Origin of the sequence: Micromonospora gifhornensis (assembly GCF_016863515.1) — a bacterium.
GTDB lineage: Bacteria > Actinomycetota > Actinomycetes > Mycobacteriales > Micromonosporaceae > Micromonospora > Micromonospora gifhornensis.
This window is the reverse complement of the sequence record NZ_BOPA01000032.1, coordinates 1-57,671: the sequence shown is the minus strand read 5'-3', so window position 1 is coordinate 57,671 and position 57,671 is coordinate 1. Positions and strand designations below refer to the sequence as shown.

Sequence of the window (57,671 nt, the reverse complement as noted above, 5' to 3'; positions counted from 1 at the left end):
GCCGACGACGTCGTCGGACTCGGCCCGTTCGAGAACGGCTCCGAGGGTGGTCTTGCCCTGCTTGAGCTGCTCCTTCAGCTCGGCACGGGCTTTGCGGATCTCCGCAGCCTTCTCCAGCGCGGCTGCGCGCTGCTCGGGGGTCAGTGACGGGAGCGGCACCAGTTCTCCTCAGGTCCCTATCGCGACGGGCGGGACGCACCGCCGCATCTGTGAAACGTGGTGTCGCTGTGAACCAAGGGGTTCCCAGCGCGGGGAAAACTAGCGGTCAACGGAGCTTTCGGCAACGTGGGCGCGCGATGATCACCACAAAGTGACCGAGCCGTCAGTCAGTCATGACAGCTTGAGTGCGGCCCGGCAGTCGGCGACCGTTCGGTCGGCTGCGGCCCGCAGAGCCTCCGGGTCTGGGCCCGCTCCCAACACCTCTCGGGAGTACGACGGCAGCACGGCGGGCAGGCTCGAGCCGAACACGACGCGGAGATCCGCCGCCGTGGCGCCCTGCGCGCCGAGGCCCGGCGCGAGCAACGGACCGTTCATCGCCGACAGGTCGCAGCCGGTCTCGCCGACCGTCGCCCCGACCACCGCACCGATGCTTCCGAGCGGCTCCGCACCGGCGTTGAGCTGGGAAATCTCGTCAATCACGGTCTGCGCGACGGTGCGTCCGTCGGCGGTCGTGGCGCGCTGGACCGAGGCGCCCTCGGGGTTGGAGGTGAGCGCCAGGACGAAGACCCCGCCGCCGTGTTCGGCGGCCAGTTCGAACATGGGGGCCAACGATCCGACCCCCAGGAATGGGCTTGCCGTGATCGCGTCGACATGCATGGGGCTGGATGGGTCGAGGTACGCCGAGGCGTACGCCTGGACCGTCGAGCCGATGTCGCCACGCTTGACGTCGAGGAGAACGAGCGCGCCGCGCTCACGCAACTGTCGGATAGTTGACTCAAGCACCGCCACCCCGTGGGACCCGAATCGTTCGAAGAACGCCGACTGCGGCTTGACCACCGCAACCCGGTCACCGAGGGCGTCGACGACCGTCGCGGCGAAGCGGCGGAGCCCGTCCACGTCGTCGGCCAGACCCCACCGGGCCAGCAGTGCCGGGTGCGGATCGATGCCGACGCAGAGCGGTCCGCGCTCGCGAACGGCCCGATGCAGCCGGGCCCCAAAGCTCTCCATCCGTGCCTTCCTCTCAGTGCTCAATCTGCCCTGTCCGACTACTCAAACTCGGCTCCTGCGGGCTACCGGTTACTCAGGCGACCCGGGCGGCCGCGCCGACAGCCGCCGCGATCCGGGCCAGGTCGGCGTCGTCGGTGACGTACGGCGGCATCGTGTAGATCAGATCCCGGAACGGTCGCAGCCACACCCCCTGGCCCACCGCCGCGGCGGTGGCAGCCGCCATGTCCACCTCGTGGTCGAGTTGCACCACCCCGATGCCGCCGAGCACCCGGACATCGGTCACGCCCGGCAGGCCACGCAACGGCTCCAGACCGGCCCGCAGCTGACGCTGAAGCCTGGCCACCTGCCCGGCCCAGTCCCCCGCCCGCAGCAGCCCCAACGAGGCGTTGGCGACCGCACAGGCGAGCGGATTACCCATGAACGTGGGGCCGTGTGCCAGCACCCCACCCGTACGGATGCCCGCCGCGACCTCGGGGGTGCACAGCGCGGCGGCCAGGGTCAGGTAGCCGCCGGTGAGGGCCTTGCCCACACACATCACGTCCGGAACGACCCCGGCGTGCTCGGCGGCGAACATCGTCCCGGTACGCCCGAACCCGGTGGCGATCTCGTCGAAGATCAGCAGCACCCCGTGCGCCCGGGTCACCTCGCGCAGCACCCTCAGGTAGTGGGGGTGGTGGAACCGCATGCCACCGGCGCCCTGCACCACCGGCTCCACGATCACCGCGGCCAACTCGTCGGCGTGCCGCTGCACCGCGTCGACAAGCGCCGCCTCGTACGCCGGATCGGGGGGTGTGTCGAAGCCACCCGGCGGCACCGGCGCGAAGACCTGCCGGGGCAGCACGTCGCCCCAGAGATGGTGCATCCCGCCCTCGGGGTCGCAGACGCTCATCGGGTGGAACGTGTCCCCGTGGTAGCCACCGCGCCAGGTGCCCAGCCGCCGCCGCTGCGGCCGGCCGGTGGCCCGCTGGTACTGCAGGCACATCTTGATCGCGACCTCGACGCTGACCGAGCCCGAGTCGGCCAGGAACACGTGCTCCAGCCCGTCGGGCGCCAACTCGACGAGCGTGCGGGCCAACTCGACGGCCGGGGCGTGGGTCAACCCGCCGAACATGACGTGGCTCATCCGACCCAACTGGTCGGTCACCGCCGCGTCCAGCACGGGATGCCGGTAGCCGTGGATCGCCGCCCACCACGACGACATCCCGTCGACCAGCTCACGCCCGTCGGCCAGCCGCAGCCGCACCCCCTCGGCCGCCTCCACCAGGTACGGCGGCACAGCCGGCGGCAGGGCCGCGTACGGATGCCAGACGTGCGCGGCGTCGGCGGCGAGCAGTTCCTCCGGAGTCACCAGTTCTCCCCTCCGGCACCCGGTCGTCGGTGCCGCGAACGGCCCGCCCCCGGCGCCCGTCGCTCGTACACCTCCGGTGGGTGAAGCGGGCCGGTCGCGGTCCGTCTCCGGATCCGGCACAGCCCGCCCCACCGTGGTCGGTCATGGTGTGGTGGTGGCTGCCTGCGGTGCGGTCGCCGCCGCCCGGGCGACGGCGCGGGGCAGGGCCGGGCCTCGGTAGATGAAGCCGGTGTAGAGCTGCACCAGGCTGGCGCCGGCGTCGAACATCCGGGCGGCGTCGTCGGGGTGCACGATGCCACCCACCCCGATGATCGGCAGCCGTCCGCCGGTCTCCCGGTGCACGAAGTCGACCACCTGTCGGGCCCGGTCGGTCAGCGGTCGACCGGACAGGCCGCCGGCCTCGCCGGCGCGATGCCGGTCGCTCGGCGCGAGGCCGTCGCGCCCCAGCGTGGTGTTCGTGGCGATCACCCCGGCGGCACCCCGCGCCAGGCACACCTCCAGCAGCTCGGCGATGGCGGGTTCGGTCAGGTCCGGGGCGATCTTCACAAGCACCGGCTTCTCCCCCACCAGCGCGGCGAGCAGCGCGTCCAGGTGATCCCGGTCCTGCAGGGCACGCAGGCCGGGGGTGTTCGGCGAGGAGACGTTTACCGCGAAGTAGTCGCCGTGCCCGCGCAACGCGCGGTACGACGCCTGGTAGTCGGCCACCGCCTCGTCCAGCGGCGTCACCTTGGACTTGCCGAGCGAGATCCCCAGCGGTACGCCCAACGGGCGCGGCAACGCCGCCAGCCGGGCCGCCAGGGCCTCGGCTCCCGCGTTGTTGAAGCCCATCCGGTTGATCACTGCCTCGCTGTCCGGCAGCCGGAACAGCCGCGGCCGGGGGTTGCCCGGCTGCGGGTACGCCGTCACCGTGCCGACCTCGACGAACCCGAAGCCCAACGCCGGCCACGCCGGCAGCGCCGCCCCGTCCTTGTCCATCCCGGCGGCCAGTCCCACCGGGTTCGGAAAGCGCACCCCGAACACGGTCCGGGGTGCGGCCACCGCGTACCGGGCGCGCAGCACCGCCAACGCCCCCGGCGTCCGCGACAGGGCGCTCAACCGCCGCAACGTCCACTCATGGGCCGCCTCGGCGTCGCCGCCACCGATCCGGAACAACCCCCGCCGCACCGTCTGCTCAAACATCACGCCCACCTCCCGGCGCCACCGCCACCAACCCCATGATCGACATGGGTGCAGCGAGGGTCATCGGGAGGTCCGGAGGGTGGCGTGCAGGGCCTGCAGGGGGCGGACCTGCATGTCGCCGCGGATGCGGGCCTCGATGCCCATCACGGCGGCGGCCACCCCGGGCACCGTGGTGACGCAGGGGATGTCCGCCGTGACCGCGGCGCTGCGGATCTCGTAGCCGTCGGAACGGGCGCTGGCACCGGACCCCTGCGGGGTGTTGATCACCAGGGCGATCTGGTTGCTGCGGATCAGCGACACCGCGTCGTCGTCGGCACCGGCCTCGTAGTGCTTGCGGGCAACCTCGCAGGCGATGCCGTGCCGACGCAACACCTCGGCGGTACCGGCCGTCGCGACGATCTCGAAGCCCAGATCCGCCAGCCGCTTCACCGGGAAGATCATGCCGCGCTTGTCCCGGTTCGCCACCGAGACGAAGATCTTGCCCCGGATGGGCAGTGACCCGTACGCGGCCGACTGGGACTTGGCGAAGGCGTGCCCGAAGGCGGTGTCGATGCCCATCACCTCACCCGTCGACTTCATCTCCGGGCCGAGCAGCGAATCCACCCCCTTGCCGGCCGGCGTCCGGAACCGCTTGAACGGCAGGACCGCCTCCTTGACCGCGATCGGGGCGTCCGGCGGCAGGGTGCCACCGTCCCCGGTCGCCGGCAGCATGCCCTCGGCCCGCAGCTCGGCGATGGTCGCCCCGAGGGCGATCCGGGCCGCCGCCTTGGCCAGCGGCACCGCCGTGGCCTTGGAGACGAACGGCACCGTACGCGAGGCGCGCGGGTTGGCCTCCAGCACGTACAACGTGTCGTCCTTCAGCGCGTACTGCACGTTGAGCAGGCCGCGTACGCCGACGCCCCGGGCGATCGCCTCGGTGTACCGGCGGACCTGCGCCACGTGCGAACCGGCCAGGGTGATCGGCGGCAGCGCGCAGGAGGAGTCGCCGGAGTGGATGCCCGCCTCCTCGATGTGCTCCATCACACCGCCGAGATACACCTCCCCGTCGGCGTCGCAGAGCGCGTCCACGTCGATCTCGATGGCGTCGTCGAGGAACCGGTCGACGAGCACCGGGTGGTTCGGGGAGATGTCGGTGGCCCGCCCGATGTAGTCACGCAGGGTGGCATCGTCGTAGACGATCTCCATGCCCCGACCGCCAAGCACGTACGACGGGCGGACCAGCACCGGGTAGCCGATCTCGTCGGCGATCTCCTTCGCCTCCTCGTACGAGGTGGCGGTGCCGTGCTCCGGAGCCCGCAGACCGGCCCGGGCCAGCAGCGACCCGAACGCGCCCCGCTCCTCGGCCAGGTGGATCGACTCCGGGGAGGTGCCGACCACCGGCACCCCGGCGTCCTTGAGCCGCTGCGCCAACCCGAGCGGGGTCTGCCCGCCCAGCTGCACGATCACGCCCACCACGCCGGGCCCACCGGCCTCCCGACCGGAGGTGTCCTCGGCGTGCCAGACCTCCAGCACGTCCTCGAAGGTCAGCGGCTCGAAGTAGAGCCGGTCGGCGGTGTCGTAGTCGGTGGAGACGGTCTCCGGGTTGCAGTTGACCATCACGGTCTCGAACCCGGTGCCGCCGACGCCCGACTGCGCACCGCGCAGCGCCTGGACCGCGTGCACGCAGGAGTAGTCGAACTCGATGCCCTGCCCGATGCGGTTCGGTCCGGACCCGAGGATCAGCACCTTCGGTCGCGGCGACCCCATCACCTCGGTCTCCGCGTCGTACGACGAGTAGTGGTACGGGGTGGTGGCCTCGAACTCGGCGGCGCAGGTGTCCACCGTCTTGTAGACCGGCCGGATCCCGAGCCGGTGCCGCAGGGTCCGCACGCCGTCCTCGGCGGCCAGTTCGGGCCGCAGCGCGGCCAACTGACGGTCGGACAGGCCGGCCCGCTTGGCCTGGTACAGCAGGTCACCGTCGAGCACCGGCGCGGCCACGATCTCGTTGCGCAGCTCCACCAGCGCGGCGATCTGGTCCACGAACCACGGGTCGATGCCGCCGGAGGCCGCGGTGACCTCGGCGATCGAGGCGCCCAGGCGCAGCGCCCGCTCCACCGTGTAGAGCCTGCCGTCGTGCGGGGTGGCCAACGCGGCGAGGGTGTTCTCCTTTGTCGCGCCCGCCGGGTCGGGCACCGTCCAGAAGCCTGCGGCCCTGGTCTCCATCGACCGCATCGCCTTGTTCAGCGCCTCGGGGAAGTTGCGGCCGAGGCTCATCGCCTCGCCGACGGACTTCATCGTGGTGGTCAGCTCCGGGTCCGCGCCGGGGAACTTCTCGAACGCGAACCGGGGGATCTTCACCACGACGTAGTCCAGCGTCGGCTCGAACGCCGCCGGCGTCTTACGGGTGATGTCGTTGGGGATCTCGTCGAGGGTGTAGCCGATGGCCAGCTTCGCGGCGATCTTCGCGATCGGGAAGCCGGTCGCCTTGGAGGCCAGCGCCGACGAACGGGACACCCGCGGGTTCATCTCGATGACCACGATCCGCCCGTCGGCCGGGTTGATCGCGAACTGGATGTTGCAGCCGCCGGTGTCCACCCCGACCTCGCGCAGCACCGCGATACCCAGGTCACGCAGCTGCTGGAACTCGCGGTCGGTGAGCGTCATGGCCGGTGCCACGGTCACGCTGTCGCCGGTGTGCACACCCATCGGGTCGATGTTCTCGATCGAGCAGACCACCACCACGTTGTCGTGCCGGTCCCGCATGAGTTCGAGCTCGTACTCCTTCCAGCCGAGCACGCTCTCCTCGATCAGCACCTCGTGCACCGGGCTGGCGGCCAGCCCCGCGCCGGCGATGCGCTCCAGGTCCTCGTCGTTGTGCGCCATGCCGGAACCGAGCCCGCCCATGGTGAACGACGGCCGGATCACCACCGGCAGACCCAGGTCGGCAACGGTCTCGCGGACCTCGTCCATCGAGTGGCACACCCGCGAGCGGGGCACCAGGCCCTCCGGGTCGGCCACCTCGAGCCGTACGCCCGCCTTGGCCACGATCTCCTTGAACAGCTGCCGGTCCTCGCCGCGGCGGATCGCGTCGATGTTCGCGCCGATCAGCTCGACCCCGTACTTCTCCAGCACCCCGGCCTCGTGCAACGCGACCGCGGTGTTCAGCGCGGTCTGCCCGCCGAGGGTCGGCAGCACCGCGTCCGGCCGCTCCTTGGCGATGACCAGCTCGACGAACTCCGGGGTGATCGGCTCGACGTACGTGGCGTCGGCGAACTCCGGGTCGGTCATGATCGTGGCCGGGTTCGAGTTGACCAGGCTGACCCGGATCCCCTCGCTGCGCAGCACCCGGCACGCCTGGGTGCCGGAGTAGTCGAACTCGCAGGCCTGCCCGATGACGATCGGCCCTGAGCCGATCACCAGAATGTGCTTGAGATCGCTCCGCTTAGGCATTGCTGTGTCCCTTGTTGTGGGTCCGACCCTCGATCAGTTCGGCGAAACGGTCGAAGAGGTAGTCCGCGTCGTGCGGGCCGGACGCCGCCTCCGGGTGGTACTGGACGGTGAACGCGGGCACGTCCAGGGCCCGCAGCCCCTCGACCACGTTGTCGTTGAGGCAGACGTGGCTGACCTGCACACCGCCGAACTCGGTCTCGATGACCGTGTCGGGCACCGTCGCGCCGGGCGTGACGCCGGGCACCTGCACGGCGAAGCCGTGGTTGTGGCTGGTCACCTCGACCTTGCCGGTCATCCGGTCCAGCACCGGCTGGTTGATGCCGCGGTGGCCGTAGTCGAGCTTGTAGGTGCCGAAGCCGAGCGCCCGACCGAGGATCTGGCTGCCGAAGCAGATGCCGAACAGCGGCACCTTGCGGCGCAGCACCTCACGGGCCAGCTTCACCGGCCCGTCGGCGGTGGCCGGGTCACCCGGACCGGGCGAGAAGAAGATCGCGTCCGCGCCGGTGGCCAGCAGATCGTCGATGGTCGCGGTGACCGGCAGCACGTGGGTGGTCACACCCCGGGCGGCGAGCCGACGCGGCACGTTGCGCTTGATGCCCAGATCCAACGCGGCCACCGTGAACCGGTGCTCGCCCTCGGCGGCCACCACGTAGGGCACGGTGGTGGTCACCTCGGCGGACAGGTCCGCGCCCACCATCTGCGGCGACTGGCGGACCCGGGCCAGCAGGGCGCGCGGGTCGTCGTCGATGCTGGAGATGCCGACCCGCATCGCGCCACGCTCGCGCAGGTGCCGGGTCAACGCCCGGGTGTCCACCCCGCTGATGCCGACGATGCCCTCGGTGGCCAGCCGGTCCTCCAGCCCGCCGGTGGCGCGCCAGTTCGAGCTGATCCGGGCCGGGTCACGCACCACGTAACCGGCCACCCAGATCCGCCGGGACTCGTCGTCCTCGGCGTTGACACCGGTGTTGCCGACGTGCGGGACGGTCTGCACCACGACCTGCCGGTGGTACGACGGGTCGGTAAGCGTCTCCTGATAACCGGTCATCCCGGTGTTGAAGACCGCCTCACCGAAGGTCTCCCCGACACTGCCGTACGCCTCACCATGAAACGTGCGCCCGTCCTCCAGGACGAGAATCGCTGGACGCCTACGACTCACTTGACTGCCTTTCCGTCCAGGACCGTCGCCTCGCCACGCAGGAAGGTCGCCACGATGCGACCCGGCAGCGTCATCCGGGCGTACGGGGTGTTGCGGCTGCGACTTGCCGACTCAGCCGGGTCGATCAGCCGGCGGCTCGCCGGGTCGACCAGGGTCAGGTTGGCCGGAACTCCGGGGGCGGGATCACGGCCGTGCTCGGTCAGCCCGGCGATGCGGGCCGGGGTGCGCGACATCCGCTCGGCGATCATGTCCCATTCGGGGCCGAGTACGTCGAGCGCGATCGACAGCGCCGTCTCCAGCCCGAGCATGCCCGGCCGGGCGTACGCCCACTCGCACTCCTTGTCCTCCACGGCGTGCGGGGCGTGGTCGGTGGCGATGATGTCGATCACGCCGTCGACCAGCGCGGCCCGCAGGGCGGCGACGTCGGCGGCGGTACGCAGCGGCGGGTTGACCTTGTACACCGGGTCGTACGCCCCGGCCGGGTGCCAGGTGTCCGCGATGGCGGGGCTGGCGAGTTCGTTGCTGCCGCCGACGACCGAGTCGGTGAGCAGCAGGTGGTGCGGGGTCACCTCGGCGGTGACCCGTACGCCGCGCGCCTTGGCCTGACGCAGCACCTCGACGCTGCCGGCGGTGGAGACGTGGCAGACGTGCAGCCGGCCGCCGACGTGCTCGGTCAGCAGCACGTCCCGGGCGATGATCGCCTCCTCGGCCACCGCCGGCCAGCCGGTCAGGCCCAGCCGGGTGGAGACCTCACCCTCGTGCATCTGCGCGCCCTCGGTGAGCCGGGGCTCCTCGGCGTGCTGGGCGATGATCCCGTCGAACGCCTTGACGTACTCCAGGGCGCGGCGCATCAGCCTCGGGTCGGCGACGCAGTGCCCGTCGTCGGAGAAGATCCGCACCCGGGCGGCCGAGTCGGCCATCGCGCCCAGCTCGGCGAGGCGCTCGCCGGCCAGCCCGACGGTGACCGCGCCGATCGGCTGCACGTCGACCAGCCCGGCCTCCCGACCGAGCCGCCAGACCTGCTCGACCACCCCGGCGGTGTCGGCCACCGGCGAGGTGTTCGCCATCGCGCAGACCGCGGTGTAGCCGCCCAGCGCCGCCGCCCGGGAACCCGTCTCGACGGTCTCGGCGTCCTCCCGGCCCGGCTCGCGCAGGTGGGTGTGCAGGTCGACCAGGCCGGGCAGGGCCACCAGCCCGTCGGCGTCGATCACGACTGCGTCCGGCGCGGACAGCCCCCGACCCACCTCGGCGACCACGCCGTCGCGCAGCAGCAGGTCGGTCGGTGCCGCGCCGAGCACGCTGACGTTTCTGATCAGGTACGAGTTCACCGGTTGTTTCCCCCGAGCAGCAGGTAGAGGACGGCCATCCGTACGGAGACTCCGTTGGTGACCTGTTCGACGATGGTGGAGCGGGGCGAGTCGGCGACCTCCGGGGTGATCTCCATGCCCCGGTTCATCGGACCGGGGTGCATGACGATCGCGTGCTCCGGCAACCGGCGCATGCGGGCGCCGTCGAGACCGTAGCGGCGGGCGTACTCGCGGGCGGACGGGAAGTAGGAGTCGCCCATCCGCTCCCGTTGCACCCGCAGCATCATCACCACGTCCGTCGACGGCAGCACCGCGTCGAGGTCGTAGCAGACGGCGGTGCCGGGAGCCAGGGCGGCGGCGATGTCGACCGGGATGAGGGTGGGCGGCCCGACCAGGGTGACCTTCGCGCCGAGGGTGGACAGCAGCAGCACGTTCGACCGGGCCACCCGCGAGTGCAGCACGTCCCCGACGACCGCGACCGACAGACCGGCCAGCCGGCCCATCCGGGAGCGCATCGTGTACGCGTCCAGCAGCGCCTGGGTGGGATGCTCGTGGGTGCCGTCACCGGCGTTGACCACCGAACCGTCGACCCAGTCGGCGAGCCGGTGCGGGGCGCCGGAGGCCGGGTGCCGGACGACCACCGCGTCGGCGCCCATCGCCTGCAGGGTCAGCGCGGTGTCCTTGAGGCTCTCGCCCTTGGCGACGCTGGACCCCTTGGCCGAGAAGTTGATCACGTCGGCGCTGAGCCGCTTCGCCGCCGCCTCGAAGGAGATCCGGGTCCGGGTGGAGTCCTCGTAGAAGAGGTTGACCACCGTACGTCCGCGCAGCGCGGGCAGCTTCTTGACCTCGCGGCCGGAGACGGCGGCCATCTCGGCCGCGGTGTCCAGGATCTGGATGGCGGTGTCGGCGTCGAGATCGGCGCCGGAGAGCAGGTGCCTGATCATGAAAGCGCGGCCTCCCCGTAGAGCCGTACCTCGTCGACGCCGTCGGTCTCGGCCAGCGTCACCTTCACACTCTCGGCGAGGGCGGTCGGGATGTTCTTGCCGACGTAGTCGGCGCGGATCGGCAACTGCCGGTGGCCCCGGTCGACCAGGACCGCCAACTGCACGGACGACGGACGTCCGAGGTCGCTCAGCGCGTCGAGGGCGGCGCGCACCGTACGGCCGGAGAAGAGCACGTCGTCGACGAGGATCACCCGCATGCCGTCGATCCCGCCCGGCGGCACCTGGGTCGGACCGACCGCCCGGGTGGCGTTGCGACGCAGGTCGTCGCGGTAGAGGGTGATGTCGAGCACACCGACCGGCACCGCGGTGCCCTCGAAGGCGTTGATCCGCTCGGCGAGGCGTCGCGCCAGCGGGGCGCCTCGGGTCGGCACTCCGAGCAGTACGGTGTCCGCCGCGCCCTGGGTCTTCTCCAGGATCTGGTGGGCGATCCGGTCGACGACACGTTGCACCTCGGCACTGGTCAGAATCACCTTCACCGAGGGTTGTCGCGGTGGCGACGGGTGGGCAGCCGGTGGGCAGGCCACGGCGGACCTCCTTCCCCGCCTCACGGGACGGGTCGTTAAAGGATGTCGGATCCCCCCAGGTCAGCCGGGTACGGCCGGCGGGAGGGCTTGGGCCACGTTACCAGTGGTCGTTGCCGTAACCACGGTCGGGCACGAGTGGCTCAGACCACGTCGGGGAGAGACCGGTCGGCGTATCGGTTCAGCGGGCAGAACGGGACAAGTCGACCGGGGTGTTCAACTGAGGTATCGCCACCACTTGACCACGTTTACGAATCCCCGTACCGTCACGCTCCGTAGCGATCGCTGGGAGAACCCCGAGCAGCACTGGGAGTGTCCGAATGCCCTCTGAATACGCCAAGTCTCTGGGCGCCCGTCTGCGCTCCATTCGCCAGCAGCAGGGTCTGTCCCTGCAGGGCGTGGAGGAGAAGTCGAACGGGCGTTGGAAGGCGGTTGTGGTCGGCTCGTACGAGCGCGGTGACCGGGCCGTCACGGTGTCCCGCCTGGCCGAGTTGGCCGAGTTCTACCGCGTACCGGTCTCGGAGTTGCTGCCCGACGGCAGCGGGGTGCGGCACGAGCCCACCAGCAAGATCGTCTTGGACCTGGAGCGGCTCTACGACGAGGCCAGCGAGGACCTCGCCTACGTCGCCCGGTACGCCCGCGCCATCCAGCAGCAGCGCGGCGACTACAACGGCCGGGTCCTGTCGATCCGCGCCGACGACCTGCGGGCCCTCGCGATCGTCTACGACGCCTCGCCCTCCGGCCTGATCGAGCGGTTGACCGAGCACGGCGTGCTGGTCGCCGACCCCCGGGCGTTCTTCGCTTCCTGAATTCCCAGCAACGAAAGGCCCGCGCCGGACGGCGCGGGCCTTTTCGTTTCGTCGCACTCCCCGACGGCCACCGCAAGCGGTGGCCCGCATCGGAGCCGATCAGCGGGTGGCGTACTCGGCGATGCGGCCGAGCAGACCGTTGAGGAAGCGAGGCGAGTCGTCGGTCGACATCTGCCGAGCCAGTTCGACGGCCTCACTGATCGCCACCGCGTCGTCGATCTCGTCGACGTAGAGCAGTTCGTAGACCGCGATCCGGGCGAGGTTGCGGTCGACCACCGGCATCCGGTCCAGCGTCCAACCCTCGGCGTAGCTGGCGATCAGCTCGTCGATCCGGTCGAGATGACCGGCCACGCCCTCGACCAGGCCGACCGCGTACCCGAGGTGGTCGGGGCGCGGCTTCTCGATCCGCTCGATGTAGCCGGCCAACACCTCGACCGGCGGACGATCACGCAGGTCGGCCTCGAAGAGCACGTCCAGCGCCCGCTTGCGCGCCTTGCGGCGCGCGGGCATCTGCTGCTTCGGACCCTCGGCCATCAGGCGCGGCCGAGGTAACGGCCGTCGCGAGTGTCGACCTTGATCTTCTCGCCGGTGGTGATGAAGAGCGGCACCTGCACGGTCGCGCCGGTCTCCACCGTCGCCGGCTTGTTGCCACCGGTGGACCGGTCGCCCTGCAGGCCCGGCTCGGTGTAGGTGATCTCCAGCACGACCGAGGTCGGCAGCTCGACGTAGAGCGGCACGCTCTCGTGCGTCGCCACGATCGCCTCGGCCTCGGGCAGCAGGTAGTTCGCCGCCTCGCCGACCGTCCCACCGGGCACGGTGATCTGGTCGAACGTCTCCATGTCCATGAAGACGTAGTCCTCGCCGTCGGCGTAGAGGTACTGCATGGTGCGCTTGTCAACGGTCGCGGTCTCGACCTTGGTGCCCGCGTTGAAGGTCTTGTCGACGACCTTGCCGGAGAGCACGTTCTTCAGCGTGGTACGCACGAACGCACCACCCTTACCGGGCTTGACGTGCTGGAACTCAACGACGGCCCAGAGCTCCCCGTCGAGGTTGAGTACCAGGCCGTTCTTCAGGTCGTTGGTGGTGGCCATTTCCTGCCTTGATCGTCATTTGGCGGACAGACCTAGCAAGTCTACTAGCCGCCCTGCGGTACCCCGACCGCCGCCGTCCACGGTCAGTCCGGCCCCACCCGACCCGGACCGCCACCCTCCGTGACACAACCCACCCCACCGCCTCCCCCACCCCGCCCCTTTGCTCTGCTTCAACCCGCGCAACGGTTACGCCCCGTGGCGAAAGCGCGGGACATCTCGCGCCACCCGCAACACGAAGATGCTGCTCATCGACGGTTGCGTGGGTTGAAGCAGAGCAAAGGGCGAAGCGAGGGTACGAGGGACGGAACGGCGGACATCACCGAGCGTGATTGAAGCAGGGGAAGCCGAGCGTAGTGCTCGCCCGGCCGACCGGAGTATGCGTGCCGGCGGGGAGGTCAGCTGCGCTGGTCGCGGCGGGCGGCGAGGTGGTGCAGGGCGAGGCGGTAGCCGTCGACGCCGAGCCCGCAGATCACGCCGGTCGCCACCGCCGAGACCACCGAGCGGTGCCGGAACTCCTCCCGCGCGTGGATGTTGGACAGGTGCACCTCCACCAGCGGCCCGCGCAGCATGGCGCAGGCGTCGCGCACCGCGATGGAGTAATGCGACCAGGCGGCCGGATTGAGCACCACGGCGGCACCCTCGTCCGCGGCGGCGTGCAGCCAGCCGAGCAGTTCGTGCTCGGCGTCGGTCTGCCGCACGACGACGTCCAGGCCCAGGTCTCGTCCCGTCGTCTCGCAGAGTGTGACCAGGTCGGCGTAGCTGGTCGTCCCGTAGACGTCGACCTGGCGGGTGCCCAGCCGGCCCAGGTTCGGCCCATTGAGCACGTACACCTTCATGCTGGTTCGCCTTCCACTCGCGACAGTTCAGCCGCAGAAACCCGCGACGATTCAGCCGGACACCGCGGCGTACGCGGTGTGCAGCAGGTCGTCGTCGGGACCGTCCAGGATCGCCGGTCGGGCCAGCCCGTCGAGCACCACGAACCGCAGCCGGTTGCCTCGGGCCTTCTTGTCGACCCGCATGGCGGACAGCAGCCCGGGCCAGGCGTCGGCCGGGTAACGGGTCGGCAGGTCGAGCGCGGTCAGCACGGCACGGTGCCGGCCGGCGGTGGCCTCGTCCAACCGGCCGGTGAGGCGGGCCAGTTCGGCGGCGTAGACCAGGCCGACCGAGACGGCGTGACCGTGCCGCCAGCGGTACTCCTCGACCTTCTCGATGGCGTGCGCCAGGGTGTGCCCGTAGTTGAGCACCTCGCGTACGCCTGACTCACGCAGGTCTCCGCCGACCACGTCGGCCTTGACCCGGATCGCCCGCTCGATCAGCTCCCGGGCCACCGGCCCGGTCGGATCGACGGCCGCCGCCGGGTCGTTCTCGACCAGTTCGAGGATGACCGGGTCGGTGATGAAGCCACACTTGACCACCTCGGCCAGACCGGCGGCCAGGTCGACCGGCGGCAGGGTGTCAAGCGTGCTGAGGTCCGCCAACACCCCGACCGGCGGGTGGAAGGCGCCGACCAGATTCTTGCCGGCCGTGGTGTTGATGCCGGTCTTGCCGCCCACCGCCGCGTCGACCATGCCCAGCAGCGAGGTGGCCACCGGCACCCAGCGCACCCCGCGAAGCCAGCAGGCGGCCACGAACCCGGCCAGGTCGGTGACCGCGCCGCCGCCCAACCCGACCACCGCGTCGGTACGGGTGAACCCCGCCTCGCCGAGCCGGTCCCAGCAGGCCGCCGCCACGTCGACGTGCTTGCCGGCCTCGGCGTCGGGCACCTCGATCGGCAGCGGTGTCATGCCGGCGGCGCCGAGCCGGTCACCGATGGCGTCGGCCAACTCCTTCAGCGGCGGGGCGTGCAGCACCGCCACCCGGGTGGCATCGGGCAGCAGGCCGGGCAGCGTGTCGAGCAGGCCACGACCGACCAGTACGTCGTACGGCCGTTCGCCGCCGACCGGGATCCGGGTCACGTTGTCCATCGCCGGGAGCCTAGCCCACCGTCGACCGCCTGGACCGGATCCGCTCACCGGTGCCCGATCAATGGAACGGAGGTTTACCGGTTCGTGGACCGGGCAGGGGCACCATCACCAGCTATCCAGGGGGCACCATGACCGAGCGGACGATCGACGGCGCCGACATCCGGCTGCCGGCCACCATCCTCGGCGTCGGGCTCGGCGGTTTCGTCGACGGCATCGTGCTGCACCAGGTGCTCCAGTGGCACCACCTGCTCAGCAACACCGGCGCCGACAACATCGGCATCCGCGAGTACCCGGTGGACACCGTCGCCGGATTGCAGATGAACACCCTGTGGGACGGGCTCTTCCACGTGGTCACCTGGGTGGCGGTGCTGACCGGCCTGGCCATGCTCTACGCCCGGGTGACCCGGTCCCGGGGGCGACTGTGGCGCTCGCCGATGCTGTGGGGCTGGGCGCTGATCGGGTGGGGGCTGTTCAACCTGGTCGAGGGCATCATCGACCACCACATCCTGGCCATCCACCACGTCCGGGCCGGCGAACACCAACTCTGGTGGGACCTCGGCTTCCTCGCCCTGGGCGTCGTGCTGATCATCGTCGGTCTGCTCGTGCAACGCCGCGCCACCGCCGTGGACCTCTGCGCCGACGACACGACCTCGGCGAGCCCACGCCGATGAGCGTGGCGCACACCGCGCAGCACGCCACGACCGTCGGCCCGGCTGTGCTCGTACCCCTGGTGGCGGGTTGGTGTTATCTGGCTGCCGTGTTGCGGCAGCGCGAACCGGACCGGCCGGGCTGGAGCCATTGGCGTACGGCCGCGTTCGCCGCCGGATGTGCGCTGCTCGCCGTCGCCCTGCTGCTGCCGGCCGACGGGTTCGCCGCGCACATGTGGCAGCACCTGCTGCTCGGCATGCTCGCCCCGCTGGGCCTGGTGCTCGGCGCGCCCGGCACTCTGCTGTTGCGGACCGTCGACCGGCGGGTCGGTCGGGCTGCGCTGCGGGCGGCGCGGCATCCGGTGGCGCGCACGCTCGCCCACCCGGTCACCGGCCTGCTGCTCACCGCCGGTGGGCTGTGGCTGCTCTACCTCACCCCGCTGTACCGGGCCACCCTCGCCAGCCCGGTGCTGCACGACCTGGTCAACCTGCACTTCCTGCTCAGCGGGTTGCTGTTCACCTGGTCGATCGCCGGCCCGGAACCGTACCGGCACCGGGCGTCCGTGCCGGTACGGCTGGTGGTGCTCGGCGCCGCGGTCGTCGCGCACGCCAGCCTGGCCCAACTCCTGTACGCAGGGCTGCTTGTCGACGTACCGGCCCCGCCGCAGGCGCTGCGGGCCGGCGCGGCGGTGATGTACTACGGCGGCGATGCGGCCGAGATCCTGCTCGCCCTGGCCCTGCTGGCCAGCTGGCGCCCGCAGCCGCGCCGCGCACCGGCACCGGCCGCCGCGTCAGGCGTTAAAAGGGGACCCCTGCTCTACCTGAGGCGTTAAGAAGGTGCCCTTCCTTACCGCTTGAGCAGGGGGATGATCTCGGCGGCGATCTCCTGCGGAGTGCGGCCGTCGGTCACCACCGTCACGGTCGCCACCTCGGCGTAGAGCGGTCGCCGCTGGTCCATCAGGTGTTTGAGGGTGGCCCGCGGGTTGATCGCCAACAGCGGACGCCCGACACCGAGACCGACCCGCTTCACCGCGTCGGTCAACTCGACCGACAGGTGCACCACCTGGTGACCGACCAGCGCGGCCCGGTTCTCCTCGGCCAGCACCGCGCCACCGCCGAGAGCCAGCACCCCGTCGCAGGAGGCCAGCGCCGCGGCCACCGCCGCCCGTTCGAGGGCACGGAAGTGCTCCTCCCCCTCGTCGACGAAGATCTCCGGGATCGGCTTGCCGGCCAGGCGCTCGATGTCGGCGTCGGTGTCCCGGAACTCGACCCCCAGCTCGGCCGCGAGGACCTCACCGACAGTGGTCTTGCCGGAGCCGGGCGCGCCGACCAGCACGCAGACCGGACGGGTCCGACCGGTCACCGGATCACCAGCGCGTCGAGGTAGCCCGCGAGGTTGCGGCGCATCTCGGCGATCGAGTCGCCGCCGAACTTCTCCACTGCCGCCTCGGCCAGCACCAGCGCCACCATCGCCTCGGCGACGACGGCGGCGGCGGGCACCGCGCAGACGTCGGAGCGCTGGTTGATCGCGGTGGCCGGCTCACCGGTGGTGATGTCGACAGTCGCGAGGGCCCGGTTCAGCGACGAGATCGGCTTCATCGCGGCCTTCACCCGCAGCGGCTCACCGGTGGTGATGCCGCCTTCCAGGCCACCGGCCCGGTCGGTGACCCGACGTACGCCGGTGGCGGTGGGGATGATCTCGTCGTGCGCCTCGGAACCGCGCGAGCGGGCCTGCTGCCAGCCGTCGCCGATCTCCACACCCTTGATCGCCTGGATCGACATCAGCGCGGTGGCCAGCCGGGCGTCGAGCTTGCGGTCCCACTGCACGTGGCTGCCCAGGCCGGGCGGCACGCCGTACGCCAGCACCTCGACCACACCACCGAGGGTGTCGGCGGCCTTCTTCGCGGCGTCGACCTCGGCGACCATCCGGGCGCTGGCCTCCGGGTCGAGGCAGCGCAGCGGGTCGGCGTCGATGCGCTCGGCGTCCTCCGGGCGGGGCCGCAGCCCCGGCTTGACGGCCACCGGGCCCAACTCCACCACGTGCGAGACGATCTCCACGTCGAGGGCTTGGCGCAGCAGCGCCTTGGCCACCGTGCCGACGGCGACCCGGGCGGCGGTCTCCCGCGCGCTGGCCCGCTCCAGGATCGGACGGGCGTCGGTGTGGCCGTACTTCTGCATGCCGGCCAGGTCGGCGTGGCCGGGCCGGGGCCGGGTGAGCGGGGCGTTACGGGCCTGGCGGGCCAGCTCGTCGGCGTCGACCGGGTCGGCGGCCATCACGGTGCGCCACTTGGGCCACTCGGAGTTGCCGACCCGCAGAGCGACCGGGCTGCCCAGTGTCACCCCGTGGCGCAGGCCACCGATGACCTCGACCTCGTCCTGTTCGAAGGACATCCGCGCACCCCGGCCGTAGCCGAGCCGGCGGCGGGCCAACTCGCCGGCGATCTCGGTGGTGGTCACCTCGATCCCGGCCGGCACCCCCTCCAGCAACGCGACGAGGGCGGGTCCGTGCGATTCCCCTGCGGTCAACCAGCGCAACACAGCCATGAGTCTGTCACGCCCGGTGCCCGCCGCACCGCACCGCCCGCCCTGTCCCGCCCTACGGACGTCTGCCTCAGATGCCCCGGCCGCGCTTATGCAGGGTGCGCAGCACGGCGTCGGCGCGGACCACCCGCCCGGCCACCGCCAACGCCAGGTACGCCCGAGGCTCGCGCGGGTTGCGGCGCAGGGTGCGCCGGGCCCACCGCATCGCCCCGCGCCGGTCCCCCGAGGCGGCCCGCGCGAAGGCGATCTGCCCGGTGACCCGGGCCTGACCGGCCGGCTGGGTGGCGAACTCGGGATAGCGCTCCAGCAGCCACTGCAACGCCTCGGAGATGGTGTCCCAGCGCTGCGCGAAGTACGACCGCTTGTGCCAGCGCACCAGCACGTACGGGGTGCGCAGGTTGACCAGCGGGGCGCTGCGGGCGGCCCGCAGCAGGAACTCGTAGTCCTCGGCGTAGCTGCCCGGGATCTCCTCGTCGACCAGCCCGAACCCGTCGCGCAGGGCCGCCGCCCGGATCAGGAAGGTCGACGGGTGCAGTTCGGTCATCCGGTCCCGCAGCAGGTCGGCCAGGCTGATCGAGTCGCGTTCCAGTACCCGCTCGACGGTGTGCCCGTCGTAGCTGACCTGGATGCCGCAGCTGACGAACTCGGCACCGGGCACCGCGTCGAGGGCGTCGACCTGGGCCGCCAGCTTGCCCGGCAGCCACTCGTCGTCGTCGTCGCAGAAGGCGATCAGCTCACCGGTGGCGGCCATGGTGCCGGAGTTGCGGGCCCCGGCCAGCCCGGGGGTGCGGGTGTTTGTCACCACCCGCACCGGCCGGTCCGCTGCCGACAACTCGGCCAGCGACGGGTCCGGCTCGGACTGGTCGTACACCACGACCGTCTCGACCTGCCCCGGATAGTCCTGCCCGACGATGGCCCGTACCGCCGCCCGGAGCAGTTCGGGACGGTCCCGGGTGGGTACGACGGCGGTGACGCTCGGGTACGCGGTCATAGCTTGTGCCTTCCATTCGGGCCGGGCCCGCGCCGCGGCCGCCACCAGGGCCGGTGACGCCGCTGCGCGGCCTCGGCCACCAACTCCTCGACGATCATGCCCACTCGACGCACGGCGGTGCGTTGCGCCTCGGCCGCCTCGGCGTCCACGGTCACCGTGAACCGTCCCGGCTCTGCCAGGCCGGCGGTGAGGGCGTCCCGCAACTCCTGCCGGGTCTCGCAGAGCGCGACCAGGCCTGCCGCACCGAGCCGACGGGCGAACAACTGCTGGTGGTTGTCGACGTGCTCGCCGAGACTCGGGTCCCGGGGCACGACGATCGGCAGGTGCCCGTGCCGGCGGGCCTCCAGGATGGTGGCCGGGCCACCGTGGCAGACCACCAGGGCCGCCCCGGCCATCGCGGTCTGCAACTCGGCGTGCCCGAGGAACGGCACCGCGTCGGGCAGACCCTCGACCCGGGTGTGGCCGTGCTGCACGGTCAGCACCACCTCGTCGGCGACCTCGCCGTACCACTCCCGCAGCCAGCCGACCAGCCGGTCGAAGGGGTGCTTGTCGGTGCCGACCGCCACCAGCAGCTGGGCCCGCCCGACCCGGTTGCCGCCACGGGGCGCCGGGATGTGGGCCGCGGCGGCGTCCGCGGATGCGCCGAACTGCGCGTCGGTGCGCGTCGCCTCGCCGCTCACAGCAGCGTCCCCACGACGGTGGCCTCCGGGTACTGGCGGCGCTGCTCGTCCCATTGCACGAGCATCTTCGACAGGAACGGACGACACAGCCGGGCGGTGAGCGTCGGGGTGTCGATCCGGTCGTAGACCTCGATGTAGACCGTCGGGATGCGGCGCAGCCGGGCCAGCACGACGAACGGCAGCGCCACCCCGGCGCCGGTGGTCACCACCGCGGCGATCCGCCGCCGGCGCAGCACCCGGGCCGCCAGCAGGGCGTTGCGCAGCAGGTTGCGCACGTTACGGGTGGTCGGATGGTAGGCCGGGATCAGGTCCTCGCCGGCCAGCAGGGACACCGCCTCCGGCGTGTCGAAGGTCACCCAGCAGCGTTGCCAGGTCTCGTACCAGGGTTTCAGGGCGAGCAGCTGGGCCAGGTGCCCGCCGCTCGACCCGACCAGCAGTAACTGCTGCCCCACTTTGTCTACGTTGTCCACGCGACTCCCCACAAGTCAGCTGTGCCTGCACCACGGTCGAGCCGTACCCCCAGCGGTCGGCCCGACCTTCTCTCACTGTCGTTTCTCGATGACGTCAAGCAACGCCGGATGCAGCGCCGGGTTCCAGCCGGCACCGGCGTCGGCCAGCCGCCAGGTCCGCAGCCACATCTCGATCAGGTACGCGTCGGCGACCAGGCGGCGACGGGCCGGGTCCAGGCCCAGCCGGTCGCCGTACCGGTCCAGCCACTGGCGTACCTGCTCGGCCGCGGTCGCGGCCGGTTCACCGCGCAGCACCAGGGACCGCTGGAACGCGTCGTGGGCCAGGTCGAAGCCGACAGGTACGTCCGGCCCGCTGTGCTCCCAGTCCCAGGCGACCAGCTCACCGGCGTGCCGACCGAGGTTCCACGGCACCCAGTCGCCGTGCCAGTGGCCGAACTCGACGGCCACGTCGCCGTGCCGGCGGGCCAGTTCCGCCACCGCCGCCACCGCCCGTGCCCCGGCCGGATCCGTCTCGGCCGCCCGCTGCGCCTGCGCCGTCAGCCGATCGAGGAACGACGAGCCGGCCAGCGGACGCGGTGTCGCCGGTGGCCGACCCCGCCGGGCCACCGCGAGCAGCGCCGCGAGCTCCGGCGGGGCGTCGACCGGCACCCCGCGCACCCCGGTGGGCAGCGGCTCGACAAGCGCCACGGCCTGCCCCGCCCAGTTGGTCTCGGCGAGCAGCCGGGGGGTGGCCGGATGCCCGGCGACGCCGGCCACCTCCGCCACCTCGCGCAGCGCCGCCGCCTCGGCGGTGACAAGCGCCCGGGTCGCGTCGTTCCAGCCGATCTTGGCGTAGCCGCGGGGTGTCCCCGAGTGGTCGAACAGTTGCAGGGTCGGCTTGTGGTTCGGATCCGGCGGGCGGACCCCGCAGGCCGCGTACGCCCGGCCGCCACCCAACTCGGTGCTGAGCCGCTCGGCGAGCAGCACCTCGGCGGGATCGAGCGCGGCCGGCACGGCGACGCTCAGCACCGGAAACGGTGCCCGGGCGACCACACCGGCCCGCGCCGCCACGCCGAGGGCGGCCCGCACGGCCCGCACCTTCACCGGCCGCAACGCGTTGTACGCCAGCAGCGCCGCCGCGGTCGCCCGCGACGAGCCCAGCGGCAGCAGGAACCGGGCCCGGTCAACCGACGGGACGACGGCGTAACGGGCCACCACCGTGTGCCCGGCCGGGACCGGGGCGTCCACGGTCAGCGTGATCCGCTGGTCACCGAAGACCGCCCGGGTGACCCACCCCAACCCGTCCTCGCGGCTACGCAGGTCGTCGGCCGTCACGCGACCTGGTCCGGCCAGTCGAGGCGCAGCCCCAGCCGCTGCCGCAACGCCTCGTTGTACGGGCGGTAGTACTCCGTCAACTCGGCCCGCAGCGCCGGCTCCAGCGGCGCCGACCGCCGGTCGTTGTAGACCTTGAAGTCGGGCAGGTCGTGCGCGGGCAGCCCGAGGAAGTCCAGGGTGCGCCGGTAGGTGGCCCGCGCGTCGCGGTACAGGTCCTCGCTGGGCAGGAAGAGCAGCTGCGCGCGGTCGAAGTGCGCCAGCCACGGCTCCAGGTGCTCCAGGTAGCGGCCCCGCGCCCGGTAGGTGTACCAGTCGTAGGGCTCACTGAAGTACTCCGGCTCGGCGATCAGCCGCTCCCGCTCCCCCGCCGTACGCTCCGGCTCGGCGGCCAGCGCGGCGGCGAAGTCCAACGGCTCCACCCCGTTGGTGCGCCGCTCCTTCCAGTGCGAGTACGCCCGCTCCACCGGATCACGCAACAGCACGATGAGCTTCACCTGCGGCATCAACGCGGCGACCCGCTGCGCGGCCAGCGGGTGGAACATGTACAGCGGCGCGGCCTCGCCCACCCGCACCGGACCACCGTGCCGGTTCTCCAGCGTCTCCCGCTGCCGCTGGGTCGGGAAGTGCGACCGGTACCACGCCTCGCCGCGGCCCCAGTTCTCCTCGAAGTAGTGCGAGGACTTCGTGTTCCAGGCCGGGAAGAGTCGCGGCACCAGCGGATGCTGGATGAGGTAGTTCCACAGCGATGTGGTGCCACCCCGCTTGGTGCCGATGATGAGGAAATCCGGTAGTGGCCGACGGTCGCTGGTGCGTACCCCGTAGTCGACGAGGCCCTCCCGCACCCGGCTTGTCACCTGGGTCGGCACCAACTGCTTAACCCGGTCGCGGATGGACGCCACGACGATGTCACCTGCCCTTCGAGGGACGCGGCGCGACGCTCGGCGCCCCGCCACGGATCTGCACCATGGTCGCCCGGATGCCCTGCCGCACCCGAGGCAACGTCAACAAACCGACGCAACCGACCGCCAGTACGGCCAGCGCCACCGCCAGACCGACGATCCCCCGGCCGCCGGCCAGCACTCCGACGATCGCGGCGGCACCCACGCCGCCGACCGTGAGCAGTGCGGCCCGCAGCATCGACGTGTCGGCCAACGGCTGACCGACGACGATGCGGGCACAGGTCACCGCGATCAGGTTCTCCGTGACGATGCCCGCCGCCCAGGCGCAGGCCGCGCCGGTGGCACCGTGGGCGGGGATCAGCACCAGGCCGAGGGAGACGGTGACCGTGAGGCCGGCCACGGTCGCCGCGAGATGCAGCCCGCTGCGCCCGCTCATCAGCAACATGCTCTGCACGTTGCCCACACCCGTGTTCACCAGCATGGCCAGCGCCAGCACGGTCATCGCGGTGGCGCCGCCGGCGAACCCGGAGCCGAAGAGTTCGAGGAACCCCGCGCCGAAGACGGCCAGCAGCAGGTACACCGGCCAGGACAGCACCAGCGCCCAGGTGGTCAACTGCCGGTGCAGGGCGGCGGCTGCATCGGGACGGTCCTGCCCGAACAACCGGGACAGCTGCGGCGACACCGCCACCCGCAGCCCCTGCATGGCGAGCTGTCCGGCCAGGATGTAGCGGCTCACCGCGCCGAAGATGCCGGCATCTGCCGCACCGGCGAGCACTGTGGTGAGCAGCACACCGATCCAGACCGCACCCGAGTCGATGGCCGCCGACGCGGCCCGGGGCAGGGAGAACCGCCAGAAGGATCCCCACTCGTCGCGCCCGGCGCGCAGTCCCGCTCCCCGGCCGATCCCCAACGGCCCGACGACCAGCAGCAGGGTCACCGCAGCAGCCAGCAGGGCCGGCACCACCCAGCCGGTCATGCCGGCCAGCAGGCCACCGCCGGCCAGCAGCACGGCCGCGCCGACCAGCAGGGGCCGCGCGGTGGGCAGCAGCACCGACTGCACCGCGACGTACATCCGCATCGGCCGTACGCAGCGCAGCACGCCGAACAGCAGGGTCATCGCCACCACCACCGGCACCGCGGCGAAGCTGACCCGCAGCAGCGCACCACCGTCGACGCCCGCGCCGTCGAGCAGTCGGCGCGCGAGCGGGTCGGCGGCGAGGATCCCGACGGCCGCGATGACGAGCGCCGCCGACAGCGGCGGAATCAACGCCACCGGCAGCATCCGGGCCGCGTCGCCCTGCGGGCCGAGCCGGCGTCGGGGCAGGCTCCAGATCAGGCCGGTCTCCGCGCCCAGCACGCAGAGCGCCGCGGACACCGTCACCACGCCGATCGCCGCGAAGAAGACACCGGAACCCTCGGTGCCGTAGCCGCGGGTGATGACGACGACCAGGACGAAACCCATCAGCCCGTTGACGGCGGCACCGAGCAGCCCGGCCGCGCCGCTGCGGGCGCCCCGGCGGGTCTCGGTCGCGGTGCTGTCCGGCGCGGGCTCGGCCGGGCCGCCCGTGGCGGGCGGCTGCGGCGCGGGCGGGTGGACGGGGAGGCTCATGCCACCACCTCCGGTTGGGCCGCGGACGGGTGGGGCAGGGCCGGGCCGGGTGGCCGGGCCTCGCGTTCCACCAGGGACATGGTCAGGGCGACGGCGAAGAACGCCACCGCGAGGTTCGGGCTGGCCAGGCCGTAGAACGGGATCTGCACGATGCACACCACCGGCACCACCGCCAGCCACTGGCCCGCCGCCGAGCGGGCCCGCGCGCAGATCACCGCCACGAGCGCGAACCAGGCCAGGAAGAACAGCAACGCCGGTACGCCGTGACAGAACAGCACCATCCACAGCTGGCCCTGGGTGCCCACCGGAACGGGTGCGCTGATCGTGTCGACGGTGGCCGGCGCGCCGTAACCGAGCCACGGTGACTCCGCCACCCGCCGCAGCACCTCTTCGTAGAGGGCGAACCGGTCGCTGTTGGTGTCACTGGACTCGACCCGGTTGCCGATCAGCTCGGTGACCGGGATGAACAGGGCGGCCAGGCCACCGATGAGCAGCACACCGACCACGGAGGCGCCGACCCGGACGTTGCCGCGCCGGGCGGCCCGCAATCCGAGCACCAGCAGCCCGGCGCCGAGGCTGACGAACATCGTCCGGTTGAGGGTGAGGAAGGCCGGCGCCAGCGACAGCGGCAACGACGCGATCACCGCCCAGCGCAGCACGCCGTGGCGGCGCAGCATGACGAAGGCCACCACGCAGGGCAGCGTCATCGCGTACGCGCTGCCGTAGTTGTTGGTGTACGGGAACGGCGCCGACGGCCGGTAGATGGGGTTGAGCGCGCGGGGGCTGTACTCGCTGGCCGCGATCCGTACCAGATCCTGGATGTAGGCGTTGCCGGAGACGCCACCCGGCAGCAGCATCTCCATCGGCGTGCTCATCTCGAAGCGGGGCGCCAGCACACCCAACCAGCCGAGCACGACCAGCCCGAACCAGAACAGGCAGATCGGCACCAGCAACGTGGACAACTCGATGCCCTGGCGCGCCACCGCGTACACGTACACGCCCACCACGAGGGCGGTCACGTAGAAGCCGAGTCGCAGGCCGAAGGCGAGCAACGAGCCGACCGAGGACAGTTGGGTGGCGCTGACCACGACCAGCGCCAGGAACAGCAGCCACAAGCCGGTGCCCGGCGGCAGCGGCACCCGGCCACGGACCAGCAGCAACGCCAGCAGCACCGCGCCCAGCAACGACCAGCCCAGATAGAACGCGCCGGCCAGCCACCAGAGCGGCACCAGCCCGAACATCACCACCAACGGCCAGACCGGTAGCCGGGGCAGCACCGGGGCCACCAGCCGGGCGCCCGGATGCTGGCCAGCCGGCTCGTCGACCGACGGCGGGCTGAGGGTGGGCACGGTCAGCCCCGGCCGCTGCGGGTCAGGACGAATCCCAGCGGGGCCACTCCGGCGGCCCGCAGCCGCTCCGCCAGGCGGCGCAGATCGCCCTGCTTCGTCCGATCCTGCTCGACCACCACGACGGCGGTGCCCTGCCGGGCGGCGGCCACGCCCCGCTCGTCGGCCTCGGCCGGCGGGGCGTTGAACAACACCAGCCCCTGGGCGGCGCGCTGCCGCCAGGTGCCGAAACGCACCCCACCGGCACCCACCGGCACCTCGTCGGCCTGCTCGGTGACCGGGCTCTTCGCCGTCACCGGGCCACCGCTCATCCGGGGCAGCATCATCGTCGCCTCCGGGTCACCGGGCGCCGGCCGGGCCGGGCCGGGACGCGGGGACGGACGGCGTACCGGCGTGATCTGCTCGGTCACGTCGTCGAGGGAACCGGAGCCGTCCGGGCGCGGCTTGGGGATGCTGGGGCGGGCCGGGTTGACCGCAGCGGGCAGCCGACCCCGATCCGTCATCACCGTCGCGCGCAACTCGTCCAACCGGCCGCTGTCGTCGGCCACGTAGACGTCCCGGCCGGTGGCCGCCAGGGCCACCGCCAGGCCGGCGGTGAGGGTGGTCTGGTCTTCCCGGGTGGTCAACAGGGCGATCCGGGCCGGTTCGCGTACCCGCTCCGCGATGGCCATCGCCACGTAACGGATGTCCGCGTCCACCGGCCGGCGCCGCCCGAACAGCCCCTGTCCCCGCACGGTGCCCAGCAACGGCAGGCCGGTGGCGTCGCGCCCGTCGTCGACCGAGCGGATCCGCCGGTCCATCGACTCCCAGGCGTAGGCCAGCACCACCCCGAGCAGGAGACCACCGAGCAGTCCCGCCGCCACGTAGAGCGGGCCGCGCCCACTGGAGGAGACCAGGGCCTTCTCGGCACTCTGGGTGACCCAGCCCGGGTTGACATCGACCGCCGCGATCTCGGTACGGGCGGAGCTGAGCTGGGTCAACTGGTTGTTCACCCCGGCGAGTTCGGCGACGACCGCTTCGCGCGCCCCGTCCCGCGCGTTCGCCATCCGTTTCTGCAGGGCAGCCTGCCGCGCGGCGACGTCTTCGATGCTCTCGTCGTACGAGCGCAGCATCTCCTCCCGCTGCCGTTCGTACATGTTGCGCCGTACGTCCAGATAGGACTGAGCGGCCAGGTTGGCATTGTTCACCGCCGACTCGGCCGAATCGGCGGTGAAGGTGAAACGCAGGATCTGCCCGCCGGCGGGTACCTCCACGTCCAGCGCGTCGCGCACGTCGCGGGGATCCCGGCCACCGGAGTCGGCGAGCCGCTGCACCACGTCGGTGCCGGTGGCGATTCCGCTCTCCACGTTCATGTTCACCGCCCGGTCGGCGGCCGCACCGCTGGGGGTGAAGGCGTCGGTGACCACCGGGCGGACCGCGACCACCGCGCTCGCGCTCACCGCACCGGGGATCAGGAAGACGTACCCGATCGCCGCCGCCAGACCCAGCACCGCGACCGCGGCCACCAACCGGATCCGGTGCAACGGAACCCGCAGCAGATCGGTCAGCGTGACCGTACGAGCCGCAACCGTACCGCCGGACCAGCCGGGCTGTGCATCAGTCATGTACGCCACCGTCGCTACGTTGTCGAAAAGGAGCATCGCGGGTGCAGCGGCCTGCGCGACAGCTCCGCCCAGCGCTCGGGCCGGCGACGGGAATCCGCCGCCGGCCCGACCTGAACAAGTTACCGACCTTCTGCTACAACGGGTACACCCCTACTGCACCGCGAAGAACATCCGCGGAATCGACCAGGAGAGCCCGTCTGCGGCCGTGGTGAGCACCGTACTCGCCGTCCCGGTGACCGCGGGCGCGGCCGTCGGGTCGAACGGCGCGCTGCGCAGACTGCCGTCGGTGTGACCGTACACGATCTTGCCATCGACCCAGGCCAGCCCCCGGACCGCAGACCAGGTCACGCCGGTGGTCGGCAGGGTGAACTCGGTGGCGCCCAGGTAGTTGCCGTCCACCTCGAAGTACCGGTAGTAGAGCTGGTTGGCGCCGGTACGGGTGTAGTAGAGGCGACCGTCGAGGAAGAAGGCGCCGGTCATGTTCGCCGGGTTGTACCAGGCGTTGAAACCGGACGACTCCCACGGCACCCCGACATTGCCGCCGTTGAACATCGAGATGTCGATGCGGCTGCCGGTGGTGCTGCCGGGGACGGTCCGCGACCAGTAGATCCGGTCACCCAGACCCCAGGTCGCGCCGGCACCGGTGTAGTTGGGCTGGCTGACCGTGGTCGGCGTGCCGACCGTGGTGCCGTCGAACGGCACCCGCTGCAACTCGCCCGCGGTCACACCCAGGTACAGGTTTCCGGAGCTGGCCGACGACGGGTTCCGCGGAGTGATCGTCCGACCACCGGCGATCGGGAACATGCCGAGCCGGCCGTGGTACTCGTTGGCCATGCCGTCGGAGTTGTGCCCGAAGTACAGACCGGTGCTGCCCCGCCAGATCACCGGCACGGCCGAGCCCCAGTTGCTGGCCCCCGAGGGCAGGGCGCTGCCGCCCCGACGACCCGGGTTCCAGTTGACCGGCATGCCGGTGGCCGGGGTGACCGCGGCGATACCGAGCCGGTCGACCGCGCCGTTGCCAGCCCGGTCGCTGGCGTTCGGGTTGTTCAGCCAGCGGAAGTGACCACCGAGGTAGATGATGTTGTCGGCCACCTCGACCGACGTGATCGTGTCGTTGCCGGTGTAGTTGACCCAGGTGCCCAGCTGACCGGACCCCCGCGCGGCGGTCTCGAACCGGACCAGCGCGTCGCAGTAGGCGGCCGGCCAGCCGGTGCCGCCGTTGGTGCCGACGACGAACCAGCTGCCGTCGCCACCGAAGCGCAGGTCCTGCACGTAGTGCACGAAGGTGGCCGGGTCCCCGCACGGTGCGACGAACCGCTCCGAACTCCAGTCGATCACACTCGGCGTGCCTGTGGTGTCGATGAGCACGATCTGGTTACGGGGCAGCCCGTCGACGAGCGTGAAGTTACCGCCCACGGCCAGGGTGCTGCCGTCCGGGGTGACGTCGATGGTCCAGGCGTACGAACCGGTGCCGTGCCGGCCGACCGTGGCGTTGACGTTGAACGTCGAGTCGATCGCGCCGGTGGAGGCGTTGATCCGGGCGATGCCGGAGTGCGCCGTGCCGTTGATCCAGTTGAAGGCACCGGCCAGGTACAGGTCGTTGTCGTGCAGGACCATGTCGCGGATCATTCCGCCGTCGGAGCGGCCGACCCAACTGTCGACGGTCTCGCCGGTGGCCGGGTCGAGGGCGACCAGGTTCCGACGCGACACACCGTTGACGTTCTTGAACGTCCCACCGACGATCAACGTGCCACCCGGCCCGGCGATGAGGGCGTTGACCGCGCCGTCGAGCACCGGCACGAAGGCGGTGTTGATGGCGCCGGTGGTCCGGTTGTACGAGAACAGGTAACGCTGGGTGATCCACGGAGAACTGGCGGTCTGCCGGATCTGGGTGAAGTTGCCCCCGACGAACACGGTGTTGCCCACTTCGGCGAAGGCACGGGCCTCACCGTCGCGGCCGTGCGGGGTGTTGTCGACCGGGTTCGTCGACACGAGGGTGCCCGTCTCAGGTACGGGCACCACGGCCGCCTCGGCCGCCTTGGGCACGGCCAGTACCGCCGCGAGAGTTGCCAACGCGACAGCCGCGACCCGTACTCGACGTCTACGGGTGGGATGCCGTCGGAAGGAGATTAAGGGCACGCTACGCCTCCAGGGTGGACGGGAATGCCGGTAGCCTCTCGCGTCCACCCCGCAGGGCGACATCCGCCGATTGGGCGGTCGGTGAATCCGTTAGCGGACAGTGGCGACACCAGAGGCTTCAGCAGCGACCGAGTGTCCCAAACCGCTGTCCGGTTGCTGTCAGCGGCTCCCTCCGGTGGGTTGCCGCAGGTAGCTGTCCCGTCCCGCGGCGGTGAACCCGGCCAGCGCCGCGGCATCGTGGTTCATCGTCATGTTGCAGGTCTTGGTCGTGGTCGTCATGCCGGGCGAATTGAAGTAGATCGCCGCCTTGATTTTCGGGTGAGCCTTCAACGCCGCCGGGAATTCCTCGAACCAACGCCGTTTGGCGTTCGGATCATTCGCGTCGAAGTTCGTACCGAACTCGGCAAGCATCCGCGGCTTGCCCGCACCGATGCCCTTCTCGTCCAGCCACCGGTAGAACGATCCGACGGTGGTGCTCGGGCTCTTCCAGACCGTGCTGCCGTTGCACACGTGGAAGTTGTACGGATCCCAGGCGACCCAGTCGACGTACCGGTCCCCGGGGTAGAGCCCGGCATACCGGTCGTAGTGACCGGACCAGCCCATCATCGTCCACACCCAGACCGCGTTGCGGACGTCGGCTGCGGCGAACCGGTCGTGCACGTACCGCCAGGCCCTGACGAAGTCGGCGTCGCTGCCCTTGGCCGGCTCGTCCTCCGGTTCGTGGTCGAAGCCGATGAAGACGGGCTGCCCCACCGCCCGGATCCGGCCGGCGACCGCGTCGATCGTCTCGTCGTACCGGCCGCTGTACACGTCCTTCCAGGTCAGCACGGTGCCGGAGGAGAAGACCCGGCTCTCCCAGGCGAAGAACATCAGCCGACCGTCGCGCATCTGCTGCTGCTGGTACGCGTCCGGGAACGCACCGTTGCTGCCGGTGTTGGAGAAGTCGTGGTAGCGGTGCACGATGTCGAACTTGCGACCCACCTGCGCCTCGACGTCGGTGATGGCCCGGCCGTGGTCCCAGGTCTGTGGGTTGGTCGGCGAGTACATCCCCCACCAGGCGCCGCAGGACGGCACCAGCTTGTCCGACACCTTCCCGCACGCGCCGGAGTCGGCCGGCGGTCGGGTCGCGGTCGGCGTCGGCCGCGTGGGCGTCGGGCTCAGGCTGGGCGAGACGCTTGGCGACGGGCTCGGCGAGACGGGCGGTCGCGTCGGCGCCGCGGTGGGCGGCAGGGTGGCGCTCGGCGGGGGCGGCGCCGGTCGGCCGGCGACGTCGTAGCTGAGCACCAGGTTGGGCCGCAGATCCGCGCTGCGGTTCTCGGCGGAGGCCCAGTAGATGCGGGTGTCGAGGCCGGCCTGGGCCAGCGAGACCGTCCAGATGCCGTTACCCGTGACCAGCCCGGAGACGTCCCACTCGTTGAACCCCTTGGCGACGCCGGTGACCGTGTCCAGAGCCGAGACTAGGCGCTCCGGCGCCGGGCGCTGCGCGGTGGCGTCCAGGTTCGACGCGTGCGCGCTCACCGTGGCCTTGAATGCCTGCCAGGCGTGCACCCGCAGCGTGGCCCGGACGTTCGTCGCGTTCGCCGGCAGCGTGGTCACCATGAAGGCGAGCACCGCGTCCCGACCACCACGTGGATTTCCGTCGCACCGCGCCGGGCAGGTGGCCAGGGTCGACTTGACGCTGTTGTCCCCGTCCTGCACCACGGCCGTGGCGGTGGTGTCGGCGACCACCGGGATGGAGACGTCGTCGTCGGCGAGCAGCGGCACCATGGTCGCGGTGAGTCCGAGCACGACCGTGATGCCGAGGGCACCGAGGACAACGGCCTTGCGCCGGGGACCGGGGTGCCGGATGAGGCGATGCAGTCCACGCCTGGTCACGGAAACTCCTTGCGTCTGCGGCGGTAACGCTGTGCAGCGTATCGGTGTACACAACAGAGCAAGGGCATGACAGGGGGACCTAAGCGGGTCTTAATCCTCACCTAAGACTCAGCGCAGAAACGACCCTTTCGGTCCGTGATCACCCTCGCCCGGATCGAGCACCATGACACTCGTTCGTAGATCATGGACGGTTGGTGTAAGCGGCGGTCAACGCCGAGGACATCGCCGCACGTGGGGCCGGCACACCGGTGAACTGCTCGAACTGGCCGATCGCCTGGGCCAGCAGCAGGTCCAGACCGGAGACGATGCGGCAGCCGGCGGCGGCGGCCGACGCGGCGAGCGGGGTCGGCCAGGGATCGTAGATCGCGTCGAAGAGGACCGTGGTGGGACGCCAGGCCACCGTGTCAGCCAACCCGTCGGCGGCACCCTTGGGCACTGTGGAGATCAGCACGTCGGCGTTCGCCGACGTCGCCGCCTCGGACCAGGGCGCGGCGGTCAGCGCCAGGCCCAGGGAGTACGCCACCGGCGTCAACTCGGCGACCGCCGCCGGTCGGCGGGCGATCACGGTGACGCCAGCCGCCTGCAACCGGGCCGCCGCCGCCAGCGCCGCCCGGGCGGTGCCACCGGCACCCAGCACGGTGACCGTGGCGCCGGTGCCCACCCCCGCCTCGGTCAGCACCTCGACCATGCCGGTGACGTCGGTGTTGTCGGCGTACCAGGAACCGTCGGGTCGGCGTACCAACGTGTTTGCCGCGCCGACGGCGGCGGCGACCGGCGAGACCTCGGCGGCCACCGCGAGCGCCGCCTCCTTGCCGGGCATGGTCACCGACAACCCGGCCCACTCCGGGCCCAGGCCCGCAACCAGATCCGCCAGCTCCGCCGCCGCGCACTCGATCCGGGTGTACGACCACCCGTCGAGCCCGGCGGCCGCGTAGCCGGCATTGTGGATCACCGGGGAGAGGGAATGCGCGATCGGCTTGCCCACCACCGCCGCCTTGTGCACCGAGCCCGCCACCGACGCTCCTCCACCGCAGGGACGACTGTCACCTAACATCCAACAATGCCCGACAGCAGCCTGCGACACCGCACCGGAAAGATCACCCTCACCGTACGCGGACCGGGCCGGCAGCCGCTGGCCGAACAGGCCGTGACCCTCGCCCAGCGGCGGCACGCCTTCGCCTTTGGCAACATCGGCTTCGACTTCGTCGACCTGGTCGGCGGCCCCGACCCCGAGAATGCCCAGCCGTTCGGCGGTACGGATTCCTCGGATCTCGACCGGCTCGCCGACCTGTGGCTCGGCCTCTTCAACACCGCCACGCTGCCGTTCTACTGGGGCAGTTACGAGCCACGACGCGGCGCACCGGACACCGAGCGGTTGACGAAGACCGCGCGCTGGCTGGCCGATCGCGGCGTGACAGTCAAGGGTCACCCGCTGGTCTGGCACACCGTGCAGCCGCCGTGGCTGCTCGGCCTCGACCTCGACGAGGTCGAGGCGCTGCAACGGGCCCGCATCCGCGACCTGGTCGGCGGGTTCGCCGGCCTGATCGACACCTGGGACGCGATCAACGAGGCGGTCATCATGCCCGTCTTCGCCAACGGCGACAACGCCATCACCGACCTGGCCCGGGCCCGGGGTCGCATCCACATGGTGCGGATGGCGTTCGAGGAGGCCCGGGCGGCCAACCCGACGGCGACCCTGGTGCTCAACGACTTCGACCTCAGCTCGGCCTACGAGTGCCTGATCGAGGGCGTCCTCGAAGCCGGCGTGCGCATCGACGCGATCGGCTTGCAGACCCACATGCACCAGGGGTACCGGGGTGAGGAGTACATGCACGAGATGCTCGACCGGTTCGCCCGCTACGGCCTGCCGCTGCACCTGACCGAGACCACGCTGGTCTCCGGCCACCTCATGCCGCCGGAGATCGAGGATCTGAACGACTACCAGATCCCGGACTGGCCGAGCACGCCCGAGGGCGAGGCCCGGCAGGCCGACGAGATCGTCCGGCACTACCGGTCGCTGCTCGCCCACCCGGCAGTCGAGTCGGTCAACTACTGGGGGCTCACCGACCGGGGCGCGTGGCTGGGCGCCCCCGCCGGCCTGGTCCGCGCCGACGGCAGCCGCAAGCCGGCGTACGACGCCCTCGAAGCCCTGATCAAGGGCGAGTGGTGGCTACCACCGACCCCGATGCGCACCGACGCCGACGGCCGGATCACCGTCGAAGGCTTCCTCGGCGACTACACGGTGAGCGCGGGTGAGCACCGCGCCCACTTCACCCTCGACGCCGCCGACACCACCACCACGATCGACCTGACCTGAGCACGCGCGGAGCGGAACTCAGATGATGCCGGCCTGGCGGGCCTTGGCCTCATTCTTCTTGTGGTCCTGGTAGGTCTCGGCGAAGGCCGAGTTGCCCTCCTTGTCGATGGCCACGAAGAAGAGCCAGTCCCCGGCCGGCGGATCCATCGCGCCTTCGAGGGCATCCTTACCCGGGTTGTTGATCGGGGTCGGGATCATGCCACGCAGTTTGCGGCTGTACGGATTCTTGGTGTCGAGCAACTCGTCCTGGGTCATCTCGGCCGAGGTCTTGGTCTTCTGGCCGGTCAACTCCAGGTAGTAGTTGACGGTGACGTCCATCTCCAGGCAACCGCAGTCGAACGTGCCCTTGTACACCCGGTTGTAGGCGACCCGGGCGACCTTGCCGAGGTCCTTCTTGGTGCCGGCCTCGGCCTGGGCCAGCGAGGCCACGATCAACGCCTCGTACGGGCTGATCCCGCGATCCTTCTGCACCCGGTCGGCGAACTCCATCTCCCCGGTGACGGTCAGGAAGTGGTCGACCATCTGCCCGAGGATGGTCTCGGCGGTGGCGTTCGGCGGGATCTCGTAGGTGTCCGGGAAGAGGAAGCCCTCGATGGACTTCTTGGACTTCTTGCCGTCGTCGCGCTTGAACCACCAGTCCGGCACACCGAGCTTCTTCGGGTCCTTCGCGGCGGCCTCGAACTCCTTGACCGGGATGTCGGTCTTGTCGCTGAGCAGCTTGAAGATGCTCTTGGCGGTACGCCCCTCGGGGATGGTGATCCCATTGACGATCCGGCTGGCCGGGTCAAGCATCGCGGCCAGCGCCAACTCGCCGCTCATCTGCTTGCGCAGCTTGTAGGTGCCCGACTGGATGTTGCGGCTGCGGGAGTTCTTCTCGGCCGCCTCGATGAACGCCTTGGTGCTCTTGATCACGCCCGCGTCGTAGAGCGCCACGGCCATGTCGGCCAGGAACGCGCCCTGCGGAATCTGGATCGTCACTTCCTCGGTGCCCGCGCCGTCGTAGTCGGGGGTGACGAAGTAGCTCTGGACCCGATCGAAGCCGTAGAAGGCACCACCACCGATAGTGCCAAGCAGCACCAGGGCCAGCAGCAGCGCCAGCGCTGTCTTGCCCCGGCCCCCGCCGGAGCGACCGCCCCGCTTACGACCTCGGCGGTGCTTGCCCTTGTCCCCCCGATCCTGCTCGTCGTGACCGAGGTCCAGCTCGTCAAACATCTACGTCCGCCTCCGCTGCGTGTCCAGCCAGCTCTGCAGAATCTCCACCGCGGCGGCCTGGTCGACCACCGCGCGTTGCTTCTTCCCCCGGACACCTCGTTCGGCCAGCCTACGGCTCGCCAAGACCGTGGACATCCTCTCGTCGGTCAGCGTCACCGGGACAGGCGCTATCACCTCGGCCAGTTGTCGAGCGTACGCCTTGACGTGCTCGGCTGCGGGCCCATGTCGACCAGCGAGGTTGACCGGCAGGCCGACCACCACCTCGACCGCCTCGTGCTCGACGACCAACGCGGCGATCTCGACAAGATCCTTCGGCACCGCGTCCGGCCTGGGCTTCTGCTCCCGGGCGACGGTGACCAGCGGGGTGGCGAGCACCCCGTGCGGATCGGACCGGGAGACCCCGATGCGGACCTGACCGACATCCACACCCAGCCGTACACCCCGGGACAACTCAGTCACCGACCGTCACCTCTGTAGCGAAGGGGCCAGGGCGGACCGAAGTGGTCCGCCCTGGCCCGCTGTGCCGATGATTCACGCCTCGGCGATCGCCTTCTCGACCGTCAGCAGCAGGGTCGGCACCTCGGACTCGGGCAACCCGCCGCCCTGGGCGAGGTCCGGGCTGCCGCCGCCGCGCCCGGAGAACGCCGCCTTGACCAAGTCGTTGGCGGCAAGACCCCGGCTGCGGGCGGCCGGGTTGACCGACACCACAAGCGACGCCTTGCCGTTCGACCGGGACGCCACCGCGACCACACCCGGCCGGGCCGCGTCGATCCGGCCCCGGATCTCCTGCGCGAGGGTGCGCACGTCGTTGCCGGCCGCGCCCTCGGGCGCCTCGATGCCGACGTAGGCGACCCCGCGGACGTCCTTGGCCTGGGCGGCGAACGCCGCCGCGCCGCCGAGCACCAGCTGGGCGCGCAGCTTCTCCAGCTCCTTCTCCGCGTCGCGCAGCTGGGTGACGGTCTGCTCGACCCGGTCGGCGACCTGCTCGGAGGGAACCCGGTACAGCTCGGCGAGACGGGACACCAGCAGATGCTCCCGGGCCAGGAAGTTGAACGCGTCCATGCCGACGAGCGCCTCGACCCGGCGGACCCCGGACCCGATGGACGACTCCGAAAGGATCTTCACCAGGCCGAGCTGGCCGGAGCGGGACACGTGGGTGCCACCGCACAGCTCACGGGCGTAGTCACCGACCTCGACCACCCGGACCTGGTCGCCGTACTTCTCGCCGAACAGCGCCATCGCGCCGATGCGACGCGCCTCGTCCAGCGAGGTGACGAAGGCGTGCACCTCCAGGTCGGCCAGCAGCACCTCGTTCACCTGCTGCTCCACGTCCCGCAGCACACTCGGGGCGACACCGGTCGCGGTGTTGAAGTCGAACCGGAGCCGACCCGGAGCGTTGAGCGAACCGGCCTGGGTGGCGGACTCGCCGAGGAAGTTGCGCATCGTCTGGTGGACCAGGTGGGTCGCGGTGTGCGACCGGGAGATGGCCCGCCGCCGACTGGTGTCGATCTCGGCGTAACCGGTCTCCCCCGCGCGCACCTCGCCCCGGATCACCCGGGCCCGGTGCACGATCAGCCCCGGCACCGGCTGCTGCACGTCGAGCACCTCGACCTGCCCACCGCCCACGGTGATCAAGCCGAGGTCGGGCTGCTGCCCACCACCCTCGGCGTAGAACGGGGTGGTGTCGAGCACCAGCTCGACCATGTCACCCTCGACCGCCGCCGCACGCGGGCCGTCGGTGCCGAGCACCGCCCGTACCGTCGACTCGCGGGAGGTCTCGGTGTAGCCGGTGAAGGTCACCGGGCCCCCGGCGTCGAGCACCGACCGGTACGCCGACAGGTCCGTGTGCCCGGTCTTGCGCGCCTGCGCGTCGGCCTTGGCCCGGGCCCGCTGGTCGGCCATCAGCCGACGGAAGCCCTCCCGGTCGACGTCGAGCCCCTGCTCGGCGGCGATCTCCAGGGTCAGGTCGATCGGGAAGCCGTACGTGTCGTGCAGCTGGAACGCCTTGTCACCGGAGAGCGCCGGCTTGCCCGCCGACTTCGTCTCGGTGATCGCGGTGTCCAGGATCGTGGTGCCGGCGCGCAGCGTGGCGAGGAAGGCGTCCTCCTCGGCGTACGCGTACGCGGAGATCCGGTCGAAGTCGCCTGCCAGCTCCGGGTAGGAGGGGGCCATGCAGTCCCGGGCCACCGGCAGCAGCTCGGGCAGCGCCCGCTCCTGCCAGCCGAGCAGCCGCACCGCCCGGATCGCCCGACGCATGATCCGCCGCAGCACGTAGCCCCGGCCCTCGTTGGACGGGGTCACCCCGTCACCGATGAGCATCAGCGCGGTCCGCACGTGGTCGGCGACCACCCGCAGCCGTACGTCGTCGGGGTGCGACTGGTTGGCCGCCTGGCCGGACTGCGCGCCGTACCGCTTGCCGGTCAGCTCGGCCGCCCGCTCCAGGATCGGCCGGACCTCGTCGATCTCGTAGAGGTTGTCGACGCCCTGGAGGATGGAGGCCATCCGCTCCAGGCCCATGCCGGTGTCGATGTTCTTCTTCGGCAGCTCACCGACGATCCGGAACTCCTCCTTGCTCCGGACGTCCGCGATCTCGTACTGCATGAAGACGAGGTTCCAGAACTCCAGGTACCGGTCCTCGTCGACCTCCGGGCCGCCTTCGAGGCCGTACTCGGGGCCCCGGTCGTAGTACAACTCCGAGCAGGGGCCGGCCGGGCCGGGGATGCCCATCGACCAGAAGTTGTCCTTCTTGCCCCGGCGCACGATCCGCTCCGCCGGCACGCCGGTGCGCCGCCAGATGTCGTACGCCTCGTCGTCGTCCAGGTAGACCGTCGCCCAGATCCGCTCCGGGTCCAGCCCGAAGCCCCCCGCCTCGACGGACTTGGTGGCCAGGTCCCAGGCGAACGGGATCGCCCCGTCCTTGAAGTAGTCACCGAAGGAGAAGTTGCCGTTCATCTGGAAGAACGTGCCGTGCCGGCTGGTCTTGCCGACCTCGTCGATGTCCGGCGTACGGATGCACTTCTGCACGCTCACCGCGCGCGGGAACGGGGGCGACTGCTGGCCCAGGAAGTACGGGACGAACTGCACCATGCCGGCGTTGACGAACAGCAGGTTCGGGTCGCTGATGGCGGGCAGCGGAGCGGACGGCACCACGGTGTGGCCATTCGCCTCGAAATGGGCGAGATACCGCCGCTTGATCTCCGCCGTCTTCATCGCTGGTGTTCCTCCGGAAAGATTTCTCGATCGCCGATCCGCGGGTCCTCCCGCAACTCGGCGAACTGGTCGTCGAACGCCTCACCCTGCGCGAACGCCTCGTGGATCTCCTGCTCCCGCTCGGCCATCCCGGCGCGCACGTCCGCCACGAAGCTACGCAGTTCCTCGACGAGGCCGCCAGCGGATTGCGACAGGTTGTCGGCGATGCCGGCCGGAGTGTACGCGTGCGCGGCACGGGTCGCCTTGCGGACCACCACCACACCGACGGCCAGTCCGATACCCAGCCAGAACAGACGCCTCATGCTCGTACCTCCCGACAGGTCACTGGTTGCCGCGCCGGGCGGCGCGCCGCTGGGCCTTGATGGTGTCGCGGACCTCGCGCTCGGTCTCGGCGTGCCGGCGGGCGGACGCGGCCTTGCGCACCCCGTAGCCGAACGCGGCCACCTTGACCAGCGGGTTCGCCGCGGCGGCGGAGACGACGGTGACCAGGTTGGCGACGTTGGCGCTGATGTTCTGCGCGTGGCTGGTCATCGTGTCGACCTTGGCGAGTTGCAGGTTCACCCCGTCGAGCGAGGTCTGCACCTGCTCCAGGGTGACGTTGACATTGCGCACCGTGGTGTTGACGTCACCCAGCAGCGGGCCGGTCCGGTCGTTGAGCTCGTTGATCATCCGGGTGGTGGCGTCCACGGTGTGCCGCAGCCGCAGGATGGGCAGCGTCAGGATCAGCACCAGCATCGCGAACGCGATCGCCGCGATCAGCGCCGCAACCTCCAAAAAGCCCACGCCTGTCCTCCTCAACGAAATGTCTCGGGGCGGCATTATCCCCGATCCGCACGACCGTCTCGCCCGCGCCGACGCCCGCTGGCCCTGCCGAACGAACGGCAGGGTGACACGCGTGACGCCAGACCAGACCCTACCGTCCGTGATGACATTCGGCTCAGGACGGTGGTGACGGCGTCAAGTCACCCAACGGGTCGTCGCCCAGGGTCGGGTAGGGGTCCACACCGGTCAGTGACGGATCGGTGCTCGGCTGGGGCCGGGTCCGGTCGTCGTCGATCGCGTTGCGCACCTTCACCGTCACCAACGAGCCAGGGCACTCCTCGGCGGCGGCCTCCGGGTCCAGCGACGGCACCACCGCCGGCTCACCGTCCACCGGAGGCGGTACGCAGGTGGGAGCCCGGACCCAGAGATCGAGGGTCAACTCGTCCCGCCGCCAGCAGGTGTAGCTGCCCTTCTCCTCCTGTTCGGGGCAGTAGGCCGGCTTCCACGGCTGCCAGCCGTCCTGACTGAGCGCCGACTCGTACACCTGGGCGGTCTCCTCCGGTGACCGCTCGGAGTTCACGGTCCGCTCCCGCAGTCGGCAGTCCAGCAGACACCAGCGGCTGCCGCTGACGGCGTCGACCGGGTCGACCGCGGCCCAGGTGGGCACCGCCAGGTCGTCCAACGAGGCGAAGACCGGGTCACGGCCCTCCGCCCGCAGACCGAAGAAGACCGGTACCACGCCGAGCAGCAGCACACTGGCCACCGCCAGGATCATCACGCGCAGGCGTTGGTTACCGCCACCCTGGTGGCGCAGTTCGCCACCGGCGTCCGGCCCGTCGTCCACCGGTCCGTCGGCGTCCCCGCGTTCGGCGTCGGCGGGTCGCCGTACCTCCGGCTCCGCCCCGGGTCGGAGCACGGCCGGGCCCATCGGCGCGACAGCCGCGGCGGCCCGGGCCACCGCCGGGGGCTCACCGACCCGCGGCGGCGGGGGTACCGGAGCGGCGCCGGAGGGTTCCGGACGCGATGGGTTACGTGGTGGCGGGGCGGCCCGACCCGCCAGCCGCTCCTCGGGGCGACCGCTGCCCCGGTGGGGGCCCGGTGGCGGGCCACCGGGCCGGCCGGGGCCACCGGCGGGTGCTCCGTCGGGACCACCCGCAACGCGCGGACCGCCGCTGGTGGGCGCCGCTCTCGGCGGCACCGGTGGCCCGTCGCCGCGCCGCGCCCCCGGCGCAGGTACGGACGGAAACTCGCCCGACCGTCCCGTCCTCGGCGGCTCCGGCAGCTTGCCGGGGCGTGCCACACCCGGTGGCAGGTCGTCCGGCTCGACGGCGCGGCGCGCCGGTCCCGGCACTGCGGTTTCCGGTTGCCCCGGCGCCCGGGTAGGCCCCGCCGCCGGCGCTGACCCGGCGCGCCCGGCCACCGGCGCCGCTCCGGCCCGACCGGCCGTCGAGGCCGTTGCGGGCCAGCCGGGCACTGACTGGCTGGTGCTCGGCGGCCCGCCCGGCGGTGGCTGACTGCCCGCCGGCGGCATGCCCGGCGGCGGCGGGCTGCTGACCGGAGGTATGCCCGGCTGGTTGGCGGCCGGTGGCATGCCGGGCGGAACTGCACGTCCACGGCCGGTGGGTGGCTCGTCGTGGCGCGGCGCGCCGGCGGCCGGCCGCCGTGGTCCGGTGCCGGGCCGACCCGCTTCGGCGCCGGTGGCCGGGCGGCTCGGCGGCGGCCCGGCGGGAGTGTCCGTGCCGCGCTGCTCACGCGTCGCGGACAGGTCGCCGGTGGACGAACCGGCGGCCCGATCGGCCGGGGCACTGCCCGGCCGGATCGTCCGCAGCGCCGGATCGGTGTGATGGGCACGACCGGCCTGTCGCAGCCAGTCCGCCGGCCGTTGTGGGCGGTCGGCGCGGCCGGTGCCGCCGGCCGGGTCCGCCGGTGGTGGGTGGTCGGCGCGGCCGGCCGGGTCGACCGGTCGTGGGGCGCGGCCGCTGCCGCTGGCCGGCTCCGCCGGTCGTGGGGCACGGCCAGCACCGCCGGCCGGGTCCACGGGTCGTGGAGCGTGGTCCGCGCGGCCGGTCGGGTCCATGGGTCGTGGGGCGTGGTCGGCGCGGCCGGTCGGGTCCGCCGGTCGCCGCCCCAGGTCATCGGCCGAGCCGGACCGGGTGACGGGCCCGTCCTCGGCGGCTCGGCGACCGGGCCGGCCCAGCGGTTCCGGTTCCCCTGGGCGTACGGGCGCGGGCACGTCCATCGCGCCGGCTGCCCGAGCACCGGTGACCGGCGGCTCGGGTGCTGCCCGACGCCCCCGGGGCGGAGTCGTCGGGGCCTGCGGAGGGACCGGCGACGCGGCCCGGCGGCCCCGGGGCGGAGGCTCGTCGCCTGCCGAGGACGGCTCGGGAATCGACGGAGCGTTGCCGGACAACGGCACCACTGGTTGGTCCATGTCGGGCTCGGCGGCGCGCCGCCGACCGGCGCGTCGGCCGCTGGCAGGTGCGCCGGTGGGACCCGCCCCCGACACGGGCGTCATGCCCGCCGGCGGACGACCTGGACCGCGCTCGACCGGTTCGCCGACGGCGGGTGCCTCGGGAACTGCCCGACGACCCGGCTGAGCGTACGGGCGTGGCCCGGTGTTGCCGTCCGGCGGACCGGGGACGCCAGCAGGGTCCAGGTGTTCCGGTGCGGCACGACGAGGGCCGGCAGGTGTACCGTCCGGCCGGCCGACGGTGCGACGCGACGTGGGCGGACCCGACACCGGGCCGATCGGGGCACCGGAGACCTGGCCGTCCGGCGTACCGGGGATCGGGCCGGTCACGGGCCCACCGAAGGGCGGCGGGCCGTCGGCCGGACGGGGACCGCCAGCCGGGGCGGGACCACCGGCCGGGTGAGGGCCGCCAGCCGGGGTGGGCCCAGCGGTCGGATGAGGGCCGCCGGCCGGGCGGGTGACAGGTGCGCCGGGCCAGGGGCCGTCCACCGGGCGGGCGCGGGGCGGTTCGGCGGTTGCCGGGCGCGGCAGGGACGGGTCGGCACCAGCGGGACGTCCGAGATCCGGTTGCGTACGCGCGTCCGCGGTGGGCCCTGGGACCGGCCCGGCCGGGGCAGGGTGGGGGCGGCCCGGAAGCGGACCGGTGCGGCCGGCGGCCGGCGGGCCGGAACGATCCGCGCCGGGTGGCACCGCCGGACCGGATGGCACCGCCGGGCCGGGGCCGGGTGGCACCGCCGGGCCGGACCGGGTGGCCGGTGCCTCCGGTGCGGGTGGCGCGCCGTCAGGGCCGAGTCCACCGCGCTGCTGCTTGGCCGAGCGCAGATCGTCGATCCAGCCGAAGTCCTCGCCGGCCTCCGGTTCCTCCGCGACGGCCTCGGATTTGTTGCGGCCCCAGCGGCGGTTCTTGGGACGCCGCTCGTCCTGGCCGTCCTCCGGTCGCTCCGAACCAGGCGATCTCACTGTTGACCCTTCCCGTCGGCGCGATCGCCGACCTCATCGGTCACTTCGGCGTCCGCGGTCGTCAACTGCGTCTCTTCGGGGCCGGGCCGGGCCGGCGCCCGACCGGAGACCGGTGGCGTCGTCGTGGGGGCGGCCAGGCCACGGACGATCCGGCGCAACAACGGCAGCCGGGTGGCCACCGACCGTTCCGCGCCGTGCTGGCTCGGCTGGTAGTAGTCGGTGCCGACCAGGTCGTCCGGCACGTACTGCTGGCGGACCACGCCACGCTGGTCGTCGTGCGGGTAGCGGTACCCGGTGCCGTGGCCGAGGCCGCGGGCACCGGCGTAGTGGGCGTCGCGCAGACTCCGCGGCACCGCGCCACCCCGACCCGCCCGTACGTCGGCGATCGCCGCGCCGATCGCCATGGTGGCCGAGTTCGACTTGGGTGCGGTGGCGAGGTGGATCACCGCCTGAGCGAGGTTGAGCTGCACCTCGGGCAGGCCGACGTACTCGACCGCGTGCGCGGCGGCGGTCGCCACGCTGAGCGCGCTCGGATCGGCCATGCCGACGTCCTCGCTGGCGAAGATGACCAGCCGTCGGGCGATGAACCGCGCGTCCTCCCCGGCGACCAGCATCCGGGCCAGCCAGTGCAACGCGGCGTCCACGTCCGAGCCCCGCATGCTCTTGATGAAGGCGCTCGTCACGTCGTAGTGCGCATCGCCGGCACGGTCGTAGCGCACGGCCGCGGTGTCCACCGCCCGTTCGGCGGTGGCCAGGTCGATCCGACCGGCGCCCAGCGCGGTGGCCGAGCCGGCCGCCGCCTCCAGCGCGGTCAGCGCCTTGCGGACGTCCCCGCCCGCCAGCCGGACGAGATGGTCCTCGGCCTCGCTGTCGAGGGTGAGCGCACCGGCCAGGCCGCGCTCGTCGGTCATCGCCCGGCGCAGCAGGCCGCGCACCGCCGCATCGTCGAGGGGTTGCAGGGTGAGCAGCACGCACCGGGACAGCAGCGGCGAGATGACCGAGAAGTACGGGTTCTCCGTGGTGGCCGCCAGAAGCGTGACGGTGCGGTCCTCGACGGCGGCGAGCAGGGAGTCCTGCTGGGTCTTGCTGAAGCGGTGCACCTCGTCGATGAAGAGCACGGTGGGCGGTCCCCCGGACCGGCGCTGCCGCCGCGCGGTGTCGATCACCGCTCGGACGTCCTTCACCCCGGCCGACAACGCCGACATGGCGACGAACCGCCGGTCGGTGGCAGCGGCCACCAGGTGGGCGATGGTGGTCTTGCCGCTTCCGGGCGGCCCCCAGAGGATGACCGACATCGGAGCGTCGCCGGTGACGAGTTGTCGCAGTGGCGCGCCGGGGGCGAGCAGGTGGTCCTGACCGACAAGTTCGTCCAGGCTCGCCGGACGCATCCGCACCGGCAGCGGGGCGTCCGGGCCGACCGGGGTGAAGCCACCGACGCCACTGGAACCCGCCACCGCACTTGTTGCTGCGGCAGGCTCACCCAGGGTGAAGAGCGTCTCGGACTCCATCACGAGAACAGTACCGGGCTCGACCGACGGCGCCAGAATCGCGCCGCCGACCGAGCCCGGGATGATCCTTCTCGGTCAGCCGCGACCGGGGCGGCGACCCCGGTACCAGCGGCCACCGCGCCCGCCCACCCCGGCCAGGTGCAGCGCGAGCAGCAGCAGGCCGATGAGTACGAGGGTGTTCCAGTTGAACAGGTCCGGCGCTCCGAGGTTGCTACCCAGCAGGTCGAGCAGAAGTGCGAAGCCGAAGACCACAGCGGCGGCGATAGCGAGCATGACGTTCCTCCGGTGGGGGTGCCAGTAGGTCGTCCCCGCATGTACCCGAACGGTCCCGATGCCAATCTCCACGGTGGAGCGCCGACCCGCCCCGAGATGGGTGGGCGACCGCCCCGCGAGGGCCCGTTTCGTGCCCTGATCTCGGCACGCCTAGGCTCGCCTCATGGTCATCGCCGACGCTGCGCTCGCCGAGCGGCAGGCGCTCCTGAACGCCGTGGACCAGCATCCGTTCGTCCGACACTCGCTGCCGACGCAGGAGCCCTTTCGGGTCTGGCGACGCAACGGTGCCGTGGGCTGGCGGCTTCCTGCTGCCACGCTGGGACCGGTGGGTGGAATCATCGGGCCACCGGCCGAGGCGCTCGACCTGTTCGGCAGGCTCACCGCCGAGGGTGTCTTCGAGCCCGGCCGCTGGGTGCACCTGCCCCGGCTGGCCCCGGAAACCCTCGCCGCCGTGCCGGGCGTGACGGGCCACGAGGACTGGGACTTCCTCTGGACGGCCACGCCGCCGCCACCGCAGCCGGGTGAGGAGCGGGTGGTCCGGCTCTCCGAGGCCGATCGCCCGGAGTTGACCGCGCTCATCGACGAGTCGTACCCGACCTCGACGGCACGGCCGGACAATCCGCAGGTCGTCGACTGGTACGGCATCCGCGAGGGCGACCGGCTGATCGCCTGCGGGGCCGACCGGACCCGGGGTGACGTGGGTTTCCTCGCCGGCCTGACGGTGGATCCGGCCTTCCGCGGCCGCGGCCTGGGCGCCGCGCTCACCGCCGGCATGAGCCGCGCGCTGGCGGCCCGTCACGACCTGCTGGCGCTGGGCGTCTACCCGGCAAACGTCGGCGCTCTCCGGCTCTACCGCCGACTCGGTTACACCGCCGTCGTTCCGCTCACCTCGGTCCGCTGCGCCTGACCGGCCACCGACTCGCCGTCCCCCGACGGCCTGGCCGCCGGCACACCTGGCGGTCCGGCCGCAGGCACGCCGTCCTCCGACGGTCTGGTTGCCGGCGCGCTGTCCCCTGGCGACGGGCCGGTGTCCGGCACGCCGGCCTCCCGCCCATCGCCTGCGGGGTGGCGCCCGGCGCGCCAGGCCGGTAGGTAGAGCGGCGCGGCGACGGCCAGCACCACCGCGCCGACAAGCATCGCCGTACTCACTCCGGCCCGGTCGCCGATGTAGCCGAGCACCACCCCACCGAGGGCAGCCGCCGGCATCGCCACCATGGAGTTCAGCGAGATCAGGCTGGTCCGGTACGGGCCGGCGACCTGCCGGTGCAGCAGCCCCATGTGCAACGGATTGGACGCGCCGTGCACGGTGTAGCAGGCGATGAAGGCCAGCAGCACTCCGGTCGGACCGGCGAACAGCGCCATGCCGACGACAGTGATGCCTTGCAGGATCCGCAGCACGGCGGCGCCGGGCGCGGCACCGAGCCAGCGGATGAGCAGTGGCGTCAACGCCGCGCCGCCGGCCGAGGCGAGCCACGCCGCCGTATTGGCCGGGCCGAGCAGGGTGGCGGCCCGATCGGCGTCGGCGACCACCTCGGCCAGCCGGATCGGCAACAGCCCCTCGAAGGTGGCCATGCCGAAGCCCCAGAACAACTCGACCGCCACCAACGCGAGCAGCACCCGGGAGCGGCGCAGCAGGCCGAACGCCTCGCCCACCATCCGTGGGGCCTCCCGCACCGAGACGCGCAGCACGCCCGGCCCGGTCACCGCGCGTCGCTCCGTCAGCAGAGCCAGCAACGCCACCAGGTAGACCACCTGCAAGCCGACGGCGGCGATCACCGGTCCGGTCAGGGCGCTGACCGGACCGATCGGTCCGAGGGCTACCAGGGCGCCGCTGAGCAGCGCGCCGGCCGCCATGACCAGGCCGAGCACCGTGCCGCCCTGGCCGAGCCCGTTCTCGTACCGGGCGTCGGGGTCAGCGGCCAGGGTGGAGTCGACGTACCAGGACTCCAGAGGGCCGCTGTCCAAGGCGCGGAACACACCCTGCAACGCCCAGACGACGATCAGCAGGGCGAACGAGTCCGCCACCACCAGCAGCCCGGTCGAGACGAGACCGACCAGGCTCGCCACCACCAGCACCGGCTTGCGACCGAGGGCGTCGGCGAACCCGCCGGTCGGCAGCTCCAGCGCGAGGACCACCACGCCCTGCGCGGCGACGGCCAGACCGATCTGGGTCAGCGTCAGGCCGCGTTCCTGCATGAGCAGGATGATCACCGGGATCAGCAGGCCGACCGGCAACCAGCGCAGGCCGTGCAGCACCAGGTAACGGTGGCGTACCTGCGCGACGGTCAGCACGCTCATCGGGCGTCCCGCACCAGGGGGAAGCCGGCGAGGAACAGGATCACCTGCTCGGCGTCCGGCGCGGAGGGCTCGGCGCTGTCACGGTACCGCCGTACCACCGCCCGCAAGTCGTCGTTGAGGGCGCGCAGCTGGGCGGGCGAGAGTGTGAGCAGTGTGTCGCTGAAGTCGACGGCCTGCCGCCACTCGCGCGGCCGGTCATGCTGCACGGCGGTCCAGCGTTGGGCGAACTCGGCCACGAACTGGAAATGCCTGCCCTGTAGCCAGTCCGCCGCGGCCCGGGCCTCCGGGTCGTCCTCGAAATCCGTGCTCTGCCACGAACTGACGTCGTGAGCGGCACGCCAGTAGCGCCGCCGCCCGGCACCCTCGGCCGGCTCCTCGACGACCAACCCGACCTCGGCGAGCTGGCGCAGGTGATAGCTGGTCGCGCCGGTGTTGGTGTCGAGTTCGGCGGCGAGGTCGGTCGCGGTCGCCGGCCCGTTGGTGCGCAGCACGCCGAGCAGTTGGACGCGCAGCGGATGGGCGAGCGCCCGTATTTGCCGAGCGTCAACGTGCACGATCTTCGGCTCGACCCCGTTCGACATCTCGCACATGTATGCACAGTAGCTGTGCACACCACCTATGCACAACCCCTATGCACTCCTGCTCACCTCCGCCCTCACCCCCGCGCGGGGGGGGCCGCGTGTGGGTCCCAGCGCGCAGGTTTCGGGGTGGGTCAGAGGGTGAGGAGTTCGGTGATGCCCCGTAGGCGGGTGCGGAGCAGGGTGGTGGCGCGGGTGGTGTCGAGGCGGATCGCGGTGGGACGGACCAGGCCGTACTCGACGGTGGTCGTGGTCTTCAGGGCGGACGCGTCGAGTCCCTCGTGGTGCGCCACCAGTCGACCCAGCTCGGCCCGGCTGACCGCTTCCGGACCAGCCACGTTCAGCGGTCCGGCGTAGTCGGAGTCGACAAGTTCCACCACGGCGGCGGCGAGGTCGGTGACGTCGATCGGGCAGCGCAGCTCGTCGGTGAAGAGGGTGGCCCGACCGGCCAACGCGTCGCGACAGAGCTGGATCTGCTTGCTGCCCTGACCCACGATCAGCGAGGTACGCACCAGCACGGCGGACGGGTCGAGCGCCCGTACCGCCGTCTCCGCGGCCGCCTTCGCCGCACCGTACGGGAAGATCGGGGTGGGTGGATCGTCGTCGGCGTACGGCTCGGAGCGCCCGGCGTGCAGCGCGTCGCTCGACATGTGCACCAGCCTGGCACCCACCTCGGCCGCGGCTCCGGCCACAAACGCCGCCCCGTCGGCGGTGACCGCCCAGTCGTCGTACCGGTAGGAGGTGTTGATCACGACGTCGGGGCGCACCTGCGCGACCAGCGCACGGACCGCGGACCGGTCCGTCACGTCCAGCCGTCGGACCACCACCCCCGGCACCCGCAGATCACCGGAGTGGCACGTGCCGACTACCGACCATCCCGCGCCGACCCCCCGCCGACACACCTCCCGCCCCAGGAACCCACTACCCCCCACCACCAGAACCCGCATCCTCAGCCTCCCCGTCGGTTGATCAAGAAGTTTGCGTCGCGAAGCGCCTAGAGCATGACGCAAACTTCTTGATCAACCAGGGCAGCTGAGGGTGGGTCAGGTGGGGTCGGCTACCGGGGCGGCGGGGCCGGCGGTGCCGGGGTGGGACGGGGCCTGGGGCTTGGGCTTGGCGTCGACGCCGGCCTCGGTGCGCTGCTGGACGGTGATGGGGGTGGGGGCGCCGGTGAGGGGGTCGAAGCCGCCGCGGGTCTTCGGGAAGGCGATCACTTCGCGGATCGAGTCGGCACCGGCGAGCAGCATGCAGACCCGGTCCCAGCCGAAGGCGATGCCGCCGTGCGGCGGCGGGCCGTAGTTGAAGGCCTCCAGCAGGAAGCCGAACTTGTCCTGCGCCTCCTCCGGGGTGATGCCGAGCAGGTCGAAGACCCGCTGCTGCACGTCGCGGCGGTGGATACGGATCGAGCCGCCGCCGATCTCGTTGCCGTTGCAGACGATGTCGTACGCGTACGCCAGCGCCCGGTCCGGCGCCTCCTCGAAGCGGTCCACCCACTCGGAGTTCGGCGAGGTGAACGGGTGGTGCACCGCCGTCCAGCCACCCGCCGCGCCACTCTCGTCCGAGGTCCGTTCGAACATCGGCGCGTCGACCACCCAGCAGAACGCCCAGGCGCTCTCGTCGATCAGACCGGCCCGCTTGGCGATCTCGATCCGGGCCGCGCCGAGCAACTCCTGCGCCTCCCGGGTCTCGGTGCTGGCGGCGAAGAAGATCGCGTCGCCGGGCTTGGCGCCGACCGCGTCGGCCAACCCGTTGAGGTGCTCGGCCGACAGGTTCTTCGCCACCGGGCCGCGCGCCTCACCGGTCTCGGCGTCGAGCACCACGTACGCCAGGCCCCTGGCGCCCCGCGCCTTGGCCCAGTCCTGCCAGCCGTCCAGCTCCTTGCGGGTCTGGGACGCGCCGCCGGGCATGACCACTGCGCCGACGTAGCCGCCCGCGTCGATCGCGCCGGCGAAGACCCGGAAGGTGGTGCCGCGCAGGTACTCGGTCAGCTCGGTCAGCTCGACGCCGTAGCGCAGGTCCGGCTTGTCCGAGCCGTACCGGGACATCGCGTCGTGCCAGGTGATCCGCGGGATCGGCCGGGGGATCTCGTACCCGGCCAGGTCCGACCAGAGGGCGGACACGATCGCCTCGCCGAGGTCGATCACGTCGTCCTCGGTGACGAAGGACATCTCGATGTCGAGCTGGGTGAACTCCGGCTGCCGGTCGGCCCGGAAGTCCTCGTCGCGGTAGCAGCGGGCGATCTGGTAGTACCGCTCCATGCCGCCGACCATCAGCAGCTGCTTGAACAGCTGCGGCGACTGCGGCAGGGCGTACCAGCTGCCGGGCTGCAGGCGCACCGGGACCAGGAAGTCGCGGGCACCCTCCGGGGTGGACCGGGTCAGCGTCGGGGTCTCGATCTCCAGGAAGTCCCGCTCGTGCAGCACGGTGCGGGCGAGCTGGTTGGCCCGCGAGCGCAGCCGCATGGCCTTGGCCGGGCCGCTGCGGCGCAGGTCGAGGTAGCGGTACTTGAGCCGGATGTCGTCGCCGGCCACCACCTGGTCGTCGACCGGCAGCGGCAGCGGCGCCGCCTCGGAGAGCACGTCCAGCTCGGACGCGGTCACCTCGATCTCGCCGGTGGGCAGCTCCGGGTTCTCGTTGCCCTCGGGCCGCCGGGTGACCTCACCGACGACCTTGACGCAGTACTCGTTGCGCAGCGCGTGCGCGTCCTCCTCGCGGAAGACCACCTGGACCACGCCGGAGCCGTCGCGCAGGTCGACGAAGATGACACCGCCGTGGTCGCGCCGGCGGGCCACCCATCCGGCGAGGGTCACCGTGGTGCCGGCGTCCGTCGCGCGCAGGCTGCCGGCGTCATGGGTACGGATCACGGCGTGCGTCTCCCTCGTGAAGCTCTACATCTGCTCCCGGCATTCTCGCAGGACGCCCCCGCCGCCGTTTGCCGGGTGCAAGGAAGGGCACCTTGTTAACGCCTCAGGTAGTAAAGGGGCCCCCTTTTAACAGTCCACGCGCACCGGATCGAGGTGCTCCGGTACCTGGTGCCGGCGCACCCGCGGGCGGCCCACCAGGGTCGAAATGCGTCGGCACATGCGGGCGGGCCGCCGGAGGAGGAATCCGGCGGCCCGCTGCGGTGAGGAGGGTCAGTGGTGCGGAAGGATCAGTAGACGCTGACGCCGTAACGGCTCAGCACCGGCCCGACCGGCTGGAAGAACGTGGTGCCGCCGGTGGAGCAGTTGCCGCTGCCGCCCGAGGTCAGGCCGAGCGCGATGGTGCCGCTGAACAGCGAGCCGCCGCTGTCACCGGGCTGGGCGCAGATGTTGGTCCGGATCAGGCCACGAACCTGACCCTCGGCGTAGTTGACCGTGGCGTTGAGGGCGGTCACCGAACCGCTGCGTACGCCGGTGGTGCTGCCGGAACGCTGCGCCGACTGGCCGACGTAGGCGTTGCCGGAGGCGGTGATGTCGCGGAAGCTGCCGTTGTAGAGGGAGACGTTGCCCGGCTGCACGGTGCTCTGGTTGCTGTAGCGGACGATGCCGTAGTCGCTACCTGGGAAGACGCTGCCGGTACGCGAACCCAGCAGCGCGCTCTGGCTGGAGTTGCTGTACCAGTTCGACGCGATGTTGGTGCAGTGCCCCGCGGTGATGAAGTAGTACGTGCTGCCGGCCCGCACGTTGAAGCCGAGCGAGCAGCGCCCGCCGCCCTGGGCGTAGATGGCCTGGCCGCCGGAGATGCGGGTGCTCAGCACACCGGCCTCGGCCTCGATGCGTACCGCGCCGTTGGTCCGCGCCGCGGCGGCCTTGACCCGCTCGAGCTTGGCGCCGGTCACCGTGCTGTCGACGGAGACGACGACCTGGTTGGTGGCCGGGTCGACCCACCAGGCGGTGCCGGGGATCGCCGCGGAGCGGTCCAGTTCGGCGGTGGCGCGGTTGAGCTCCGCGGCACCACGCTTGACCAGCTTCGGGGTGGCGCCGGCCGACGCCACCTGGCGGGCGGCGAGGCTGTCGGTCACCGCGACGACCATCTTGCCGGCCGCATCGGCGTACGCGCCGGCGGCGCGGGCACCGAGCCGCTCGGCCAGGGTGGCGGCGGAGTCCGGCGTGGCGGACCCCGGGGCCGCCTGGGCGGGGGTGCCGGCCAGTACACCGGCGACGAGGGTTCCGGCCGCGGCGACGGTGACGGCGCGGCGCAGCATTGACCTTGTGGGTCGCATGTAACAGCCTCCCGGAGGGGGTTGGAGGGCCCTGTCACGTCGACAGGGCAGGGCAAAACTCGGCCACCTGGGGAAACGGCCAAGCGAAGGAAAGTATTCACATATTTAAGATCATCAACAAGACCACCCTTTGCCCGACTTTCCCCGTTCGACCGAGGTAACCCGTCTGCAACATTGTGGATACAGACGGCCGTCTATACGCTCTGGCCACCGCCACCACCGGCAACCGTGTCACCGGAGGCCACCATGACCCTCGTCCGACGCGCGCTGGCCACCCTTGCCGGCGTCACCGCCCTCGTCCTGTTCGCCACCAGCCCCGCCGTCGCCGACCCCGGCCCACCACCGAACTCGATGGCCAGCCTCGGCGACTCCATCACCCGCGGCTTCAACGCCTGCGGGTGGTACGTCGACTGCACCGGCCGCTCGTTCAGCACCGGCGACGACACCACCGTGAACAGCCACTACCTGCGAATCCGCCGGGTCAACCCGGCCATCAACGGCCGCAACCACAACGCCGCCCGCACCGGGGCCAAGTCAGCCGACCTGTACGGCCAGGCCGGCACCGCAGTCAGCCAGGGCGTCGGCTACGTGACCATCCTGACCGGCGCCAACGACGCCTGCACCAGCTCGGAATCGACGATGACCTCGACGGCCACCTTCCGGGCGAACATCGACTCCGCGCTGGCCCGACTCAAGTCCGGCCTGCCCAACGCCAAGATCTACGTGATCAGCATTCCGGACGTACACCGACTCTGGTCGGTCGGCAAGGGCAGCAGCAGCGCGCGTACGACTTGGTCCCTCTTCGGCATCTGCCAGTCCATCCTGGCCACCCCGACCTCGACCGCCCAGGCCGACGTGGACCGCCGCAACCGGGTCCGCCAGCGGGTGGTCGACTTCAACGCCCAACTCGCCGCGGCCTGTGCCGCGTACGGCGCGAACTGCCGCTACGACAACAACGCCGTCTTCAGCTACCCGTTCACCCTCGCCCAACTCTCCACCTGGGACTACTTCCACCCCAACACCACCGGCCAACAAGTCCTGGCCACCATCTCCCACCCCGCCGGCGACCCCTGGTAGCCCCTCCCTCCTCCCCTCCCCTCCCCTCCCCCCACCCTCCCCGCGCCCGTACCCTCCCCGCGATCTTGCACTTCCTGTCGGTGCATAACTGGGCAAAAGCCACGAGAGCGCGACCGGAAGTGCAAGATCGACGGGCGCGGGGCGGGCGGGAGGGCCGCGCGCGGGGGCGGGAGGGACGCGCGGGGTGGGAGGGTGGGAGGGCGGGAGGGCTAGCGGGGGTGGGCGCCGGGGCCGGGGCGGGGGATGACGTCGCGGGGGTCGGTGACGGGGTGGCCTGCGGTGCAGTGCAGTTCCACGTGGACCTCGGCGCCGCAGTCGCGGTGGCCGACGCTCAGCGGGGAGCCCTCCGGATCGGCGAGGTAGCGGTCGCCCCAGGCCAGGACGGCGACCAGCACCGGCCACAGGTCGAAGCCCTTGGGGGTGAGGCGGTACTCGTGGCGGATCCGACTGCCCGGCTCCTGGTACGGCTCACGGCGTAGCACGCCCTGCTCGACCAGGCCGGCCAGCCGGTTGGTCAGCACCTGCCGAGGAATCCCCGTCCGCACCCGCATGTCGTCGAAGCGGCGAACCCCGTTGAACACCTCACGCAGCACCACCAGGGTCCACTTCTCGCCGAGGACCTCCATGGCGCGGGCGACCGTGCAGTTGTCCACCGACCAGTCCAACGCGGCGGGTCTCATGCCACCAGGCTAGGTCTCGTTGACAGACTCAGCAACCACTGCCAGGCTGAGTCCATGACGCAGACGCAGGATGCGACGCGCAGCCGCACCTTCTCCTGGTCCGACCCGAGCATCAACGCCGCGCAGATCGGTCGGCGCAGCGGCCTGGACCTGCTCCGCGCCATGGTCGCCGGCGAACTGGCCGCCCCTCCGGTGATGCACCTGATCGACATGGCCAGCATGACCGCCGAGGAGGGGCGGGTGGTGGTTGAACTGGAGCCGCAGGAGTTCCACTACAACCCCCTCGGCACGGTGCACGGCGGCGTCATCTCGACACTGCTGGACACTGCCGCCGCCTGCGCCGTACACAGCACCCTGCCGGCCGGCATCGGCTACACCACGCTCGACCTGAACGTGAAGTTCCTCCGCCCGGTGACCGTGAACTCCGGCATGCTGCGCTGCGAGGGGACGGTGCTGCAGCAGGGCCGCCGTACCGCTCTGGCCCAGGCGCGGCTGACCGACGGACGGGACCGCCTCGTCGCCCACGCCACCTCCAGTTGCCTGCTGCTGCCCCTGGAGCCTCCCGCCGCCTGACGCACTGCAGCACCGGGCGGCACATGAGCCGCTCCGGGCGTGGTCGTCGCCAGAGCCAGCAACGACCACGCCCGGGGCTTCGCGAGGTACGAGCACCACCAGGCCCGGCATGCGGTCCCGGCCGGCAGCGGCTGTGCGCCGGGACCAACTCGGTGCGGGCCCGCTCAGCCGAGGTGCGGGCCCGCTCAGCCGACCAGCGGCTTGAGGTCGGCCTGGGGTGGGGTCCACTCCCCTGCCACGGCGGCGATCTGGTCGCCGGAGCGGATGTCCTTGACCTCGTCGGACGCGCCGTCGGCGCCGGGGAACCAGACGTACGGGATGCCGCGCCGCTCGGCGTAGCGGATCTGCTTGCCGAACTTCGCCGCGCTGGGCGAGACCTCGGTGGGGATGCCCCGCGAGCGCAGCGCCTCGGCGACCCGGTTGCTGGCCGGGCGCTGCTCCTCGCTGGTCACCGCCACCAGCACGCAGGTCGGCACCGACCGGGACACCGACAGGGCGTCCGCGCCGAAGAGCAGGCCGAGCAGCCGGGTCACGCCGATGGAGATGCCCACCCCGGGGAAGCGGACGTTGCCGGCGCTGGCCAGGTTGTCGTACCGGCCGCCGGAGCAGACCGAGCCGAAACGCTCGTACCCGATCATCTGGGTCTCGTAGACGGTGCCGGTGTAGTAGTCCAGGCCCCGGGCGATGCGCAGGTCGGCCACGCAGAGGCCGGGCGAGTGCGCGGCGGCGGTCTCCACCACCCGGACCAGCTCCTCGACGCCCTCGTCCAGCAGCGGATCGTTGACTCCGAGCCCGCGCACCGCGTCGGCGAAGGAGGCGTCCGGCGCGGAGATCTCGGCCAACGCCAGCACCGCCTTGGCCTGCGCCTCGCTGGCCCCGGCTGTGGTCGCCAGCAGCTCCGTCACCCCGGCCGGGCCGATCTTGTCGAGCTTGTCGACCGCGCGCAGCGCCGCCTCCGGGTCGGTCAGCCCGATGCCCCGGTAGAAGCCCTCGCAGATCTTGCGGTTGTTGACCTGGATGCGCACCGGCGGGATCGGCAGCGACCGCAGCGCGTCGCCGATGACCAGCGGCATCTCCGCCTCGTAGTGCGGCGCGAGGGTGTCCCGGTCGACGATGTCGATGTCGGCCTGGAGGAACTCGCGGTAGCGACCCTCCTGCGGGCGCTCGCCGCGCCACACCTTCTGGATCTGGTAGCGGCGGAACGGGAAGTTCAGCTTGCCGGCGTTCTCCAGCACGTAGCGGGCGAACGGCACGGTCAGGTCGAAGTGCAGGCCGAGGGTGTCGTCGCCGGACGGGCCCTCCGGGTCCCCGTGCAGCCGGCGGATCACGTAGACCTCCTTGGAGGTCTCCCCCTTGCGCAGCAACTGGTCCAGCGGCTCGACCGCGCGGGTCTCCAGCGGGGCGAAGCCGTACAGCTCGAAGGTCGACCGGATCCGGTCCAGGACGTACTGCTCGATCATCCGCTGGGCGGGCGTCCACTCCGGGAAGCCGGAGATGGGCGTGGGCTTGCTCATGATGCTCCGTTCGGAAACCCGCACGGTCCGCGCGGGTGAGCGTGGGAGCGGCCGCTACAGGCCGCGGGTGGGGGCCGCCGGTCGCCCGCCGCCCATCCCGGCCACCTCGGCGAGGTACGGGTTGGTGGCGCGCTCGCGGCCGATGGTGGTCGCGGGGCCGTGGCCAGGCAGTACGACGGTGTCGTCGGCCAGCGGAAGGATCTTGTCCCGCAGGCTGGTCAGCATCGTCGGCATACTGCCGCCCGGCAGGTCGGTGCGGCCGATCGAACCGGCGAACAGCACGTCACCGGAGAGGCAGACCTGATCGGTCTCCCACGGCGAACCGGCGCCGGGCAGTCGGAACAGCACCGACCCGCCGGTATGGCCGGGCGCGTGGTCGACGGTGATCTCCAACCCGGCGAGGGTGAGCGTCGTACCGTCGGCCAGCTCGGCCACGTCCTCCGGTTCGGCGTACGGCAGCCGCCCGCCGAACAGCTGGGTCAGGTCCATCGACAGCGCCTTGGCCGGATCGGCCAGCAGCTCCCGGTCGTCCGGGTGCACGTAGGCGGTGATCCCCCGCGCCCCGCAGACCGGCGCCACCGAGAAGGTGTGGTCCAGGTGGCCGTGGGTGAGCAGCACCGCGGCCGGATGCAGGCGATGCTCGGCCAGCAGCGCGTCGAGCCGGTCGATCACCCCGATGCCGGGGTCGACCACCACGCACTGTTCCCCCGGCCCGGTGGCGACCACGTAGCAGTTGGTACCGAAGGCCTCGGCGGGAAAGCCGGCTACGAGCACGTCCGCTCCTCATCTGTCGTGCTGTCCGGTCGAAGCCTAACCGGCAGCTCGCGACGTTTTCGTCGTCCGCCCCACCAGCCTCACCGGGCGCTGGTATGTCCCGATCAGCCTGTGCACAGACCTCGTACACGACTTTTCCAGCCAGTACCCGTACACTCTGGCGGGCGTGTGGCGTGGCGCACCTGCCGCCCGACGGGTACGCGCAACCACCGGCTTGACGAACAGGGTAGAGGAAGGGGAGCACGGGTGGCTTCCAGCAGGGACCGGCAGCGCAAACTGGCGCGGGCCAAGCTCGACCGGCAGATGGCTCGTCGAGCCGCCGCCCTCAGACGACGTCGGCAGATTCGTGCCGGGGTCGGTACCGCCCTGATCCTCGTGCTTGTCGTGGCAGGCTCGGCCTGGGCGTTGGGTGCGTTCGACCGGGAACCGACCGAGGACACCGCGGCCCCCGAGGTCTGCCTGTGGACCCCGCAGAACACCGAGGGCAACAGCAACCTCAAGGACGTGGGCGAGCCGGCCACCACCGGGCTGCCGACGGCCGGTACGCGGCCCATGACGGTGACCACCAACCAGGGCGGGCCGATCAGCATCGAGTTGGATCTCGCGAAGGCGCCGTGCGCCGCCGCGAGCATCGCCCACCTGGCGAGCCAGTCGTTCTACGACAACACCAACTGCCACGAGATCACGGCCGAGGGCGCGCTGCGCTGCGGTGACCCGAGCGGCACCGGGTTGGGCGGCCCGGCGTACTCGTTCCACAGCGAGAACGTCCCCACCGCCCCGGAGAGCAGCCCGGCCCCGGCCACCGAGCCGCCGACGTACCCCAAGGGCACGGTGGCGATGATCTCGAACCCGCCGGGTGCCAACAGCAGCCAGTTCCTGATCTTCTTCAAGGACTCCATCAGCCACGATCCGGCGTACCCGATCATCGGGCGGGTGACCGGGGGCCTCGACGTGGTGGAGAAGATCGGCGCCCTGCCGACCGTGGCCGATGAGGCTGGGCAGAAGGTCAAGCCGGAGAACGACGTGGTCATCCAGAGCCTGACCGTCGGTGAGCCGGTGCTCGATCCGGCATCGCCGGCCGACCCCACGGGCACGCCGAGCCCGGCGGTCTCCGGCTCGACCGAGGCCAGCCCGAACGCCGGCTGACCCGCCACGGGCAGCGGCATCCACAGACAGTCCAGGAGGATCGAGCGTGACGTCCACCAGAGAGCGGCAGCGCGCGGCGGCCCGCGCCCGGCTCGAGAAGGAGATGGCCGAGCGGTCGGCCCGGGCCCGCAAGCGCCGCCAGACGCAGGCGGTCGTGGGCGGCGGCGTGGTCCTGCTGCTGGTGGTCGCCGGTACGGTCTGGCTGGCAAGCAGCCTGATCGGCGACGACAGCGGCGGCACCGACACCACCGCCCAGAGCGCGGACACGGTGCAGTGTGACTGGGTTGAGCTGCCCAACGGCGAGCGGAGCCCGACGACCAAGGACGTCGGACTGCCGCCCGTCGAGCAGAGCAAGGTCGGCGTCCAGACCATGACGATCACCACCAACCTCGGTCCGATCACCGCCCGGATCGACCGCTCGGCGGTGCCCTGCACCGCGGGCAGCTTCACCCACCTGGCCGAGCAGAACTTCTTCGACAACACCAAGTGCCACCGCCTGGTGACCGAAGGCATCAAGGTGCTCCAGTGCGGCGACCCGAGCGCCACCGGCAAGGGCTGGCGGGACAGTGACGGCACCGGCGGTCCGAGCTACCGGATGGCCGAGGAGAACCTGCCGACCGACAAGCGTCCGCCGTACCCCGCGGGCGTCATCGCGATGGCCAACTCCGGTCAGCCGGCCAGCAGCGGCAGCCAGTTCTTCATCGTCTACGGCGACTCGCCGCTGGACCCGAACTACACAGTGCTCGGCACCATCACCGAAGGCATGGACATCGTCGAGGACGTCGCCAAGGCGGGCGACGACGGTGCCTTCGCCCAGCAGGCCGGTGGCGGCCACCCCAAGAAGGAAGTCGTCATCACCGACCTGACGATGAGCTGACCTCCTCCTCCACGCACGTCCGAAGGGCCCGCCGGCCGCCCCGGCGGGCCCTTCAACGTCCACACCCGCACACCCGCACACCCGCACACCCGCACACCCGCACACCCGCACACCCGCACACCCGCACACCCGCACACCCGCACACCCG

General features: G+C 71.7%; 51 protein-coding genes (1 of these 51 running past the window's edge). 9 read left to right on the top strand and 42 right to left on the bottom strand.

Annotated elements, in window-relative coordinates; all coding sequences use genetic code 11:
* From mihF to pyrR, 9 genes are all read right to left on the bottom strand, one after another.
* A protein-coding gene (mihF, locus tag Vgi01_RS21925) for an integration host factor, actinobacterial type (RefSeq protein WP_007458370.1) crosses the window boundary here: on the bottom strand, positions 1-159 show its start. It extends 159 nt beyond the left edge of the window; 159 of the gene's 318 nt are visible here — the first part of the coding sequence; its start codon is at positions 157-159; the stop codon falls past the left edge of the window.
* A 171-nt stretch (positions 160-330) separates the two neighbouring features.
* Positions 331-1,167 (bottom strand): orotidine-5'-phosphate decarboxylase, encoded by an 837-nt coding sequence (gene pyrF, locus Vgi01_RS21920; protein WP_102658455.1) that lies wholly within the window; start codon positions 1,165-1,167, stop codon positions 331-333.
* A 73-nt stretch (positions 1,168-1,240) separates the two neighbouring features.
* Positions 1,241-2,515: an adenosylmethionine--8-amino-7-oxononanoate transaminase gene (locus Vgi01_RS21915; RefSeq protein ID WP_204292208.1), complete on the bottom strand. Its 1,275-nt coding sequence runs from the start codon at positions 2,513-2,515 to the stop codon at positions 1,241-1,243.
* A gap of 141 nt (positions 2,516-2,656) precedes the next feature.
* Complete coding sequence (locus Vgi01_RS21910; RefSeq protein ID WP_102658486.1) at positions 2,657-3,697, bottom strand: quinone-dependent dihydroorotate dehydrogenase; 1,041 nt, start codon at positions 3,695-3,697, stop codon at positions 2,657-2,659.
* Positions 3,698-3,754: 57 nt separating this feature from the next.
* A complete protein-coding gene (carB, locus tag Vgi01_RS21905; RefSeq protein WP_102658457.1) occupies positions 3,755-7,123 on the bottom strand; it encodes a carbamoyl-phosphate synthase large subunit in 3,369 nt (1,122 codons plus the stop codon).
* Positions 7,116-8,279 carry a glutamine-hydrolyzing carbamoyl-phosphate synthase small subunit gene (gene carA, locus Vgi01_RS21900; protein ID WP_204292207.1) on the bottom strand — a complete coding sequence of 388 codons (1,164 nt, stop codon included), beginning with the start codon at positions 8,277-8,279 and terminating at the stop codon, positions 7,116-7,118. Before carA ends, carB begins: the two co-directional genes overlap by 8 nt.
* The gene (locus Vgi01_RS21895) at positions 8,276-9,607 is read right to left on the bottom strand and encodes a dihydroorotase (RefSeq protein WP_013732777.1); all 1,332 of its coding nucleotides are present in this window, start codon (positions 9,605-9,607) and stop codon (positions 8,276-8,278) included. The genes carA and Vgi01_RS21895 overlap by 4 nt, the downstream gene beginning before the upstream one ends.
* Positions 9,604-10,530 (bottom strand): aspartate carbamoyltransferase catalytic subunit, encoded by a 927-nt coding sequence (locus tag Vgi01_RS21890; RefSeq protein ID WP_013732776.1) that lies wholly within the window; start codon positions 10,528-10,530, stop codon positions 9,604-9,606. The genes Vgi01_RS21895 and Vgi01_RS21890 overlap by 4 nt, the downstream gene beginning before the upstream one ends.
* A complete protein-coding gene (pyrR, locus tag Vgi01_RS21885) occupies positions 10,527-11,114 on the bottom strand; it encodes a bifunctional pyr operon transcriptional regulator/uracil phosphoribosyltransferase PyrR (RefSeq protein WP_043720330.1) in 588 nt (195 codons plus the stop codon). Before pyrR ends, Vgi01_RS21890 begins: the two co-directional genes overlap by 4 nt.
* A gap of 317 nt (positions 11,115-11,431) precedes the next feature.
* Here pyrR and bldD point away from each other — a divergent pair, with 317 nt between their 5' ends.
* Positions 11,432-11,920 (top strand): transcriptional regulator BldD, encoded by a 489-nt coding sequence (bldD, locus tag Vgi01_RS21880; protein ID WP_007458348.1) that lies wholly within the window; start codon positions 11,432-11,434, stop codon positions 11,918-11,920.
* Between the two features lie 99 nt (positions 11,921-12,019).
* On the opposite strand, the gene nusB is transcribed toward bldD, so the two are convergent.
* The 4 genes from nusB to aroB all read right to left on the bottom strand — a co-directional run bounded on the left by nusB (position 12,020) and on the right by aroB (position 14,975).
* Positions 12,020-12,430, bottom strand: a complete 411-nt coding sequence (gene nusB, locus Vgi01_RS21875; protein WP_199180211.1) for a transcription antitermination factor NusB — start codon at positions 12,428-12,430, stop codon at positions 12,020-12,022.
* Positions 12,431-12,453: 23 nt separating this feature from the next.
* A complete protein-coding gene (gene efp / locus Vgi01_RS21870; RefSeq protein WP_102658460.1) occupies positions 12,454-13,011 on the bottom strand; it encodes an elongation factor P in 558 nt (185 codons plus the stop codon).
* A gap of 395 nt (positions 13,012-13,406) precedes the next feature.
* Entirely contained in the window at positions 13,407-13,847 is a 441-nt protein-coding gene (gene aroQ, locus Vgi01_RS21865; RefSeq protein WP_013732771.1) for a type II 3-dehydroquinate dehydratase, read from the bottom strand.
* Positions 13,848-13,898: 51 nt separating this feature from the next.
* Positions 13,899-14,975, bottom strand: coding sequence for a 3-dehydroquinate synthase (gene aroB, locus Vgi01_RS21860; protein WP_126712535.1), 1,077 nt, complete (start codon positions 14,973-14,975; stop codon positions 13,899-13,901).
* Positions 14,976-15,103: 128 nt separating this feature from the next.
* Here aroB and Vgi01_RS21855 point away from each other — a divergent pair, with 128 nt between their 5' ends.
* Positions 15,104-15,646, top strand: coding sequence for a DUF2243 domain-containing protein (locus Vgi01_RS21855; RefSeq protein WP_102658463.1), 543 nt, complete (start codon positions 15,104-15,106; stop codon positions 15,644-15,646).
* A complete protein-coding gene (locus Vgi01_RS21850) occupies positions 15,643-16,455 on the top strand; it encodes a cytochrome c oxidase assembly protein (RefSeq protein ID WP_126712537.1) in 813 nt (270 codons plus the stop codon). Before Vgi01_RS21855 ends, Vgi01_RS21850 begins: the two co-directional genes overlap by 4 nt.
* A gap of 14 nt (positions 16,456-16,469) precedes the next feature.
* Here Vgi01_RS21850 and Vgi01_RS21845 read toward each other — a convergent pair whose 3' ends face one another.
* The 13 genes from Vgi01_RS21845 to Vgi01_RS21785 form a co-directional block, all read right to left on the bottom strand.
* The gene (locus tag Vgi01_RS21845) at positions 16,470-16,985 is read right to left on the bottom strand and encodes a shikimate kinase (RefSeq protein ID WP_013732767.1); all 516 of its coding nucleotides are present in this window, start codon (positions 16,983-16,985) and stop codon (positions 16,470-16,472) included.
* Positions 16,982-18,160 (bottom strand): chorismate synthase, encoded by a 1,179-nt coding sequence (gene aroC / locus Vgi01_RS21840; RefSeq protein WP_102658487.1) that lies wholly within the window; start codon positions 18,158-18,160, stop codon positions 16,982-16,984. The genes Vgi01_RS21845 and aroC overlap by 4 nt, the downstream gene beginning before the upstream one ends.
* A 73-nt stretch (positions 18,161-18,233) precedes the next feature.
* On the bottom strand, positions 18,234-19,154 hold the full coding sequence (locus Vgi01_RS21835; RefSeq protein WP_204292206.1) for a glycosyltransferase family 2 protein: 921 nt from the start codon (positions 19,152-19,154) through the stop codon (positions 18,234-18,236).
* Complete coding sequence (locus Vgi01_RS21830) at positions 19,151-19,834, bottom strand: glycosyltransferase (RefSeq protein ID WP_239089100.1); 684 nt, start codon at positions 19,832-19,834, stop codon at positions 19,151-19,153. The genes Vgi01_RS21835 and Vgi01_RS21830 overlap by 4 nt, the downstream gene beginning before the upstream one ends.
* Positions 19,831-20,304, bottom strand: coding sequence for a glycosyltransferase family protein (locus Vgi01_RS21825; RefSeq protein ID WP_043720323.1), 474 nt, complete (start codon positions 20,302-20,304; stop codon positions 19,831-19,833). The genes Vgi01_RS21830 and Vgi01_RS21825 overlap by 4 nt, the downstream gene beginning before the upstream one ends.
* Before the next feature lie 72 nt (positions 20,305-20,376).
* A complete protein-coding gene (locus Vgi01_RS21820) occupies positions 20,377-21,636 on the bottom strand; it encodes a hypothetical protein (protein WP_204292244.1) in 1,260 nt (419 codons plus the stop codon).
* Complete coding sequence (locus Vgi01_RS21815; RefSeq protein WP_204292205.1) at positions 21,615-22,517, bottom strand: sulfotransferase domain-containing protein; 903 nt, start codon at positions 22,515-22,517, stop codon at positions 21,615-21,617. Before Vgi01_RS21815 ends, Vgi01_RS21820 begins: the two co-directional genes overlap by 22 nt.
* A gap of 7 nt (positions 22,518-22,524) precedes the next feature.
* Positions 22,525-24,126 (bottom strand): lipopolysaccharide biosynthesis protein, encoded by a 1,602-nt coding sequence (locus tag Vgi01_RS21810; protein WP_102658467.1) that lies wholly within the window; start codon positions 24,124-24,126, stop codon positions 22,525-22,527.
* On the bottom strand, positions 24,123-25,475 hold the full coding sequence (locus Vgi01_RS21805; RefSeq protein WP_102658468.1) for an O-antigen ligase family protein: 1,353 nt from the start codon (positions 25,473-25,475) through the stop codon (positions 24,123-24,125). Before Vgi01_RS21805 ends, Vgi01_RS21810 begins: the two co-directional genes overlap by 4 nt.
* A gap of 2 nt (positions 25,476-25,477) precedes the next feature.
* Positions 25,478-27,076: a P-loop NTPase family protein gene (locus tag Vgi01_RS21800; protein ID WP_204292204.1), complete on the bottom strand. Its 1,599-nt coding sequence runs from the start codon at positions 27,074-27,076 to the stop codon at positions 25,478-25,480.
* 150 nt (positions 27,077-27,226) lie between these two features.
* Positions 27,227-29,149 carry a hypothetical protein gene (locus Vgi01_RS21795; RefSeq protein ID WP_204292203.1) on the bottom strand — a complete coding sequence of 641 codons (1,923 nt, stop codon included), beginning with the start codon at positions 29,147-29,149 and terminating at the stop codon, positions 27,227-27,229.
* Between the two features lie 225 nt (positions 29,150-29,374).
* Positions 29,375-31,090 carry a glycoside hydrolase gene (locus Vgi01_RS21790; RefSeq protein WP_204292202.1) on the bottom strand — a complete coding sequence of 572 codons (1,716 nt, stop codon included), beginning with the start codon at positions 31,088-31,090 and terminating at the stop codon, positions 29,375-29,377.
* A gap of 181 nt (positions 31,091-31,271) precedes the next feature.
* Entirely contained in the window at positions 31,272-32,144 is an 873-nt protein-coding gene (locus tag Vgi01_RS21785; RefSeq protein ID WP_204292201.1) for a shikimate dehydrogenase, read from the bottom strand.
* Between the two features lie 6 nt (positions 32,145-32,150).
* Here Vgi01_RS21785 and Vgi01_RS21780 point away from each other — a divergent pair, with 6 nt between their 5' ends.
* On the top strand, positions 32,151-33,407 hold the full coding sequence (locus tag Vgi01_RS21780) for an endo-1,4-beta-xylanase (RefSeq protein ID WP_204292200.1): 1,257 nt from the start codon (positions 32,151-32,153) through the stop codon (positions 33,405-33,407).
* Between the two features lie 18 nt (positions 33,408-33,425).
* Here Vgi01_RS21780 and mltG read toward each other — a convergent pair whose 3' ends face one another.
* The 8 genes from mltG to Vgi01_RS21740 form a co-directional block, all read right to left on the bottom strand.
* A complete protein-coding gene (gene mltG, locus Vgi01_RS21775) occupies positions 33,426-34,619 on the bottom strand; it encodes an endolytic transglycosylase MltG (RefSeq protein WP_102658473.1) in 1,194 nt (397 codons plus the stop codon).
* Complete coding sequence (gene ruvX, locus Vgi01_RS21770) at positions 34,620-35,078, bottom strand: Holliday junction resolvase RuvX (RefSeq protein WP_204292199.1); 459 nt, start codon at positions 35,076-35,078, stop codon at positions 34,620-34,622.
* 72 nt (positions 35,079-35,150) lie between these two features.
* On the bottom strand, positions 35,151-37,829 hold the full coding sequence (alaS, locus tag Vgi01_RS21765) for an alanine--tRNA ligase (protein WP_204292198.1): 2,679 nt from the start codon (positions 37,827-37,829) through the stop codon (positions 35,151-35,153).
* Positions 37,826-38,131 carry a hypothetical protein gene (locus Vgi01_RS21760; RefSeq protein ID WP_102658476.1) on the bottom strand — a complete coding sequence of 102 codons (306 nt, stop codon included), beginning with the start codon at positions 38,129-38,131 and terminating at the stop codon, positions 37,826-37,828. Before Vgi01_RS21760 ends, alaS begins: the two co-directional genes overlap by 4 nt.
* Before the next feature lie 19 nt (positions 38,132-38,150).
* Positions 38,151-38,648, bottom strand: a complete 498-nt coding sequence (locus Vgi01_RS21755; RefSeq protein WP_050814577.1) for a DUF948 domain-containing protein — start codon at positions 38,646-38,648, stop codon at positions 38,151-38,153.
* 118 nt (positions 38,649-38,766) lie between these two features.
* Positions 38,767-39,366: a hypothetical protein gene (locus Vgi01_RS21750; protein ID WP_373307015.1), complete on the bottom strand. Its 600-nt coding sequence runs from the start codon at positions 39,364-39,366 to the stop codon at positions 38,767-38,769.
* 2,651 nt (positions 39,367-42,017) lie between these two features.
* Positions 42,018-43,529, bottom strand: a complete 1,512-nt coding sequence (locus tag Vgi01_RS21745) for a replication-associated recombination protein A (protein WP_102658477.1) — start codon at positions 43,527-43,529, stop codon at positions 42,018-42,020.
* Between the two features lie 75 nt (positions 43,530-43,604).
* Positions 43,605-43,802: a hypothetical protein gene (locus Vgi01_RS21740; RefSeq protein WP_013732742.1), complete on the bottom strand. Its 198-nt coding sequence runs from the start codon at positions 43,800-43,802 to the stop codon at positions 43,605-43,607.
* A gap of 163 nt (positions 43,803-43,965) precedes the next feature.
* On the opposite strand from Vgi01_RS21740, the gene Vgi01_RS21735 reads away from it, so the two are divergent.
* Positions 43,966-44,709: a GNAT family N-acetyltransferase gene (locus Vgi01_RS21735; RefSeq protein WP_204292197.1), complete on the top strand. Its 744-nt coding sequence runs from the start codon at positions 43,966-43,968 to the stop codon at positions 44,707-44,709.
* Here the strand turns inward: Vgi01_RS21735 and Vgi01_RS21730 are convergent.
* The 5 genes from Vgi01_RS21730 to Vgi01_RS21710 all read right to left on the bottom strand — a co-directional run bounded on the left by Vgi01_RS21730 (position 44,667) and on the right by Vgi01_RS21710 (position 50,882).
* A complete protein-coding gene (locus Vgi01_RS21730; protein WP_204292196.1) occupies positions 44,667-46,100 on the bottom strand; it encodes an MFS transporter in 1,434 nt (477 codons plus the stop codon). The two genes, Vgi01_RS21735 and Vgi01_RS21730, sit on opposite strands and share 43 nt — an antisense overlap.
* A complete protein-coding gene (locus tag Vgi01_RS21725; protein WP_204292195.1) occupies positions 46,097-46,690 on the bottom strand; it encodes an ArsR/SmtB family transcription factor in 594 nt (197 codons plus the stop codon). Before Vgi01_RS21725 ends, Vgi01_RS21730 begins: the two co-directional genes overlap by 4 nt.
* Before the next feature lie 122 nt (positions 46,691-46,812).
* Entirely contained in the window at positions 46,813-47,625 is an 813-nt protein-coding gene (locus Vgi01_RS21720) for a sugar nucleotide-binding protein (protein WP_204292194.1), read from the bottom strand.
* Between the two features lie 96 nt (positions 47,626-47,721).
* Positions 47,722-49,542 carry an aspartate--tRNA ligase gene (aspS, locus tag Vgi01_RS21715; RefSeq protein ID WP_102658482.1) on the bottom strand — a complete coding sequence of 607 codons (1,821 nt, stop codon included), beginning with the start codon at positions 49,540-49,542 and terminating at the stop codon, positions 47,722-47,724.
* A gap of 287 nt (positions 49,543-49,829) precedes the next feature.
* The gene (locus tag Vgi01_RS21710; protein ID WP_204292193.1) at positions 49,830-50,882 is read right to left on the bottom strand and encodes a S1 family peptidase; all 1,053 of its coding nucleotides are present in this window, start codon (positions 50,880-50,882) and stop codon (positions 49,830-49,832) included.
* 246 nt (positions 50,883-51,128) lie between these two features.
* Here Vgi01_RS21710 and Vgi01_RS21705 point away from each other — a divergent pair, with 246 nt between their 5' ends.
* The gene (locus tag Vgi01_RS21705) at positions 51,129-51,959 is read left to right on the top strand and encodes an SGNH/GDSL hydrolase family protein (protein ID WP_204292192.1); all 831 of its coding nucleotides are present in this window, start codon (positions 51,129-51,131) and stop codon (positions 51,957-51,959) included.
* Between the two features lie 209 nt (positions 51,960-52,168).
* On the opposite strand, the gene Vgi01_RS21700 is transcribed toward Vgi01_RS21705, so the two are convergent.
* Positions 52,169-52,639 carry a winged helix-turn-helix transcriptional regulator gene (locus Vgi01_RS21700; protein ID WP_204292191.1) on the bottom strand — a complete coding sequence of 157 codons (471 nt, stop codon included), beginning with the start codon at positions 52,637-52,639 and terminating at the stop codon, positions 52,169-52,171.
* A 54-nt stretch (positions 52,640-52,693) separates the two neighbouring features.
* Here Vgi01_RS21700 and Vgi01_RS21695 point away from each other — a divergent pair, with 54 nt between their 5' ends.
* Positions 52,694-53,212: a PaaI family thioesterase gene (locus tag Vgi01_RS21695; RefSeq protein WP_102661065.1), complete on the top strand. Its 519-nt coding sequence runs from the start codon at positions 52,694-52,696 to the stop codon at positions 53,210-53,212.
* 185 nt (positions 53,213-53,397) lie between these two features.
* Here Vgi01_RS21695 and hisS read toward each other — a convergent pair whose 3' ends face one another.
* Both hisS and Vgi01_RS21685 read right to left on the bottom strand, forming a co-directional pair.
* Positions 53,398-54,726, bottom strand: coding sequence for a histidine--tRNA ligase (gene hisS / locus Vgi01_RS21690; protein ID WP_204292190.1), 1,329 nt, complete (start codon positions 54,724-54,726; stop codon positions 53,398-53,400).
* A gap of 54 nt (positions 54,727-54,780) precedes the next feature.
* Positions 54,781-55,500, bottom strand: coding sequence for an MBL fold metallo-hydrolase (locus tag Vgi01_RS21685; protein WP_204292189.1), 720 nt, complete (start codon positions 55,498-55,500; stop codon positions 54,781-54,783).
* A 246-nt stretch (positions 55,501-55,746) separates the two neighbouring features.
* On the opposite strand from Vgi01_RS21685, the gene Vgi01_RS21680 reads away from it, so the two are divergent.
* Entirely contained in the window at positions 55,747-56,646 is a 900-nt protein-coding gene (locus tag Vgi01_RS21680; protein WP_204292188.1) for a peptidylprolyl isomerase, read from the top strand.
* Positions 56,647-56,692: 46 nt separating this feature from the next.
* Entirely contained in the window at positions 56,693-57,523 is an 831-nt protein-coding gene (locus tag Vgi01_RS21675) for a peptidylprolyl isomerase (protein WP_102661061.1), read from the top strand.
* The last annotated feature ends 148 nt before the right edge of the window (positions 57,524-57,671 follow it).

Bases quoted from the DNA above. Each gene is read 5' to 3' on its own strand.
- pyrF (WP_102658455.1), bottom strand. From the start codon at position 1,167: ATGGAGAGCTTTGGGGCCCGGCTGCATCGGGCCGTTCGCGAGCGCGGA.
- carB (WP_102658457.1), bottom strand. From the start codon at position 7,123: ATGCCTAAGCGGAGCGATCTCAAGCACATTCTGGTGATCGGCTCAGGG.
- Vgi01_RS21890 (WP_013732776.1), bottom strand. From the start codon at position 10,530: ATGATCAGGCACCTGCTCTCCGGCGCCGATCTCGACGCCGACACCGCC.
- bldD (WP_007458348.1), top strand. From the start codon at position 11,432: ATGCCCTCTGAATACGCCAAGTCTCTGGGCGCCCGTCTGCGCTCCATT.
- nusB (WP_199180211.1), bottom strand. From the start codon at position 12,430: ATGCCCGCGCGCCGCAAGGCGCGCAAGCGGGCGCTGGACGTGCTCTTC.
- efp (WP_102658460.1), bottom strand. From the start codon at position 13,011: ATGGCCACCACCAACGACCTGAAGAACGGCCTGGTACTCAACCTCGAC.
- aroQ (WP_013732771.1), bottom strand. From the start codon at position 13,847: ATGAAGGTGTACGTGCTCAATGGGCCGAACCTGGGCCGGCTGGGCACC.
- aroB (WP_126712535.1), bottom strand. From the start codon at position 14,975: ATGGACAACGTGACCCGGATCCCGGTCGGCGGCGAACGGCCGTACGAC.
- Vgi01_RS21855 (WP_102658463.1), top strand. From the start codon at position 15,104: ATGACCGAGCGGACGATCGACGGCGCCGACATCCGGCTGCCGGCCACC.
- Vgi01_RS21850 (WP_126712537.1), top strand. From the start codon at position 15,643: ATGAGCGTGGCGCACACCGCGCAGCACGCCACGACCGTCGGCCCGGCT.
- Vgi01_RS21835 (WP_204292206.1), bottom strand. From the start codon at position 19,154: ATGACCGCGTACCCGAGCGTCACCGCCGTCGTACCCACCCGGGACCGT.
- Vgi01_RS21810 (WP_102658467.1), bottom strand. From the start codon at position 24,126: ATGAGCCTCCCCGTCCACCCGCCCGCGCCGCAGCCGCCCGCCACGGGC.
- Vgi01_RS21800 (WP_204292204.1), bottom strand. From the start codon at position 27,076: ATGACTGATGCACAGCCCGGCTGGTCCGGCGGTACGGTTGCGGCTCGT.
- Vgi01_RS21785 (WP_204292201.1), bottom strand. From the start codon at position 32,144: ATGTTAGGTGACAGTCGTCCCTGCGGTGGAGGAGCGTCGGTGGCGGGC.
- Vgi01_RS21780 (WP_204292200.1), top strand. From the start codon at position 32,151: ATGCCCGACAGCAGCCTGCGACACCGCACCGGAAAGATCACCCTCACC.
- mltG (WP_102658473.1), bottom strand. From the start codon at position 34,619: ATGTTTGACGAGCTGGACCTCGGTCACGACGAGCAGGATCGGGGGGAC.
- alaS (WP_204292198.1), bottom strand. From the start codon at position 37,829: ATGAAGACGGCGGAGATCAAGCGGCGGTATCTCGCCCATTTCGAGGCG.
- Vgi01_RS21760 (WP_102658476.1), bottom strand. From the start codon at position 38,131: ATGAGGCGTCTGTTCTGGCTGGGTATCGGACTGGCCGTCGGTGTGGTG.
- Vgi01_RS21755 (WP_050814577.1), bottom strand. From the start codon at position 38,648: ATGCCGCCCCGAGACATTTCGTTGAGGAGGACAGGCGTGGGCTTTTTG.
- Vgi01_RS21750 (WP_373307015.1), bottom strand. From the start codon at position 39,366: ATGATCCTGGCGGTGGCCAGTGTGCTGCTGCTCGGCGTGGTACCGGTC.
- Vgi01_RS21745 (WP_102658477.1), bottom strand. From the start codon at position 43,529: ATGGAGTCCGAGACGCTCTTCACCCTGGGTGAGCCTGCCGCAGCAACA.
- Vgi01_RS21740 (WP_013732742.1), bottom strand. From the start codon at position 43,802: ATGCTCGCTATCGCCGCCGCTGTGGTCTTCGGCTTCGCACTTCTGCTC.
- Vgi01_RS21735 (WP_204292197.1), top strand. From the start codon at position 43,966: ATGGTCATCGCCGACGCTGCGCTCGCCGAGCGGCAGGCGCTCCTGAAC.
- Vgi01_RS21730 (WP_204292196.1), bottom strand. From the start codon at position 46,100: ATGAGCGTGCTGACCGTCGCGCAGGTACGCCACCGTTACCTGGTGCTG.
- Vgi01_RS21725 (WP_204292195.1), bottom strand. From the start codon at position 46,690: ATGTGCGAGATGTCGAACGGGGTCGAGCCGAAGATCGTGCACGTTGAC.
- Vgi01_RS21720 (WP_204292194.1), bottom strand. From the start codon at position 47,625: ATGCGGGTTCTGGTGGTGGGGGGTAGTGGGTTCCTGGGGCGGGAGGTG.
- Vgi01_RS21710 (WP_204292193.1), bottom strand. From the start codon at position 50,882: ATGCGACCCACAAGGTCAATGCTGCGCCGCGCCGTCACCGTCGCCGCG.
- Vgi01_RS21705 (WP_204292192.1), top strand. From the start codon at position 51,129: ATGACCCTCGTCCGACGCGCGCTGGCCACCCTTGCCGGCGTCACCGCC.
- Vgi01_RS21700 (WP_204292191.1), bottom strand. From the start codon at position 52,639: ATGAGACCCGCCGCGTTGGACTGGTCGGTGGACAACTGCACGGTCGCC.
- Vgi01_RS21695 (WP_102661065.1), top strand. From the start codon at position 52,694: ATGACGCAGACGCAGGATGCGACGCGCAGCCGCACCTTCTCCTGGTCC.
- hisS (WP_204292190.1), bottom strand. From the start codon at position 54,726: ATGAGCAAGCCCACGCCCATCTCCGGCTTCCCGGAGTGGACGCCCGCC.